This is a genomic window from Mesorhizobium sp. M0659, from assembly GCF_040320605.1.
In the GTDB taxonomy this organism is placed as follows: domain Bacteria; phylum Pseudomonadota; class Alphaproteobacteria; order Rhizobiales; family Rhizobiaceae; genus Mesorhizobium.
Genome location: NZ_JAMYPY010000013.1, coordinates 57105 through 113829 on the forward strand (window position 1 = coordinate 57105; position 56725 = coordinate 113829).

Below are 56725 nucleotides of genomic sequence, written 5' to 3' on the forward strand. Positions count from 1 at the left end.
AAAAAGCTGTGAATTGCCAAAACGTTAACCTATTGTTAACGTTAATATTCGGTAAACACAGACGATTAGAGTTTCATCTTCTTGTTCATTCGGTCGTCCGGTATGGTTTTAGTTGCGACGGCACGAGGGTAACAATGGAAACTCAGCTAGCAGGTATGCCTCTGGTGGCTTCTAGGGCCACCGCTCAGTCTCCTTCGGTGTTTTCTCGTCATATCATGGACGTCCTGGAGCACGTCGAGTATCGCCTTTGCGACGGTGCCGAGGATTTGGAAGCCATCTATCGACTTCGCTACAAATCCTACCTTCATGCTGGCATGGTGAAGCCCGATGCCTCGCGTATGGTAAAGGACGACTTCGACGATCTGCGCAATTCCTACCGATTTGGCGTGTTCTTCGATGGTGTTCTGGTCAGCACCATCAGAATCCACTACGCCTGCGCGAAATACCCTGTTTCCCCCAGCACGGCCGTGTTCGGCGACACGCTGGCGCGGCGGCTGGCAGTTGGCGAGACGTTCGTCGATCCAAGCCGTTTCGCTGCCGATATCGAGTGGTCGACCAGCCTGCGCGTGCTGCCCTACGTGACGCTCAGGCTTGCGGTCGTAGCTTGCAGCCACTTTAAACCGACATATTGCCTGACGGCGGTCAAGGAAGAGCATGCCGGCTTCTATCATCGCATCTTCCGTTCCGAGCAGGCGGTGCCCCCGCGCATCTATCCCGGTCTCACCGTTCCCGTGCATCTGTTCCAGTCGAAGTGCTCCGAAAACATGCAGGCGACGCTGGATCGCTTCCCGTTCTTCAACTCCACGGCGTTCGAGCAGCGCATGCTCTTCCAACGCCCCAAGAGCGGCGAACTCGCACCGCTAACCATCCTGCCCACCGCCAAGTTTTTCCGCGAAGCCGCCTGACACCACTGAAGCCTGCGTAATTCGGCACGCGAACTCTGGAGCTTTCCCGCCGCTTCCGCGTTCTGGATGACGCCGACGCGGCCATAGAAAGGAACCGACATGCATATTCCCGAGCTAGCACTGACCCCGCTGATCTCGCTGATTGCCGGCGTGCTGATCCTGGTGATGCCGCGGCTGCTCAACTACATCGTCGCGCTCTATCTGATCGTCATTGGGCTGCTCGGGCTGTTTCCGCATCTGGCCGGTTGAAACGCAAAACCCTCAACGTTCGACGTTAGGCCGGCGACAAGCCCTATCGCCGGCTTTCAACATTCCTTTGAGGCTGTTGTCACTGGTCGTGCGGCAATAGCGCCATTGCTCTTGGCCCGGCTTTTCGCTATGTGCCTCAAAGATGTCTTCGAAGGGGTATTCCTATGGCTGATCACACGCCGACCGGTCCTGTCGAACTGGGCGCGAAGATGGACTATGCCGAACATGACCGCACCTATCATGGCTTTCTGGCGCTGGCCAAATACGGCTCGCTGTTCTGCGGCGCCCTGCTCCTGGCCATGGCTTTCGGCTTCTTCGCAGGCGGCTTCTTCTCCGCGACCATCCTGTTCGTGCTGATCCTCGCCCTCGGCGCCTTCATTCTCCGATAGTCTCTTCAGACCCTTGCCAAGGGCGTAGCCGGACATCCGGCCGCACTCTTTCGCAAGGCCGCACTCTTGCGCAAACAGGTTCCAGCCGAAAGGATCATGCGGTGGGACAGACGGTTTTCATCCCTCGCGAGCTCGATGCCAGCGAGCCTCGTGTCGCGGCCTCGCCCGATACCGTGAAGCGGCTGGCGGCGCTGGGCTTCGACGTCACCGTCGAGACGGGCGCCGGCACCAGGTCGCGCATCCCCGATGAGGAGTTCGCCAAGGCGGGCGCCGCGATCGGCAAGGCTTCGGATGCGAGCCGGGCGAATGTAGTGCTGAAGGTGCGCCGGCCGACCGATGCCGAGTTGAAGGGCTACAAATCGGGTGCGGCGGTCATTGCCATCATGGATCCCTACGGCAATGACGCCGCGGTCGCGGCGCTTGCCGAGGCTGGGATCACCGCCTTCTCGATGGAATTCATGCCGCGCATCACCCGCGCCCAGTCGATGGACGTGCTGTCGTCGCAGGCCAATCTCGCCGGCTACCAGGCCGTGATCGACGGCGCATCGGAGTATGACCGCGCGCTGCCGATGATGATGACGGCGGCCGGCACCGTGCCGGCGGCGAAGATCTTCATCATGGGCGTCGGCGTTGCCGGCCTGCAGGCGATCGCCACGGCGCGCCGTCTCGGCGCCGTCGTCACCGCCACCGACGTTCGTCCCGCCGCCAAGGAACAGGTGGCGTCGCTCGGCGCAAAGTTCCTCGCCGTCGAGGACGAGGAGTTCAAGGCGGCCGAGACCGCCGGCGGCTACGCCAAGGAAATGTCGAAGGAGTACCAGGCCAAGCAGGCAGCGCTCACCGCTGAGCACATCGCCAAGCAGGACATCGTCATCACCACGGCGCTGATCCCCGGCCGTCCGGCGCCGAAGCTGGTGTCGGCGGCGATGGTCGCCTCGATGAAGCCGGGCTCGGTGATCGTCGACCTCGCCGTCGAGCGCGGCGGCAATGTCGAAGGCGCAGTTGCAGGCCAGGTGGTGACCACGGCCAATGGCGTGAAAATCGTCGGCCACCTCAACGTGCCCGGCCGCGTCGCCGCATCGGCCTCGCTGCTCTACGCCAGGAACCTGTTCGCCTTCCTCGAGACGCTGGTCGACAAGACCAGCAAGACGCTCGCCATCAACCGCGAAGACGATCTGGTCAAGGCGACGATGCTGACCGACGCTGGCCGCGTGGTGCATCCGGCCTTCGCCAAGGCGGCGGAACAGCCCCATTTCGAACCGGCGGCCATTCCGGCCAAGACCATTGTGGCTGATGCCACGCCGAAGAAGGCTGCACAGAAAAAGGCGTCCGACAAAGCCACTGCCGGCAAGTCCGCCGCCAAGCCGAAGGGGATCGCGTGATGGATCAGACCTTGCAGAAAGCCCTCGATCAACTCGACCAGGCAAGTGCCGCCGTCCGGCTGGCTGTGCAGAACCTGGCCAACGCGCCCGGTGGCGCCGATGCGGCGGGCGATGCCGCGCACGCACTGTCCGGCGGCGCCATCGATCCCTTCGTCTTCCGCTTCGCCATCTTCGTACTTGCGATATTCGTCGGATACTACGTCGTCTGGTCGGTGACGCCGGCGCTGCACACGCCGCTGATGGCGGTCACCAACGCCATCTCCTCGGTCATCGTCGTCGGCGCGCTGCTGGCCGTCGGCATCTCGGCCTCCGGCATTGCCACCGGCTTCGGCTTCGTCGCGCTGATGCTGGTCTCGGTCAACATCTTTGGCGGCTTCCTGGTCACCCAGCGCATGCTGGCCATGTACAAGAAGAAGGACCGGTAGAGAGCCATGAACGCCAACTTCGCGTCCTTCCTCTACCTGGTCTCCGGCGTCCTGTTCATCATGGCGCTGCGCGGCCTGTCGCATCCGACCACCAGCCGCCAAGGCAATCTCTACGGCATGATCGGCATGGGCATTGCCATTGCCACCACGCTGGCGCTGGCGACTCCGTCCGCCGGGCGCTTCGGCCTGATCGTGCTTGGTCTGGCCATCGGCGGCGGCGTCGGCGCCGTTACAGCGCGCCGCATCGCCATGACTTCGATGCCGCAGCTGGTCGCCGCCTTCCACTCGCTGGTCGGCCTTGCCGCCGTCATGGTGGCGGCAGCCGCCATCTACGCGCCGGAAAGTTTCGGCATCGGCACGAATGGCGACATCCACGCCCAGGCGCTGATCGAGATGAGCCTTGGCGTTGCCATCGGCGCCATCACTTTCACCGGCTCCGTCATCGCCTTCCTCAAGCTCGATGGCCGCATGTCGGGCAAGCCGATCATGATCGGCGGCCGTCACATCATCAACGCGGTCCTCGGCATCGCGCTGATCGTGCTGATCGTGCTTCTGGTCACCACCGAGGCCAAGCTGGTGTTCTGGCTGATCGTCGCGGCGTCGCTGGCGCTCGGCGTCCTCTTGATCATCCCGATCGGCGGCGCCGACATGCCGGTCGTCGTCTCGATGCTGAATTCTTATTCCGGCTGGGCCGCCGCGGCACTCGGCTTCACGCTTGGCAATCTGGCGTTGATCATCACCGGCGCGCTGGTCGGCTCGTCCGGCGCCATCCTGTCCTACATCATGTGCAAGGGCATGAACCGGTCGTTCATCTCGGTCATCCTCGGCGGCTTCGGCGGCGAGACCGTGGCGGTTGCCGATGACGGCATCGAACGCACGGTCAAGCAGGGCTCGGCCGACGACGCTGCCTATCTGATGATGAACGCACAGAAGGTCATCATCGTGCCGGGCTACGGCATGGCGGTCGCCCAGGCCCAGCACGCGCTGCGCGAAATGGCCGACAAGCTCAAGGCCAATGGCGTGGATGTCAAATACGCCATCCACCCCGTGGCCGGCCGCATGCCCGGCCACATGAACGTGCTGCTCGCCGAAGCCAATGTTCCCTATGACGAAGTGTTCGAACTGGAAGACATCAACTCCGAGTTCGCGCAGGCCGATGTCGCCTATGTCATCGGCGCCAATGACGTCACCAATCCGTCCGCCCGCGACGACAAGTCGTCGCCGATCTACGGTATGCCGATCCTCGACGTCGACAAGGCCCGCACCTGCCTGTTTGTCAAGCGCTCGCTCGGCTCGGGCTACGCCGGCATCGACAACACGCTGTTCTACAAGGACGGCACCATGATGCTGCTCGGCGACGCCAAGAAGATGACCGAGGAAATCGTCAAGGCCATGGATCACTGATCCCGCCGCAACCTTCCACTGGAAGGTTGTCGGTCCATCATCGGAAACAAAAAAGCCCGGTTCGACCGGGCTTTTCTATGTTGAAGACCGGTTCAGCGGCTGGTCAGGAAAACCGCTTCCTCGTCGTCGCGCTGCCTGCCGCCCAGTGCTGCCGCAGCGCTGGCGATGAAGGCGCCGATAACCAGCGACAGGGCGCCAAGCAGTGCGAAGGTGGCGCTGCCTTTCCGGGCGGCGTCGGCGGCCTGCTTGGCCTTGACCTTGGCGTCCTCGACCCTGGCCACCAGGGCGTCGACACGCGCCTTGGCGTCAGCCTCGGAAAGCCCGGTGCGGGCGGCGACCAGCTGCGACAGATAGGTCTTGTCGTCAGCCGAAATTTCGCCTGCCGCCGCACTGGCAACGAGGATGCGCGAAGCCTGCCCGGCCGCAGCCGCATCGCTGTCCGGATTGGCCGCCGCGAGCCTGGCGGCATCAGCCGGACGGAACAGCGTATCCACAAGATAGGACGTTGCATTGTCGGCCGGTGCGCTGCCGGCATTGGCGGACGCGCCGGCCGAAGCACCCATGGCGGCGCCTGAGGCAACGGTAGAAGCCGCCTGCACGCCTGAACCAAGCACTGCCGACAGCGCCGACCCGAGAATGCCGACGACCAGCAATGTCGCCAGCGCCCAGGCGAGGAGGCCGTGCGCGGTGTCACGGAAATAGACCTCGTCGGTGTGGATGCCGACCCATTTGGTGCGCAGGCGTCCGGCAAGATAGCCACCGACCCCGGAGGACAGCCATTGCACGATGATGAGCCAGATCGCGCCGGACACCGCGAAGGTGGTCAGCGAGGCACTGGCGCCGGACCATGGCGAGACCATGGTCAGCCCCAGTCCTGAGCCGAGCAGCATGAGGATGAAGGTCAGCGTCGAGGCCGCGAAGGCGCCGGCGATGATCGGCCCCCAGCTGACGGCCGTGGCGGAGGATTCTGTGGAAGCAGATACGTCGACAGCCGATACGGTGGACTGCATCGACGCCTCCTACCGTACGAACAGCATGATGAGAATGATGATCGGGATCGGAATACCGAGCAACCAGAGCAAAATACCGCGTCCCATAAAGAGCCTCCCTGCGAGAAATTGATCGATGTCGTCACAATGTTCCTGAGCGATTTCCGTTCCGAGGAGCAATGAAATGATTTGCTTACCGGGAACGGAACTATTTTCCGCGCGGCCCGAGGCACGACTGCGAAACTGTGGATTGGTTCACGGAGGTCCACATGGGCTGCCGTGTATTGTTGGCTCGGTGAGCCGGGGGTAGCATGAGCGATCCCGCCGTCGGATGTCGTCAACGGAGACGCTGATGCCCAAGACTGTCGCATCGCTGGCTTACAAAAAGGCGCAGCCCAGCCAGGCGGTGGTGATCGTGCATGGCATGGGCGAGCAGCGGCCGATGGGTACGCTGAGGGGATTCGTCCAGGCGGTCTGGAGCAGCGATCCCACCCGTGCTCCACCCTACGCCCAGATTCCCGATCCGGCCGTTTCCGGCGCCACGATCAACCAGAGCTGGATCACGCCCGACAGCCGGACCAAGTCACACGAGCTGCGCCGCATCACCACGCCCTACGACGTCGATGGCCGCCGTACCGATTTCTACGAGCTTTATTGGGCCGACATCACGCAAGGCACGACGCGCGGCCGGCTGGCCGCCTGGGTGACGAACCTGTTGTGGCGCAAGCCCGCCGACATTCCGCTCGACGCCCGCAAGCTTTACGTCGCCACACTTCTGATCGTTATCGTCATTCTGGGCGCAGCACTCGTGCTGGCAACATCGGTCTGGCAACAGGCCGTTACCTTGACGACCGGCCTGATGATCACCACCCTCGCTTCTTTTGTCATCTGGGCGGTGGATCAGTTCGCCCTGCCCTATTTCGGTGACGTCGCCGCTTATGTGCGCGCCGAGGCGGCGACGATCGAGAAGCGTGCGCTGATCCGCGACAGAGGCCTGACGTTGCTCAAGACGCTGATGAAGGACGATGCTTACGACCGCATCGTGCTAGTCTCGCACAGCCTTGGGTCGATCATCGCCTATGATTTGCTGCAGATCCTGTGGGCCGAGTTCCGGCCGCGAAGGCTGGAAGCGGTCCGCGACAAGGCCAAACTGGCGGCGGTCGAGGCCGTCGACAAGGCAACGCTCGGCTCTGATGGGTCAGCGTGGCCAAAGAACCTTGAAGACCTCGCCGGATTCCGGCGCGGTCAATGGGCGCTCTACCAGCAGCTTCGGACCAAGGACGCCGACCACCCGCTGCCCTGGAAGATCAGCGATTTCGTCACGCTTGGCAGTCCGCTCTCCCACAGCGAATTCCTGGTGACCTACAATCTCGCGGAATTCAGGCGTGGCCTTGCCGAGCGCCTGTTCTCGGCTTGCCCGCCGATTGCCGATGACGGGCGCCCCGGCGGCACCGTGCTTTACCGGGAAGGACACAGCCAAGGCAAGGCGCAGCGCGCGGTGCATCATGGCGCGGTGTTTGCGGCAACGCGCTGGACGAACGTCTACGACCGCGGCAATGGCTGGGCGACAGGCGATCCGATTTCCGGTCCGATGACGGAAAACTTCGGCCCCGGTGTGGAGAACATCCAGATCGAGCTTCGCAGCTCACTTGGCCGTATCTTCACCCACACGCTTTATTGGTCATCGACGGCAAACGGCGTCGAAATCGCCCTGCCGGCGGGCACCGCGCCGCGCTCGCATCTGCAAGTGCTGCGCGACGCGGTGGACCTTGGTCGGAAGCTGGAACCGAGTTGAGCGGAGATTGACTGAAGCCCCTCAACTTCGTCATCCTAGGGCGAAGCAGGAGCGAAGCTCCGTCGCGAAGACCCTGGGATCCATTCCGTGACCTCGGTCGAATGATGCAGCGGCGTAGAATTCTGCACCGTTTTCAAGGCCTTAACCACACGGCATGGATCCTAGGGTCTGCGCTGCGTCGCTGCGCTCCTTGCTCCGCCCTAGGATGACGAAGCGATGGGCCCCCAGCCCTCAAATGTCCAGATTGGCAACTGACAGCGCGTTGTCCTGGATGAATTCGCGCCGCGGTTCGACCTCGTCGCCCATCAGCCGCGAAAACAGCGAATCCGCATCGGTGGCGTCATTGACCTTGACCTGCAGCAGCGAACGCACATTCGGGTCGAGCGTGGTTTCCCAGAGCTGCTCGGCATTCATCTCGCCGAGGCCCTTGTAGCGCTGCATGGTCAGGCCCTTGCGGCCGGTCGCAAACACCGCGTTGAGCAGCGCCAGCGGCCCCGAAATGGTTTCGGAGACATCCTTGCGGCGCAGCACCGGCGGCTCGCCATAGACTTCCATGAGGCGCGGGGCATAGCGGTCGAGCTGGCGTGCGTCGGCCGAATTTATCAGCCCGGCATCGAGCTGCGCGAATTCCTTGACGCTGCGCACCGTGCGTTCGAACACATAGCCGCCGACGCCTTCATTGGAGGTCGACAGCCGGCCGGTCCAGCCGCGCTCGGTGTCCTCGGCAATGATGTCGAGGCGCTGGGCGACGCGTTCGGCCATGGCATTGGCGCGGCCGAGGTCGTTTAGCACATCGGCGTTGAGCGCGCCGGCGATCGCCGCCTGTTCGACCACGCCCCTGTTGTAGCGCGTGTGCAGCCCGTTGATGAGCTGGCGCACGGCCAGTGCATCATCGATCGAGCCGCGCAGATCCTGTCCGGCCCGCGCCTCGCCGGAGGCAAGCGTCAGCGACGCCTCCTCCAGCCCGGAGCCGATCAGGAACTCCTCGAAGGCGCTCTCGTCCTTGATGTATTGCGAGCTTTTTCCGCGCGTCACTTTGTAGAGCGGCGGCTGGGCGATGTAGAGATGGCCGCGCTCGATCAGCTCCGGCATCTGGCGGAAGAAGAAGGTGAGCAGCAAGGTCCTGATATGGGCGCCGTCGACGTCGGCGTCGGTCATCAGGATGATCTTGTGGTAGCGCAATTTGTCGGCGTTGAACTCGTCCTTGCCGATCGAGGTGCCGAGCGCGGTGATCAGCGTGCCGATCATCTCGGAGCCGAGCATGCGGTCGAAGCGGGCGCGCTCGACATTGAGGATCTTGCCGCGCAACGGCAGGATCGCCTGGTTCTGGCGCGAACGGCCGCCCTTGGCCGAGCCGCCGGCGGAATCACCCTCAACGATGAAGATTTCGGATTTCGCCGGGTCGCGCTCCTGGCAGTCGGCGAGCTTGCCAGGCAGCGAGGTGACGCCGAGCGAGCTTTTGCGGGTGATGTCGCGGGCCTTGCGCGCGGCTTCGCGCGCCGCAGCCGCCTGGATCACCTTGTCGATGACCACCTTGCCCTCGGTCGGGTGTTCTTCCAGCCAGGTGCCGAGCGCCTCGTTGACCAGGCCTTCGACCACCGGGCGGACTTCCGACGAGACCAGCTTGTCCTTGGTCTGCGAGGAGAATTTCGGGTCGGGAACCTTGACCGACAGCACCGCCGTCAGGCCTTCGCGGCAGTCGTCGCCGATCAGCGCCACCTTTTCCTTCTTGGTCAGGCCCGACGATTCGCCATAGCCGGTGATCTGGCGCGTCAGCGCGCCACGGAAGCCGGCCAGATGGGTGCCGCCATCGCGCTGCGGGATGTTGTTGGTGAAGGCCAGCACGTTCTCGTGGTAGCTGTCGTTCCACCACATCGCCACTTCGACGGTGATGCCGTCGCGCTCGGCCTTGATGGCGATCGGCTTGTCGATCAGCGGTTTCTTGACCCGGTCGAGATATTTGACGAACTCTTCCAGGCCGCCATCATAGTGCAGCTCGTGGCGCACGAGATCGGCATGGCGGGCATCGGTCAAAATGATGCGTACGCCGGAATTCAGGAAGGCGAGCTCGCGCAGCCGATGCTCCAGCGTGCCGAAGTCGAATTCGACCATGGTGAAGGTTTCGGACGACGGAAAGAAGGTGATCTCGGAACCGCTGCGGCCCTCATAGGTGCCGGGCTGCTTGTTCTGCTCATAGCTGCCGGTGGCCTTGAGCGGCGCATCGGCATTGCCATGCGTGAAGCTCATCTCGAAAATCTGGCCGTTGCGGCGGATTTTCAGCTTCAGCCAGGCCGACAACGCGTTGACCACCGAGACGCCGACGCCGTGCAGGCCGCCAGACACCTTGTAGGAATTCTGGTCGAATTTGCCGCCGGCATGCAGCTGCGTCATGATCACTTCGGCCGCCGAAATGCCTTCGCCAGTGTGAATATCGGTCGGAATCCCGCGGCCATTGTCGATAACGGTGACCGAACCGTCGGGATTAAGCGTCACCGTGACGAGGTCGGCATGGCCGGCCAGCGCCTCGTCGATGGCGTTGTCGACCACCTCATAGACCATGTGATGCAGGCCCGAGCCGTCGTCGGTATCGCCGATATACATGCCCGGCCGCTTGCGGACAGCGTCCAACCCCTTCAAAACTTTGATGGAATCGGCGCCGTATTCGGCCTCAGCGCCGTTGGCGTTGTCGCTTTGATCGCTCATGAAAACCTGTCTGATTGATGCCGCATGCTCAGCGCGAAAAAATGGCTTCGAATCACGCCGCTTTGATGTCCTAGATATAGGCGCAAAAGGCGGTTTTTCCAAGGTTTGCGGGCATTTCAGGGCTGAATCCCGAGCTGGCAGCCGGCTATTTTTTCGCGGCTTTCAATTTGGCCAGAAGACCGCGCAGATATTTGATCGTGGGTTTGTCCCTCGGCGCCAGTTTGCCTGTGCGGTCAAGCTCCAGCGTCAGGTCTAGCGCCTGGGACAACACAGCCTTCGGATTCTTCGCCACATAGGCATAGTTGATGTAGGCCTGTACCAGATCGAATTGCCAGATCGCATTGTCTGGATCGGACAGGGCCAACCGCTGGCGGATGGCCAGGCTGGCTTCGAAGGCCTTCTTCGAGCCCTCATAGTGGCGCTGCTTGGTCTCCAGCAGGCCTATTTCCTCGAACGTGATCGACAGGTCGCGCTGCCAGTCGGAATTGCCCGGGTCGAGATTTGCCAATCGGTTGGCAATGACGAGACTGTCCTGATAGTTCTGCAAAGCACCGGCGATATTGCCCTGGGCATCAAACACGCCGGCAATTTTTTCCAAACAGACCGATAGGTCGCGCTGCCAGTCGGTGTTGCCTGGGTCCCTGGCGGCAAGGTCTCGCGCCGTGGCCAGCGCTTGCTGGTAGGCCTCCAACGCGAGTGGCCAGTCCTTCTGGTCGCCGTAAGCATTGCCGATCTTGGCGTAACCGACCGACAGGTCGCGCTTCAAATCGGTGTCGTTTGAGTCGCGGCGCACCAGCGCTTCGGCGATTATTTGGCTCTTGTTGTAGGCGTCGAGCGCGCCCGCAGCGTCGCCACGCTCGCGCAGGACGTCGCCGATCCTGGTGTAGCTGACGGAGACGGCGCGCTGATGCCTGGGGTCGTCGGGGTTGTTCTGCGCCAGCGCCAGCCGAATTCTCAGGCTCTCTTCGAATGCAGTCTGGGCGCCATCCAGCTGGCCGGCGGTGCGGGCAAGACCGCCGATTTCGTCGTAGGTAATGGTCAGGTCGCGCAGCAGATAGACGCTGTTCGGCTCGGCATCGGCCAATTGCTGCTTGATGGACAGGCTTTGCTGGTAGGCCTGGGCTGCCGCACCCACGTCGCCGTGCGTGGCCAGCACATTGCCGATCTTATCATGGGCCATGGCGAGATCGCCGAGCCAGTCCTTCTTGTCCGGCACGTCTGTGGTCAGGCCCTGCAACATGTCCCTGGCCGCCTCATAGTTTTGCAGGGAGGCCGGCAGATCGCCTTGCGCCATCTTGATGTTGGCGAACTTGATATGGCCGATGGCGAGGTCGCGCTTGACGCTCGGATCGGTTTCCTGGCGCGCTCGCTGCTCGAGGTTGGCGACCAGCGCCGCAAAGGCTCGGCCGGCGGCATCGGTGTTGCCGACCGTCGTGTAGAGGATGCCGAGCTCTTCCAGCGTGCGGCTTTGGCGGTCGGCCTGTTCCAGGCTGAGAGAGGTCTGCCCGGCCTCGCCGTAGAGCGACAGCACCGTTTCATAGTCCTTGATGGCGGTTGCATAGTCCAGGGTGGCACGCGCCGCGCCGCCCGAGAGAAATAGCGTCGCGGCTTCGGACAGGGTGCGGCTGACGAAATTGGCCTTCAACGCCTGGCGCGAGACATTGTCGACGTCGGCGGCCTTGGCGAGGATCACGCGTGCACCATCGAAAGCGCCGAGCGCCAACTGTTCCTCGGCCTGGCGGCGCAGTTCGGCCACCTGCGGGTCGTCGGCGGCCAGCGTCTTCATCTCGCCGCGCACCTTGACGAAGGCGTCGGCGGCCTCGCGCAGCTTGGCGTCCAGGCTTTCGCCGGAGAGATGGCTGGTGTCGGAACTGATCAGCGCGCCATAGAGCGGCGCCAGCGGCATGTCGGCATTGCTGGCGACACGCTCGACCGCGCCGCGCATTTCCGGCGTCACATCGGCCATGGCAAGCAGCAGCCGCTCGCGCTCCGGCAATTGTTCCTTGGCCGCCGAGGCGAAGAACAGCTTCGGCAGCCCGCTCTCGACGTAGGGCAGCTGTTTCCCGCGCGAAAGGTCGTAGACCTCCTGCTGCACCAGCGTCAGCACCGAGCGGATTTCGAGCCCGTCGGTGCCGAGGTATTTGGTCAGCGCCGCTGTAAAGGGCGAATTCGCACCGGTACCGTCGGCAGCCGTCTCGCCGGGCGCCGCCGAAAAGGCGAACAGGATGTTTTCCGCCTTGCCGACGCGTCCGAGGCCCGGCTTGATCTTGTCCACAAGGCCCTTGATCAGCGATGTCGCGCCGCGTCCGTCGCCGCTAGTCCCAGAGAACGGATCGCTGCGGCAGGCGTCGAGCACGATCAGCCCGACCTTTGCCGTGGCGGAAACGGCAGCGCGCACCTCCTCCAGCGGCAGGCTGGTCTTCTCCAGCTTGTCGAGCGAGGAGGCGTCGGCGTCGACCGGCAACAGCCGGTTGTCGCCGGAGATCTCGACGCCGTGGCCGGAAAAATACACCAGCGCTACGTCGGCGCCCTTGGCGTCCTCGCGAAAATCGTCGAGCGCCCGGCGCATGCGCCGCAGGTCGCGATTGGTTTCGAGAACGACCTCGAAGCCAAGCTTCTTCAGCGCCGCTTCCATTGCCTCGCCGTCATTGACCGGATTGGCAAGCGGCCGCACCAGCCGGTAGTCGTTATCGGCAATGACCAACGCCACGCGCCGCTCCGCCACCGCGGTGACGGTGGTCGCAAGCATCAGCAGCAAGGCAAACAGCAGGCGCAAGTCGAACCGCCCCCGGCTCGTTCATTTGCGCGAACATTCCACCTCTTTATGGCATGAGCAAGCCGGGTTTTTAGCTGAAAACAGCTCTTTCAGGCCGCCCGCATCGGCTTCAGCGCCCCGCTCCAGCGCGAGAGCTCGTCCAGCATGGTCTTGGTCCCACCCTCTACCTGCTCACTAGCCTGGAAGGAGCCGTCGCTCTCCAGCAGTTTCTGATACATCGGCAGCGCGACGCCTTCCGAGATGGGCATGACGCCCACCGCGGTCAGCAGCGGCTTCAGCGCCTGCGCGGCGCGCAGGCCTCCGGAAACGCCGCCATAGCTGAAGATGGCGGCTGGCTTGTATTTCCATTCGCGCGCAAGGTAGTCGATGGCGTTGACGATCGCAGGCGCCACGAAATAATTGTACTCCGGCGCAACGAACACGAAGGCGTCGGCGGCATCAATGACCTTCGACCAGGCTTTGGTGTGGTCGTTCTGGTAATTGCCGAGCCTGGGGTGATGCGGCTCGTCCAGAACCGGCAGATGGAACGTGGCAATGTCGGTCAGCACCGGTTCGAATTTGCCGTGCTCGCGGGCAAAATCCTCCAGCCAGTGGGCGAAGACCGGCCCGGCGCGGCCCGGCCGCGTGCTGCCGATTATGATGTTCAGCTTGTGCTTCAAGCGGACTCTCCTGGGCGATTGGCAGTAGCTGTTGGTAACTGTCACCTATGGCAGAGTGTCCAACCGGACAAGCCGCAACCGTTTCACCGGCGGTCACGATCCGATGAACACACCGTCTGTCGGGCACACCGGGCGCTGCAGCGTTTCAGTTTGCCGTTCGGTCACATGGACGCCCGGATTGCCAGCCACTACATCTGAGCTATCAGCGGAGCACCTCATGGACACGCAGCCCGTCCCCTTCGTGCCGCCGGCGCCCAGGCCGCGCACGACGCCGCCTTCGACGCTGGAGATGATGCGGATCGTCTACCGCAATCCGCTCGAACTGTGGGGCGAGCACACCTACAACGAGCCCTGGATTTCGGCGAATGGCGTCGGCGGGCATCTGATCGTCGCCAACGATCCCGGCCTTATCCGCCACGTGCTGATCGACAACGCCAAGAACTACAAGATGGCGACGGTGCGCCAGATGATCCTGCGACCGATCTTGCGCGACGGGCTGTTGACCGCCGAAGGCGAGGTGTGGAAGCGCTCGCGCAAGGCGATGGCGCCGGTGTTCACGCCGCGGCATATCTTCGGCTTCGCCGAGCCGATGCTGCGCCGCACGATGCAGTTCGTCGCCCGCTATGACGAAGGCGGCATGACCGATGTCGCCCACGACATGACGCTGCTCACCTACGATATCCTGGCCGAGACGCTGTTTTCGGGCGAGATTGCGGGCGAGCCCGGCAGTTTCGCGCAGGAGATCGACCGCCTGTTCGAAACGATGGGCCGTGTCGATCCGCTCGACCTGTTGCGCGCGCCCGAATGGCTGCCGCGGCTGACCCGCATCCGCGGCCGCAAGACCATGGCCTATTTCCGCAAGATCGTCACCGATACGGTCAAGATGCGCGAGGAGCGGCTGAAGCGCGACCCCGACACCGCGCCGCAGGATTTCCTGACGCTTCTGCTGCGCGCCGAAGGCCCCGACGGGCTGACGCGGGCGGAAGTCGAGGACAACATCATCACCTTCATCGGCGCCGGCCACGAGACCACCGCGCGGGCACTGGGCTGGACGATCTACTGCCTCGCCGAAGCGCCGTGGGAGCGCGAAAAGGTCGAGCGCGAGATCAATGCCGTGCTGGCGCGCGAACCCGACCCAACGAAATGGCTCGACGCAATGCCGTTCACCCGCGCCGCCTTCGAGGAGGCGCTGCGGCTTTATCCGCCGGCGCCGTCGATTAACCGCGAGCCGATCGAGACGGAGACCTGGAACGATCTGGTGCTCCCCAAGCGCGCGGCCGTACTGGTGATGCCTTGGGTCGTCCACCGCCACAGAAAACTGTGGGACATGCCCGACGCCTTCATGCCCGAACGCTTCCATCCGGGAAACCGCGAGAAGATCGACCGCTTCCAGTATCTGCCGTTCGGCGCCGGTCCGCGCATCTGCATCGGCGCCAGCTTCGCCATGCAGGAGGCGATCATTGCGCTGGCCATCATGCTGTCGCGCTTCCGCTTCGACGTGACGGCCGAGACCAAGCCGTGGCCGGTGCAGAAACTGACGACACAGCCGCAAGGCGGCCTGCCGATGCAGGTGACGCGGCGCGTTTAACGGCGCAACGCCTTGTTACGCGATGCCGGCGGGCTTGCGCTGGAACTGGCCTGCGGCGCGGAAGCGCCAGAGATAGCTGGGCAGGATTGTGCCGATAGACTGCGGCTGGATGTCGAGGCCGGCAAGGTTCCGGTTGGCCTTGTTGGCCTCCTCCGACACGATGTTGGGCTGGCGCAGCAGCAGCACCTGGTCCTTGGTCAGCAACGGGTTGGGCAGCAGGCCGAGGATCGAGGCCTGCAGATTGGCCATCCACCACGGCACCGGCACCAGGAGCCGCTTGCGCTCGATGACAGTGAGCAGCTCTTCCATGCACTGCTTGAAGGTGAGCACTTGCGGCCCGCCGAGTTCATAGATCTGGCCGCCCTTGATCTTGCCCTCGACCGAACGCGCCACGGCTTCGGCGACATCGCCGACATAGACCGGCTGGAACTTGGTCTGGCCGCCGCCGATCAGCGGCAGCACCGGCGAATAGCGCGCCATGTCGGCGAAGCGGTTGAAAAAACTGTCCTCGGGTCCGAAATTGATCGACGGACGGAAGATGACGGCGTCCGGGATCGTCTCCAGGACGGCCTTTTCGCCGAGCGCCTTGGTGCGGGCATAGTCGGACTCGGCGTTGAGGTCGGCGCCCAGCGCCGAAATATGGGTGAGCCCTGCGCCGACCGAGCGTGCGGCTTCGGCGACGGCGCGGGCGCCGAATTCGTGCACGGTGTTGAATTTCTGCCGGCCGCTTTCATGCGGGATGGCGACCAGATTGATGACATGGTCGGCGCCCTGCACGGCGCGGTCGACGGACCAGCGCACGCGCACATTGGCCTGCACCGGCTGGATCTGGCCGACATTGCCGAGCGGCTGCAGATGTCCCGCCAGATCGGGCCGGCGCACCGCCACCCTGATGCGGTAGCCGCGCTTGGCCAGCGCCCGCACGATGTGGCGGCCGACGAAGCCGGAGCCGCCGAAGACGACCACGAGCTTGGGGATCTGCAGGATTTCGGTCATGGCTGGCTCCGGCGCTCGAAAGCTTGGCTGAAGCCGTTTCATAGTCCGTTTTGGGCCAAAGGCAAAGGGTGACGCGTCGTCGCTGCCACCCTCTTATAGACCCTTCAGAACGCCTTGCCGATGCGCGCGTCGACCGACTGGCGGTTGCCGCCGCGGATAACGAAGAACAGCAGGATCGCCGCCCATAGAAGCGACTTTTCAGCGCCGGAAAAGCCCTGGCCGACAGTGATCCAGTGGAACCAGACGGTGACCAGCAGCACGATCATGCCGGCAAAGGCGGCGGGCCGAGTCAACAGGCCGATGGCGATCAGAATGCCGCCGAAGAATTCGGTGCAGGACAAAAGCAACGACCAGAACGCGCCGGGATAGAAGCCGAGGCCTTCGACCATCTCGGCGGCGCCGAAAGGGTTGGTGATCTTCTGCGAGCCGTGAATGGTGAGAAACCCGCCGGCGACGACGCGCAGAAGGGTTTCGGCGCCATCATGCAGCGACGAATACAGGCGGCCAAACACCGGAACGATAAGTTTGCCGCGGGAAGCGTCGGTGGTTGCGGACATCGTAGCTCCTGTTGTTGTGACGATCCCTTGCAAACGCCCGATGGTTCCCGGCAAGTCAAGTTAACAAAAGTTAACTTCCGCCATCATGTTTTAGCACACAGAGCGCGAACGCAGAAAACCCCGCCGAAGCGGGGTTTTCCGGGTGACGCAACGGTCGAGACAGAGCGCAACGGGGCGGATAAGCTGAGACGGCATACGCCCGCCCGGGCCCTGGACGTATCCGACAGAAGACACCGACCGGGCAAACCCGACCCGGCAGCTATTGGTCGTTGCGATCGGTAGAAAGGTTCAGCCAGGTCGCGTAAAATTCGTTGTCGCAGGACTGCTTCAGCCCGAGTAGCGCTCGGCGAATTCGGAAATGCGCTGCACCACGGCTTTGGAGGCATTGATGCCCCGCGCCTGCGCCTTCTCGGCCGCTTCGGCCCGCGCCCGGCCCGGCACGTGCACGCCAAAGCGCCGGCGCAGCCGGTCGAGCTGGTCCTTCATGCGCTGCTCGAAATCCGGGTCGAGCAGCTTGGGCTCGACAGCGAGCACGAACAGGCCGGTTCCGGGGCTGTCCGGTCCGCCGCTGAACCATGGCGCGTCGAGCGACCAGTTGGCGCCCGACAGGCCAGCCGCCAGCACTTCGACCATCAGCGCGATGTTGGCGCCACGCTGGCCGCCGAAGGCCAGCATGGCGCCCTTCATGGCAGCGGCCGGATCGGTGGTCGGGTTGCCGCTGGCGTCCAGCGCCCAGCCTTCGGGGATCTTCTTGCCGTCCTCGGCCGCCTTCCGGATGTTGACGAAGGCGGTGGCGCTCGACGACTGATCGATGACCAGCGGCGCGCCATCGGCGGCGGGTGCCGCAAACGACATCGGGTTGGTGCAATAGACCGGCTTGACCGAGCCCGAGCCTGCCAGCACCGCCGGCCCGTTGGTGGCGGCGAAGGAGACCAATCCCAGCTGCGCCAGACGCCCGGTGAAATAGCCTAGTGCGCCGCAGGTATAAGCGTTCTTCTGCGAGAAGATGGCGACGCCGAACAGCCTTGCCGCCTTGGCAAGGTCGTCGATGGTGCGGTCGAAGCCGGTATGGGCGAGGCCGCCACGCGCATCGGATTGATAGACGGCGAGCGCCGGCCTGGTGATCACGGGATCGGCATTGCCGTCGATGCGGCCGGCTTCCAGCGCTTCGAGGTAATCGATGAAATGGGTCAGCCCGACGCTCGAAAGCCCTTCCGCCTCGGCGGCAATGATCGAGGCCGTGAGCGACCGCGCCGCCTCCTCATTGGCGCCGGCGCCGAGTGCCGCCATCCGGCACAGCCCTGTTGCCTGGTCGAGAGAGAGTTGCATGGTGCGGACCCGATTGGTGGTGAGTGAGTAGGGAGTAGTCAGTAGGGAGTAGCGAAAGCAAGCGGTTTCCCGGTCATATGTTGACTACTCACTACTGCCTACTCACTATTCCCTAGCCCACCTTGTTCGGAATCCGCGCCTCGATCTTGCTGAATGCAAACACCAGTATGCCGGTGATGATCATGTAGATCAGCGCCAAAAGCAGCAAGGGTTCGTAGGTGAGGTAGGTGTCCTGCCGGACCTTGGACGAGACGGCGAAGATGTCGATGACGCTGATCGTCGCCACCAGCGGCGTCGACTTCAGCTGCAGCACGGTTTCGCCGGTCAGCGTCGGCAGCGCCCGGTAGATGGCCTGCGGCAGCCAGATGCGGCGGAAAATCTTCCAGCGGCTCATGCCGAAGGCGCGGGCTGCCTCGAGCTGCCCCTTCGGCACGCCAGCAAAGGCGCCGCGCATCACCTCGCCCTCATAGCCGGCGAAGGACAAGGTCAACGCCAGCACGCCATAGGGCCAGGCTTGCCTGAGATACGGCCACATCCAGGATTCGCGGATCCACGGATATTGCGGAAACAGCGAGCCGAGCCCGTAATAGAGCAGCCACAGCTGGATCAGCAGCGGCGTGCCCCTGATGACGGTGCAGAATGTCCTGGCGGGCGCGGAAAACCAGAACGGGCCGGCGGCCTGCGCCAGCCCGAGCGGCACGGCGAGCAGGAAGCCGAGAAAGCAGGTGACGGCCAGGATCCACAGCGACCGCCAGATGCCGAGAAGCCCCATTTCATAATATTGCGGCAGCCAGTCCCAGCGCATGAAGAAGGCTGCACCGAAAACCAGCGCGATCGCGACCAGGATCAGCACGATGCGATGCGGCTGCAGCCACAGCGACGTGCGCGCGGCAGCGTTGATGATGGTCGCTTCTCCGGCCATCAGCGCGCATCCTTGAGCGACGGCATACCGCGCCGCGACCAGGCCTCGAGACGGCCGATGAGCAGGTTGGAGACCAGCGACAAGATGAGATAGAGCACGCCCGCGGCGAAAAAGAAGGTGAAATAGGCTTTGGTGACGCCCGCCGCCTGCCGCGTCGCCAGCGCCAGCTCGTAAAAGCCGACGACCGCCAGAAGGGCCGTATCCTTGGTGGCGATCAGCCACAGATTGGCGAGCCCGGGTATGGCGAAGGGCAGCATCGCCGGCAAGGTGATGCGCCGCAGCATGAGCCCGGGTGACATGCCATAGGCGCGGGCGGCTTCGATCTGGCCCTGCGGTATGGCCAGGATGGCGCCACGAATCACTTCGGTCGAATAGGCGCCCTGGACAAAGCCGAGCACGGCGATGCCTGCCGCAAGGCCGCTGACGTCGACGCGCTGGTAGCCCATTGCCGTCAGCGCCTGGTTAATCAGGTCTGTTCCGGCATAATAGAGCAGCAGGATCAGCACCAGTTCGGGCACGGCGCGCACGATGGTGGTGTAAACCGCCAGCAAGTCGCGTACGACCGGCCCGCCGTAAAGTTTGCCAAAGGCGCCACCGGTGCCGATCAGGAGACCAAGGACCGTGGCGCCGAGCGCGATCTCGATCGAATGGAGCAGCCCAAGCAAGAGCGTGCCGCCCCAGCCCGGCGGATTGGGCGAAAGAAGCTCGATTATGCCGGCCGCCGAGGCCGAAAGAAGTGCGTCGATCAGCGTCGCCCCCGGATTGCTGGCTTCAACCACCGCCGACGGCAGCGTCGGTGGCAGCATGTCTGGGAAAGGTCGGGCAGGAGGGGCATGGCGTTGGCGCCATGCCCCTCAGCTCATGCGAGGATCGTCAGTTCGACTGCGCGCCGCCACCACCGTAAATGTCGAAATCAAAGTATTTCTTCGATATCTCGTCATATTTGCCGTTCGAGCGGATCGCCTTGATGCCGGCGTTGATCTTGGCCTTAAGGTCGGTGTCTTCCTTGCGCACGCCGGCGCCCACACCCGGTCCGAGCACTTCGTCATCGGGAGCCACCATGCCCTTCAGATCGCAGCAGGCCTTGCCCTGGTCCGACTTCAGGAATGCGTCGAGCGCGATCGAATCCGCCTGGACGGCGTCGAGGCGGCCTGCGGCCAGATCGTTGTTGGCTTCGTCCTGCGTCTGGTATTCCTTGATCTCGGCGGCCGTGGGCCCGAAATGCTTCTTGGCATAGGCCGAATGGGTGGTCGACACCTGCACGCCGAGCACTTTGCCCTTGAGATCGTCCGGCGTGGCGCCGAATTTCTGGTCCTTCGGCCCGATGATGGCGGTCGGCGTGTTGTAGTACTTATCCGAGAAGTCGATGGTCTTCTCGCGTTCGGCAGTGATCGACATCGAACTGGCGATGACGTCGATCTTCTTGGTCGTCAGCGCCGGGATGATGCCGTCCCAGGCGACAGGCGTGATGACGCAGTCGAGCTTCTCCTCGGCGCAGACGGCGTCGATGAACTCGATTTCCCAGCCAACCCATTTGCCGGAAGCGTCCGGCGAGGTGAAGGGCGGATAGGGCTCGGCGGCGACGCCGATCTTGACCGGATCGGCCTTGGCCACGCCCATGGCGGCGACGCCGAGCAGCAGCGCTGCGGCGAATGTTTTCAGAACAGTCTTCATGTCACGACTCCCAGTTTGTTGTTGGTTCCCGGTTTTCTTCCGTCCCGGCTTGTCCTAGCCGATGTTGCGGATGAACTGCTTCAGCCTTTCGGATTTCGGTGCGCCGAATATCTGCTCCGGCGGCCCCTCTTCCTCGACCAGCCCATTGCAGAGGTAGACGACATGGGTCGCGACCTCGCGGGCGAATTTCATTTCATGCGTGACCAGCACCATGGTGCGGCCCTCGTGCGCCAGGTCGCCGATCACCTTCAGCACCTCGCCAACCAGCTCCGGGTCGAGCGCCGAGGTCGGCTCGTCGAACAGCATGACGCGCGGGTTGATGGCCAGGGCGCGGGCGATCGCCGCGCGCTGCTGCTGACCGCCGGAGAGATAGGCCGGATAGACGTCGCGCTTTTCGGCGAGGCCGACGCGCGCCAAAAGCTTTTCGGCTTCCCTGATCGCCACGTCGCGTCTTACGCCCAGAACATGCACCGGAACCTCGATGACGTTCTCGATCAGCGTCATGTGGCTCCACAGGTTGAAGTTCTGGAACACCATGCCGAGCTTGGCGCGGATGCGTTCGATCTGCCGGCGGTCGGCAGGCACGGTGTGGCCGTGGCTGTCGGCCTTGAGTTTGATCTCCTCGCCATTGACGCGGATGATGCCGCTGGTCGGATTTTCCAGGCAGTTGATGCAGCGCAGCAGCGTCGACTTGCCGGAACCCGAGCCGCCGATAATGGCGATCACCTCGCCGTCGCGCGCCGACAGCGAAACGCCTTTCAGCACATGCAGCTGGCCGAATTTCTTGTGCAGGTTCTCGACATGGATGGCCTCGGCGGCGCCGTCCTGCGCCTTGCCGGATTGGAATGCGGCGGTTCCCGCCGCGCTCACCGGGGAACCTCTGCCACAGGGTCCACGGCAGATCGTCGAACGTCTATCCGGCTAATCAACATACGCTGTAATGCCCACTCCAGACTTCAGCATGGACCCAACAGCGCGAGCCCGTCAATCCCGCTCATTACGGCACTTGCGGCCTTATTGTGCAAGTGTATAAATAGCCTCCGATGAAATTTTCTCCATTTTTTTCACCTTGAACACGGCATTGAAAAGGGCACTGATGAGCGCTTTCGGATCACAGTCCATGGCGGCGCCGTTGCGGCGCGTGCTGATGCGGTCGGCGGCCAATGCCATGCGCGGTGCCGACCGGGCTACCTGGCACTATGGCCCGGGTTTCGACCCGGCGAAAGCGGCGGCGCAGCACGCGGCTCTCGCTGAGCTGGTGACGGCGTCCGGCGCCGAAATCGAATGGATCGATGACAATGCCGACGGGCTGTCGGATTCCGTATTCACCCACGATCCGTCACTGATGACCGACCGCGGCGCGCTGATCCTGTCCATGGGCAAGCCACTGCGCGCAAGGGAGCCATCGCTGCATGAGGAAACCTACACACGCCTGGGTATTCCTATCCTCGGCCGCGTCGAGGCTCCCGGCCAGGTCGAAGGCGGCGATTGCGTATGGCTGGATAAAAACACGCTGGTAATCGGGCGCGGGGTGCGCTCCAACCAGGAAGGCATACAGCAGGTTTCCAACCTGCTGACGCCGCTCGGCATTTCCGTCTACGGCTTCGATCTGCCGCTGTGGCAGGGCGAGGAGGCGTGCCTGCATCTGATGTCGGTGATCAGCCCGCTGGCCGACGACCTGGCCCTGATCTATTCACCGCTTTTGCCGGCGCCGTTCTATCAGTTGCTGAAGGCGCGCGGCATCCGGCTGGTGGAAGGCGACGCCGAAGAGTTTGCCGCGTCCAACGGCCTCAGCCTGAACGTGCTGCCGACCAGCCCGCATAAGGTCATTGCCGTCGCCGGCTTTCCCAAGACCAAGGCCGCGATGGAAGCCGCCGGCTGCACGGTTCAAATCTTCGAGGCGGATGCCCTCTGCATCGCCTGCGAAGGTGGGCCGACATGCCTGACGCGGCCCATCCTGCGGCAATGAATGAGCGCCGCAAGTTCCGCCGCGAGGGCGAGGAGCGGCGGCGGCAGGATTTGATCGACGCGACCCTGGACAGCGTGGCCGAACATGGGCTGGAGGGCGCCAGCCTGCGCACCATCGCACTGCGCGCCGGTGTCACCGCCGGGCTGATCCGGCACTATTTCCCCGGCAAGGAAGACTTGCTGCAGGAAGCGTACGCGGCGCTGATGGGCCGCATGACCGAGCAGGCGAAGGCGGCATTGCTCATGGAAGACGCCTCGCCGCGCCAGCGCCTTGCGGCCTTCGTCACCGCCAACCTCAACGTGCCGATCATCGATGCACGCGTGTTTTCGCTTTGGGCAACCTTCATCGGCCGCGCCGGCGCGGATCCGAGCCTGGCTCGCGCCCACCGCGAAGGCTATCTTGGCTTTCGCAACGAGGTGGAAGCAGTCGTTGCCGAAGTGCTCGGCGCCGAGCAGCGCAGGCCAAACGCAAATGAACTGCGCCGCCACGCCATTGCCATCAACGCGATCATCGACGGGCTCTGGATCGAAGGCTGTCTGGCCGCAGAGATGTTCTCGCCTGGCGAATTGGCGGCGATCGGCGTCAAAGCCATAGAGGCCGAGCTCGGCCTCGTGCCGCAAAAGGGAGAGAAGCCATGACCACCATCGGCGAAGCGCTGATCACGCTGCTCGAAGCGCATGGCGTCGATACCGTTTTCGGCATTCCTGGCGTCCACACTGTCGAGCTCTACCGCGGGCTGGCGCGCTCGAAGATACGCCATGTCACGCCGCGTCACGAACAGGGCGCCGGCTTCATGGCCGACGGCTATGCCCGCGCCAGCGGCCGGCCGGGCGTTGCCTTTGTCATCACCGGACCGGGGCTGACCAACACCATCACCGCAATGGGCCAGGCGCGCGCCGATTCGGTGCCGATGCTGGTGATTTCGGGCGTCAACGCGATGCCGACGCTGGGAAAGGGGCTGGGCTTCCTGCACGAACTGCCGGACCAGCGCGGCATGATGGAGAAGGTGGCGCTGTTTTCGCAGCGTGTCACCGAGGCCAGCGAATTGCCTGGCGCTTTGGCGCGGGCCTTCGCGCTGTTTTCGTCGTCGCGGCCAGGCCCCGTCCATATCGAGATCCCGACCGACGTCATGGTCAAACCGGCCGACGGCATCGCTGCTTCGCTCACCAATGCAGCGCCGCCGGCGCCGGATGGCGCGGCCATTGCCGAGGCAGCCAAACTGATCGCAGCCGCGCGCCGGCCGCTGATCCTTGCCGGTGGCGGCGCCAAGCGCGCCGAACAGCCACTGCAGCGCCTGGCCGAGCGGCTCGGCGCACCTGTCGTCCAGACCGCCAATGCGCGCGGTCTGCTGCACGCGCATCCGCTTTGCGTGCCGGCCAGCCCCAGCCTGAAGGCGGTGCGTGCGCTGATGGCATACGCGGATCTGGTCATCGCCGCCGGCACCGAATTCGGCCCGACCGACTATGACGGTTACAGCGACGGCGGCTTCGTTCTGCCCGCCAATCTGATCCGCATCGATGTCGGCGCCGACCAGCTCGCCCGCCGCCCGGTGAGCGTCGGCATCCAGGCCGATTGCGCGGAGGCGCTTGGTGCGCTGCTTGGCGCGCTCCACCCTGATCATGCCGCATCGAAGGACGGCGAGAGCCGCGCAGCCGCGTCGAGGAAGGCGGCCTTTGCCGAGCTCAGCCCGGCCTATGCCGCGCAGGTGCGTGCGGTGGAAACCATCCGCGACGCGCTGCCGGGCGCCATCATCGTCGGCGATTCGACGCAGCCGATCTACGCCGCCAACCTTTACTACGACCATGACCGGCCAGGCGGCTGGTTCAACGCCGCCACCGGTTTCGGCGCGCTCGGCTACGGACCGCCGGCGGCGATCGGCGCAGCCCTTGCCATGCCCGGCGTGCCGGTGGTCTGCCTCACCGGCGACGGCGGCTTCCAGTTCACCTTGCCGGAGCTGGGCGCGGCGCTCGATGCACCCGCACCGGTCATCTTCGTCGTCTGGAACAACAGAGGCTATCGCGAGATCGAAACGTCGATGCTCGATGTCGGCGTCGAGCCGGTCGGCGTGTCCCCGGCGCCGCCGGATTTCTGCAAGCTGGCCGAGGCCTATGGTATTGCCTCCGAGCGGCTTGCCGGTACTGCCGGTATCGCCGATGCGCTCAAGCGCGCACGCGCAACCAGACTGCCGCACGTCATCGAAATCACCATCGACTGACGCCTGGCCGCGCGCCGTACGTCCATGCGCGGGGGTCGGAAGGGGCGGTCGGCGGCTTCGAGCGATGCAAAGACGCAACAACTGCCATGTCGAGATGTCGGTTGAGTGATCGTGCAAAAGGCGCGACGCTCTGCGTCGGGTCGGCACGACAAGCGACATAATCATAAGAAACGACAGGAGCGTCCAGGATGACGGAAACAGTTCAGGGCAAGCATATCGTGGTGACCGGTGGCACCGGGGCGCTGGGTGCCGCGGTCGTCGGCAAATTGCTGGCGGACGGCGCGATCTGCCATGTGCCCAATGCCCACGCGTCGGCCCCCTCGCATTTCCCCTTCACGGCCCATGATCGCGTCCGGCTGGCGCATAATGTCGATCTCGCCGATCCTGCCAAGGTCGATGCCTTCTATGACAGCGTCCCCGAATTGTGGGCTTCCATCCATCTGGCCGGCGGCTTTGCCGCAGCCCCGGTCGAGAAGATCGAATCCGCATCCTTTGCCGAAATGATGGACACCAACGCCCGCACCGCCTTTCTGTGCTGCCGCGCGGCAGTGCGCTCCATGCTGGGCTCGAACACAGCGGGCCGCATCGTCAATGTCACGGCACGCGCCGGGCTCGACCCGCGCCGAGGCGCCGGCATGGTCGCCTATACCGCGAGCAAAGCGGCAGTGGCGGCGATGACCGTGGCGATGGCGGAAGAGCTGAAGCACAAAGGCATACTGGTCAACGCGGTAGCGCCCTCGACGCTCGATACGCCGGCCAACCGCGCCGACATGCCGGATTCCGATTTCGGCAAATGGGTCAGCCTCGAAGCCGCCGCCGAGGCAATCGCCTATCTGGCATCACCGGCCAATCTGGCAATGAGCGGAACGCTGGCGCCACTTTACGGCCGCGCCTGAAGTTCCGCCGCGCAGGCGACTCATTTGGTTTGGCTTCCGATGGCGGCCTTTGCCGACCTCGCCTGATCTACAGCGGAGGTTGGCCATTCAATCATGGCGACCCGCCGACGCCTCCACGGCATTAGAAGGCCTGCGACTACGTCAGGTTCGAGACGCCCGCTTCCACGACCTCGACTGCGTCGCCGATGGCGATCGTGCCGGCGTTGTTGGGAATCGCATTCTGGCCGAAGATGATGCCGCCCTTGGCGGAGCGGTGGAGTTTGCCAAGCGTCTGCAACGGCTCGCGCGGGTCCGGCTGCTCGCCGCTCAACGGATCTCGGGTGGTGATGACGCACCGCGAGCAGGGCTTTGCGATGCGCAACTCGACAGCGCCGATGCGGATCGTCTTCCAGCTGTCTTCGGCCCATGCGCCGTCTGCGTCGACGACGATGTTTGGCCGGAACCGCGCCATCTCGATGGGCCTGGCAAGATGGCTGTTCAGATGGTTCAGCGAGCCTGTCGTGGCGATCAGCAGCGGAAAACCGTCGGCAAAGCCGACGAAATCGCCGGGCTGGCCGAATTCCGCATCGACCGGCCGGTTTTGCGGATCGTCGAAATAGACGAGATCGACAGGCCGGCCAAGAATAGCCGAGAGATAGGCGCCGGCGGCCGGATCGCCCGGCCGCGCGGCAGCCATATCCTTCCAGATCTTGACTTGCCGGAGCGCGGTGCCGGGAGCCGGAGCCTCGACGAAGTGCGAGCCATGCCTGTCATGTTTCAACAGGATGCCCGTTCCGCGATGCTCGACGTCGACCGTCGTCATATCAGGTATCTGGCGAATGGTGAGGAACTGCCCATCCTTGTCGACGACCATCCAGCGGCGGTCGCCTTCCATGCCCATTGTCTCGATGTCGGCGCTCGGCACGGCATGGCCGCGCAGGCTCTTGACCGGATAGCGATAGAGTTCGACGACCTTCATCGCGCATGCTTCTCCGTTGCCCGAAGGGCCGGACTTCCGTGTTTACGTCTGCAACGACAGCCGAGCCTACAGCCGCGCATGCGGAATTGAAGGGGGTTCCGCCGTCTTTGTCTTGTGCCAACCGAGTCGCCGAGCATGAAAAAACCCGCGAGCCTTGCGGCCCGCGGGTTTTCTTGTTCAAGCCGCGCGTGAGGCGCAGCCGAGGTTTACGCTTGCGCGAAGCGGCTTACGCGCTGCGCGCGAAGCGGCTTAGCTGCCCTGCTTCTTCAGCGCGGCGCCAAGGATGTCACCCAGCGAAGCGCCGGAGTCGGTAGAGCCGTACTGTGCGACGGCTTCCTTCTCTTCCGCGATTTCCAGCGCCTTGATCGAGACCTGCAGCTTGCGGGTCTTCTTGTCGAAGGCGATGACGCGGGCGTCCAGTTTCTGGCCGACCGAGAAGCGCTCGGGGCGCTGCTCGTCACGGTCACGGCTGAGGTCGTTGCGCTTGATGAAGGTCTCGATGCCGCTGTCGACCAGCCGCACTTCCAGACCGCCATCCTTGATGCCGGTGACTTCGCAGGTGACCACCGCGTTCTTGCGCAGTTCGCCTGAAGTCGCGGCTTCGCCGACCGTGTCCTTGGCCAGTTGCTTGATGCCGAGCGAGATGCGCTCCTTGTCGATGTCGACGTCGAGCACCTGCGCCTTGACCATGTCGCCGCGATTGTACTCTTCAATGACCTGCTCGCCCGGACGGGTCCAGTCGAGGTCGGAAAGGTGCACCATGCCGTCCACGTCGCCTTCGAGGCCGATGAACAGGCCGAACTCGGTCTTGTTCTTGACCTCGCCCTCGACCTGGCTGCCGACCGGATGGCTCGCGGCAAAAGCCTGCCACGGGTTTTCCAGCGTCTGCTTGAGGCCGAGCGAGATGCGGCGCTTGGCCGGATCGACCTCGAGCACGACAACGTCGACTTCCTGCGTCGTCGACAGGATCTTGCCGGGGTGCACGTTCTTCTTGGTCCACGACATTTCCGAAACGTGGATGAGGCCTTCGATGCCCGGCTCCAGCTCGACGAACGCGCCGTAGTCGGTGATGTTGGTGACGGTACCCTTGATCTTCTTGCCGATCGGGAACTTGGTGCCGATCTCGGACCACGGATCGCTCTCGAGCTGCTTCATGCCGAGCGAGATGCGGTGGGTTTCCTGGTTGATGCGGATGATCTGCACCTTGACTGTCTGACCGATGTTGAGGATTTCGGTCGGATGGTTGACGCGGCGCCATGCCATGTCGGTGACATGCAGCAGGCCATCGATGCCGCCGAGGTCGACGAACGCACCGTAGTCGGTGATGTTCTTGACGACGCCTTCGACAACCTGGCCCTCTTCGAGGTTCTGCACGATTTCCGAACGCTGTTCGGCGCGGCTTTCCTCGAGCACGGTGCGGCGCGACACAACGATGTTGCCGCGGCGGCGATCCATCTTGAGGATCTCGAAGGGCTGCGGGTTGTGCATCAGCGGGGAGACATCGCGGATCGGGCGGATATCGACCTGGCTGCGCGGCAGAAAGGCCACGGCGCCGTCGAGGTCGACAGTGAAGCCGCCCTTGACCTGGTTGAAGATGACGCCTTCGACGCGCTCACCCTTGGTGAACTTCTCTTCGAGCTTGACCCAGCTCTCTTCGCGGCGGGCTTTGTCGCGCGACAGGACGGCTTCGCCCAGCGCGTTTTCGATGCGCTCGACCATGACCTCGACCGTGTCGCCGACCTTGAGCGTCGAGTCCTTGCCCTTGACGCCGAATTCCTTCAGCGGCACGCGGCCTTCGACCTTGAGGCCGACATCGATGATGGCCATGTCTTTTTCGATCGCCAGGATCGTGCCCTTGACGACCTGACCTTCGCCGGAGTGACCGGTGGTAAATGATTCTTCGAGCAGGCTCGCGAAATCGTCGCGAGTGGGATTTGCAGCTGACATATTTTCTCCTGGAGTGCCCCGCATCTGAAGCGGGACGGGCGCCGTGGGTTAGCGTTGCGTTGGCCTGCCGGCGTTCCGGGCTACAAAAGCCCTAGGCCGCCTAAGCGGCAATTCCGGCGCATGAAGAATGCTGGCAGGCTGGTTCGTGCCCGATATGGGTATTTTCTTCGCTTCCGGCAATCGGTGGAGCGGGAAAACCCTGGATCAGGCTTTGTCTCTCTTGGCCAGGGCGTCGTCGATGATCGCTTTGGCCGCTAGAAACGCGGCCTCTATAGCCATTTCGGAGGTATCAAGCAAGTGCGCGTCCGCCGCCGGCTTCAGCGGCGAGTCGGCGCGGCCCATGTCGCGCTCGTCGCGGCGCACAATATCGGCAAGGATTTCGGCGAAATCGGCGGTGCCGCCGATGCTTTCGATCTCGGCCAGCCGGCGCTGCGCCCGCACTTCGGCGCTCGCCGTCACATAGAGCTTTATGTCGGCGTCAGGGCACACGACCGTGCCGATGTCGCGCCCGTCGAGCACCGCGCCTGGCGGTGTCCTGGCGAAATCGCGCTGCTTTTCGACCAGGATGCGCCGAACGGTAGGGTAAACCGCGACCTTCGAGGCCGCCTCGCCAACCGCATGCGCCGACAGCACCGCACGGTCGAGCTTTGCCAGATCGACCTGGCGTGCGGCGGTTTCGGCTGCTGAGACATTGTCGAGTGGCAGCGCGTGCCGGATCAACGCATAGGCGACGGCGCGGTAGGTGAGGCCGGTGTCGAGCAGGTTGAGGCGGTAGTGGTCGGCCAGACGTCGGGCCAGCGTGCCTTTGCCGGCGCCGGCGGGTCCGTCGATGGCTATGGTGAAGGTCATTGGCGGGCCAACACAATCGAAAGGCTCGATGAAAAAGACAGACGCCGCGATCCTTCGCGCCCCCCTCTGTCCTGCCGGACATCTCCCCCTCCAGGGGGGAGATCAGAAGCTTCTGCGCCCCACTCTTTCCTGCAATTTCGAAAACTGGCGAAAGCCGCTGTGACGGCCGATCTCCCCCCTTGAGGGGGAGATGTCCGGCAGGACAGAGGGGGGCGCTGTCCCGCCGACATCTCTGCTTGCTTTGCGCTTGGCATCAACCTACCCGATCTCCGCACCGAGCCCCGTCATCAGACCCATGAACTCCGGGAAACTCGTCGCGATCATGGCGGCGTCGTCGATGGTCACCGGCTTTTCCGTTGCCAGCCCCATCACCAGGAAGCTCATGGCGATACGATGGTCGAGATGCGTCTGCACCGTCGTGTCCTGGCCGTTGGGATGGCCGCCCAGCCCCTTGCCGCCGGGCTTTCCGCGCACCGCGAGCGAAGCTTCGCCTTCGGTGCAGTCGACGCCGTTGAGCTTCAGCCCATTGGCAACCGCTGCCAGTCGGTCGGATTCCTTCACCCGCAGCTCTTCCAGCCCCTGCATCAACGTCTCGCCCTCGGCGAAGCTCGCGGCAACTGCCAGCACCGGATATTCGTCGATCATCGACGGCGCCCGCTCGGGCGGCACGGTGACGCCCTTGAGCTCGGAGTAGCGCACGCGCAGATCGGCGACATCCTCGCCGCCGGCATTGCGCGGGTTCAAGATGTCGATCTGGCCGCCCATTTCCTGCAGTGTCAAAAGCAGGCCTGTGCGGGTCGGGTTCATCAGCACGTTCTCGATGAGGATGTCCGAACCCGGCACGATCAGTGCCGCGACCAGAGGGAAGCCGGCCGAGGACGGGTCGCCCGGCACGGCGATGATCTGTCCCGTCAGCTTGCCCTGGCCTTCGATGAAGATATGGCGCACGCCGCGCTCGTCGGTCTCGACCGAGAGATTGGCGCCAAATCCCCTAAGCATCTTTTCGGTATGATCGCGCGTCATCACCGGCTCGATCACGGTGGTGATGCCGGGCGTGTTGAGGCCTGCCAGCAGCACGGCCGACTTCACCTGCGCCGAGGCCATCGGCACGCGGTAGGTAATGGGTGCGGCGTGTTTCGGCCCATGCAGCGTGATCGGCATGCGGTCGCCCGGCGTCGCCTTCAGCACCTGCACGCCCATCTGGCGCAAGGGTTCGAGCACGCGGCCCATCGGCCGTCCCGACAGCGATGCGTCGCCGATGAAGGTCGTTTCCATGTCGTAAGTGCCGACGAGGCCCATTGTGAGGCGGGAGCCGGTACCGGCATTGCCGAAATCGAGCGGGCCTTCCGGCTGCAGCAGCGCGCCATTGCCGGTGCCGCGGATCACCCACTCGGCGCCACGCTTCTCGATATGCGCGCCCATCGCCTTCATGGCGGCAGCCGTGCGCATCACATCCTCGCCTTCGAGCAGGCCGGTGACGCGGGTTTCGCCGGACGCGAGCCCGCCGAACATCATGGAACGGTGCGAAATCGACTTGTCGCCCGGCACCCGCGCGGTGCCGGAAAGGGCGGATGATTTGCGGGCGGTGGCCGGCTTGGCAGCGGCGGCGTGAGACATGGAATTTCCCTGGACGGAATGCCGGCGCACCGGCGCTTTTCATTTGTTGCGGCGGTCTCGTATCACGGCGGGGGGAAATGGTCATCCCCATGGTCGTCGCTTGGCGCGAGGCCTTTCAGTGCTTGGTTTTGTGACGCCGGCTTTTCGCTTTGACAGCGCGGTAAACTGTGGTTAAGGGGACCACTCTTTTACTGACGAGGCTTGACGTGGCAAAAAACGAACTTGGCACAAAGCGTGTCGACCCTGAAACGGGCCGAAAATTCTACGACCTGAACAAGGACCCTATCGTCTCGCCCTATACGGGCAAGACGTATCCGCGTTCCTATTTCGAGGACGGCAAGATCGCCGCCCTCGAAGAGGAAGAGGAAGTGGCCGAGAAGGAAGTGGACGCCGAGGAAGAAGAAGGCGTTGAAGTCGTCTCGCTTGAAGAGGCCGACGAAGACGTCAAGGCCGGCGACGAGCTTCCCGATCTGGGCGACGACGAGGACGATGTCGATCTAGGCGACGATGAGGACGATACTTTCCTTGCCGACGAAGAGGAAGAAGACGACGACGTCGCCGACATGATCGGCGTCGGCGACGACGACGACGAAGTCTAAGAACGCTTCGAACGCATGCATTTAGCGGCGTTGACGGGCTATGACGAAAAAGCGGCCCTCGAAGGCTTGATCTTCAGGGAAGGCGGGGTTAGAAGCCGCCTGCACTAAACGGCGCGGTCCTGAAACCCGCGCCGGACCTCTCGCCGGCAACGGCGACGGCTGACTGCCGGAGTGGGGCCATAGCTCAGTTGGGAGAGCGCTTGAATGGCATTCAAGAGGTCGTCGGTTCGATCCCGATTGGCTCCACCAAACAGTCTTTTTCCGACGCTCGGTTTCGCGGCATTCGCGCTTGTCGCCTGCCAGTCGGCGCCTGAACCATCATCGCCGCCGCCAACGCCCGCACCTCAGCCCATGGCGCCTGCCGCGATCTCTGCTCCTGATGGTGCGGCGGTCCTCGATCCATCCGTGCGGGTTATGCCGCCCGGCGAAGGCGTCCCGGCCAAATATGTCGCGTTTTCCGGCATATGGGGCGGACAGCTGGACGGGATGTATGACGGCAAGCTCGCCGTGCTGACGATTACGCGCGGCGGCAATGTCACCGCCACCTATGCCTGGGGCGATGTCGCCGACAACAAACCGGGCGTGGCCGACGGCGAAGGCAAGATTTTCGGCAACACGTTGAAACTGCGGCGCCTTCCCAATGGCGCGGACGTCAGCGCGGTCATTCAGGCGGACGGAACGCTGGCCGTCACCTATGGGCTTGCCGACCGAACCTATACGGGCACGTTCACCAAGCAATAATCGCGAGAGCTAATCTTCCGGGGGAGCCACGGCTGGCCCCTTCCCGATCAGTGCAGGCCGAATTCGCGCAGCAGTTCTTCGCGATAGCGCACGAAGCGGCTCTCGCTGCGCTCGCGCGGGCGTGGCAGGTCGATGTCGATCAACCGCGCCGCGCCGCCTTTCTCCTTGGGCAGGATCAGCACCCGGTCGGCAAGATAGATCGCCTCCTCCAGATCGTGGGTGACCATCACCATGGTGACGTTCTCCTCGCTCCAGATGCGCGCCAGTTCCTCCTGCATGCCTATCTTGGTCATGGCGTCCAGCGCCCCCAGCGGCTCGTCGAGCAGAAGGATCTCGGGCTGCACGGTGAGCGCCCGGGCGATGCCGACGCGCTGCGCCATGCCGCCGGAAAGCTGGCTCGGAAAAGCATCGGCGAATTCAGCAAGGCCGACCAGTGCGACGTAGAAGCGGGCGCGTTCCTCGGCTTGTCTCTTGGGAACGCCACGCACTTCGAGGCCGAAGGCGACATTGCCGAGCACGCTGAGCCAGGGCAGCAGCCGCGGCTCCTGGAAAATCACGGCACGCTCGGCGCCGACGCCATGCACCGGCTGGCCGTCGATCGCGACACCGCCGCTGTCGGCCGCCTCCAGCCCGGCCAGAATACGCAGCAGCGTGGTCTTGCCGGAGCCGCTGGCGCCGACGATGACCAGGCATTCCCCCGAACGAATGTCGAGGTTGAGCGTCCGCAGCACGGCAAGCTGGCGCCCGCCGAGGCTGAAGGATTTGGACAGGTCGCGGATCGAGACCTCTCCGCCACGGTTGGAACCGGCCATCTTGTCTCTCAGCTATTTCAAAGCTCAGTTGATCTTGGTTTCGCCGGGCCGGTACAGGATGTCGGCGGCTTTCAGCTTGCCCTTGGCCAGACGGCCGTCGCGCTCCAGCACCGCGACCCAGAAGTCGATGTCGCGATCGGTCGCCTGCGCACCTTCGCGCAGACCAAAGCCGGTCCAGTAGCGGGCGAGATCGCCGTTTTCGCCGCGCTTGTCGAGGATAGTGGCCAGCACCTTGCGGGCTTCGTCCGGGTTCTGGCGCGACCAGTCCGAGGCGCGCGCCGACTGTTCGACGAAGTTGCGCGCCGCATCCGGGTTGGCGGCAATGAAGTCGCGCCTGAGTACGACGAAGCCGCCGGCGAGTTCGCCGAGCACCTGGGTGTCGTCGAACACGCCGCGCACGCCGCCGTTGGCGACCAGCGCGCCGGCAAAGGTCGCCTGCCAGTAGCCGAGGCCGGCAATATCGACCTGGCGCGAGCGCAGCGTCTGCTCAAGCTGCGGGCCGGGCACGACAATGAGGTTGGCGGCGGTCGGCGGCAGGCCGACGCTGTGCAGGGCCTCACGCACCGTATAGTCGAGATGAGCGCCGAGCGTGTTGACCGAGATGGTCTTGCCGGCAATGTCGGCGATCGATTTGATCGGGCTGTCTTCCAGCACGTAAAAGACGCTCTTCACATCCTTGTTGATGCCGTTGCTCGGATACGCCGCGACGAAATCGTTGCCGCCCGAGATCGAGTTGATCACCGCCGCGGTGGCGGCCGAGCCGATGTCGACGCTGCCGGAAGACAGCGCAAACAGCGATTCCGGTCCGCCCGAGGAATAGCCGACATTCTCCAGCTCGACGCCGAGCCCTTTGAAGTAGCCAAGCTCGTCGGCCAGCTCGTGCGGGGAGATGCTGCCACGGCTGGCGAGGTAGCGGAACTTGACGGCTGCGGCTTGCGCAAAGGCCAGGCGCGGCAGGCCGGCGGCGATGAGGCCGGCGGCAAGCGGCGCGCCGGCAAGCAGCGAACGGCGGGTGATTTTCATGATCGGGTCCTTCCTGGAGGTAAACGGTGAGGGGCGGACTGCTCAGTTGACAGGATTGCTCCAGCGACAGAGCCGCCGCTGCAGGGTGACCAATGCCTGGTTGGCGATCAGGCCAAGCCCGGCGAGGATGACGATTGCCGCAAACATCAGCGGGATCTGGAAATTGTACTGCGCGTTCATCACCTGGAAGCCGATGCCCTTGTTGGCACCGATCATCTCGGATGCGATCAGCAGCAGCAGCGCCGTGGTGGCGCTCAGCCGCAAGCCGACGAAGATCGACGGCACGGCGCCCGGCAGTACGACGCGGCGAAACACGGTGAGCCGGCTCGCACCATAGACGCGCGCCATTTCAAGCAGCTTGGGATCGACTTCCTTGACGCCGCTGGTGGTGTTGAGCAGCAGCGGAAACAGCGTCGCCCAGAAGATGACGAAGATCTTCGAGGTCTCGCCAAGTCCCAAGAGCAGGATGAACACCGGATAGAGCGCCAGCGCCGACGTCTGCCGGAACACCTGCAGGATCGGATCGAGCGAGGTTTCGACCGGGCGCACCTGGCCCATGAACAGGCCAAGCGGAATGGCAACGGCGACAGCCGCCGCAAAGGCGATGCCGGCGCGCTGCAGGCTGATGGCGATGTCGCCGAGCAGGCTGCCGCCGGCAAGCCCCTTCCAGAGTGCGACGACGATCATGTCGATCGGCGGCAGCACCGCCGCGTTGACCCATCCGACGCTGCTCGCCACCTGCCAGAGCGCCAGGAAGCCGGCAAGCACGCCGTAGCGCTTCAGGAAGCGAACAGCCGCCTTGCTACCGAGGTTCAGGAAGTCGGTGCCGAGCCCAGTTTCGCCACCACTGCGGCGAACCGTGATTTGCCGATCGATGTGCTGCAACGTCATTGCTTCACCCCTTCGATGCCAAGGTCATTCGGCGGCAAGGACGGTCGAGCGGGCGACGGTCCATGGATTTTCCGGCCGCCTGAGGCCGAGGTTCTCGCGCAACGTGCGGCCTTCGTAAGCCGTGCGGAACAGGCCGCGCCGCTGTAGCTCGGGAATGACCAGGTCGACGAAATCGTCGAGCGCGCCGGGCAGCCAGGGCGGCAGGATGTTGAAGCCGTCGGCCGCCTCGCTGGTGAACCATTCCTCCAGCTGATCGGCGACCTGCGTGACGCTGCCGACGATGGTGTAGTGGCCGCGCGCCGTCGCTACCCATTGGTAAAGCTGGCGTATGGTGAAGTTGTGCTCGTCGGCAATCTGCCGGATCAGCGCCTGGCGGCTCTTCATGCCCTCGGTTTCCTTGCTCGGCGGCAACGGGCCGTCGAGCGGATAGCCCCTGATGTCGAGCGTCTGGCCGGCAAGACCGTTGAGCAGGGCGACACCGTCCTCGGGCAGGATAAGGTCGTTGAGCTGTTGGTATTTGGCGCGGGCCTCGTCCTCGGTGCGGCCGACGAAGGGCGCGACGCCCGGCATGATCAGCACCTGGTCGGGATCGCGGCCGACTTCAGCCACGCGCGCCTTGATGTCGCGGTAGAATTCCTGCGCCGTCTCGAGCTTCTGATGGGCGGTGAAGATGACCTCGGCCGAGTGCGCGGCAAGCCCACGGCCGTCTTCCGACTGCCCCGCTTGTACGACAACCGGATGTCCTTGCACCGGGCGCGGCACGTTGAGCGGACCCTTGACGCTGAAATGCTCGCCCTTGTGGTCGATGTCGTGCAATCTGTCCTTGTCGTAGAAACGGCCCGACTGCTTGTCGCGGATGAAGGCGTCATCCTCCCAGCTGTCCCACAGCGCCTTGACCGTCTCGACATGCTCATGCGCCCTGGCATAGCGCTCGGCATGGCTGGGCTGGACGTCGCGGTTGAAATTGCGTGCCGTTTCGTCGCCGGCCGAGGTCACCACGTTCCAGCCGGCGCGGCCGTTCGACAACAGGTCGAGCGAAGCGAATTTGCGCGCCAGCGTGTAAGGCTCCTCATAAGTGGTGGACGCCGTTGCGATGAAGCCGAGATGCGTCGTCAGCGGCGCCAGCGCCGCAAACAGCGTCACCGGCTCGAAGCCGGCGATCTTGGCGTTGCCGCCCTCGCGGGCGCCGAGGCCGACGGTCAGGTTGTCGGCCAGGAAATAGGCGTCGAACAGGCCGCGCTCGGCGGTCAGCGCCAGTTGCTTGTGGAACTCGAAATTGGTGGCGCCGTCGGCCGGCGCATCGGGATGACGCCAGGCGGCGATATGCTGCCCGCCGCCGGGCAGGAAAGCGCCGAGCTTGATCTGCCGCGGCCTGCTATCGGACTTGCTGGCTCGAGTCATTGCAGGCGTCCTTCTGGTCTATGCGGGATGGAATATTGCGTCGCGGATCGTGGTTTCAGGCGGCAAGGACGACGCTGTAGGGCACGCCGGCCACCCGGCATGCCTCGGCGACCGCCTGCCGGGCTCGCGCCTTGACTGCCTCTGACACCAGCACGCCATCTGCAAAGTCCTTGTCCGAGGCGTAGATCGCGGTCGGCAGGGTCTGCGCCTCGAAGAAGCCGAACAACGGCCGCAACTGGTGTTCGACGACAAGCGAATGACGCTCGCCGCCGCCTGTTGCCGCCAGGATGATCGGCTTGCCGCGCAGCGACGACGGGTCGAGCAGGTCGAAGAAGTGCTTGAACAGCCCGGTGTAGCTGCCCTTGAAGGTCGGGGAGCCGACCACCAGCACGTCGGCGCCGAGCAGCTGCTCGACAATACCGCGCGCCGCCGGATCGAGATCGCCAAGCTGTCTTGCAGGCGCAAAGGACGGGCCGAGATCCTCGATGTCGAAAACGCTCAAAGCCGAGCCGGCCCGGCTCGCCACCTCACCGGCGATGTGGCTGACGAATGCCTTCGTCTTGGACGGACGGGTCAGGTTGCCGGACAACCCCACCACCAGCTTTTTTGACATCCGAGGCTCCTTCTCGCAGACGCACTATCCGCATTAAGCCTACCGATTTTGTAGAATTAAATGAGCGAGAAGATTTCAAAACCGGGCTCTGAAGCGAATGGAGTTTGCGGTACATCGCCTTTGGTTGGTTCATTTGGCCCCAAAAGCGCCGCGGCAGATGCTGACGCGGTCGCGCAAGGCATCGCCGGGGACCATGGCCTTGGTCCTTTGCGCACCGATGGGTATCGTCGCGAAACCGTCAAGGGCCGGCGGCATTGACACTGCGTTGTGTGAGTGTCGATTGAACCCGATCGCCTGGGCGACGAAGTAGGCAACTGGAATCAAAGAACAGGATGCGCGCATGAAGAAGATCGGCTTTCTTTCCTTCGGCCATTGGTCGCCCTCGTCGCAATCGCAGACGCGCTCGGCGTCCGACGCGTTGCTGCAGTCGATCGACCTGGCCGTCGCCGCCGAGGAGCTGGGCGCGGACGGCGCCTATTTCCGCGTCCATCATTTTGCCCGCCAGCTCGCTTCGCCGTTTCCGCTTCTGGCCGCGGTCGGCGCCCGCACCAGCCGCATCGAGATCGGCACCGCCGTCATCGACATGCGCTATGAGAATCCGCTGTATATGGCCGAGGATGCGGGTGCTGCCGACCTGATCGCCGGTGGCCGGCTGCAGCTTGGCATCAGCCGCGGTTCGCCGGAGCAGGTGATCGACGGCTGGCGCTACTTCGGCTACGTGCCGCAGGACGGCAAAAGCGATGCCGACATGGCGCGCAACCATGCCGAGGTGTTTCTGGACGTGCTGCGCGGCGAAGGTTTCGCGCAACCCAATCCGCGGCCGATGTTCCCCAATCCTCCGGGAATGCTGCGGCTCGAGCCGTTCTCGGCCGGCCTGCGCGATCGGATCTGGTGGGGCGCCGCTACCAACGCCACCGCCGAATGGGCGGGCAAGCTCGGCATGAACCTGCAAAGTTCGACGCTGAAGTTCGATGAGGGCGGCCAGCCGCTCCACATCCAGCAGGCCGAACAGATCCGCGCTTATCGTGCGGCGTGGAAGGAAGCCGGCCATACACGCGAGCCGCGCGTGTCGGTCAGCCGCAGCATCTTTGCGCTGGTGAACGACCGCGACCGCGCCTATTTCGGCGGCGGCAGCAGCGAAGATCATTTCGGCTATATCGAGCCTGAGAAGCTTGCCGTCTTCGGCCGCTCCTATGCCGCGGAGCCCGATGTGCTGATCGATCAGCTGAAAGAGGACGAAGCGATCGCCGAGGCCGACACGCTGCTTCTGACCGTCCCCAACCAGCTCGGCGTCGAGTACAACGCCCACGTCATCGAGGCGATCCTGAAGCACGTCGCGCCGGCTCTCGGCTGGCGCTGACAAGAGGCGCCAGCCGCCGGGGAAACAAAGAGATTGAGCGTTTCGCCGGCAAACGGTGAAACGCTCAAGAGAAGAGATGGCTAAACATCCGCCTTGAAGGTCTGCTTCTGCTGGCCGAGCCCCTCGATGCCCAGTTCCACCACATCGCCAGCCTTCAAGAACACCGGCGGCTTCATGCCGAGACCGACGCCGGGCGGCGTGCCGGTGGAGATGATGTCGCCGGGGTGGAGCGACATGAACTGGCTGAGATAGGAAACGAGATAGGCCACGCCGTAGACCATGGTCTTGGTCGAGCCGTTCTGCATCGTCTTGCCGTTGACCGTCAGCCACATCTTGAGGTTCTGCGGATCGGCAACCTCGTCCTTGGTGACAAGCCACGGGCCGGTCGGACCAAACGTGTCGCAGCTCTTGCCCTTGGTCCACTGGCCCTGGCGCTCGGCCTGGAACGCGCGCTCGGACACGTCATGGGCAACGGCATAGCCGGCAACATAATCCAGCGCCTCGGCTTCGGTGACGTATTTGGCTTTTCTGCCGATGACCACGGCGAGTTCAACCTCCCAGTCGGTCTTTTCCGAGCCGCGCGGGATCAGCACATCATCGTCGGGACCGACGATGGCCGAGCTCGCCTTCATGAAGATGATCGGCTCCGGCGGCACGGCGGCGCCGGTTTCGGCGGCGTGGTCGGAATAGTTCAAGCCAATGCAGATGAATTTTCCTGTGCCGGCAACGCAGGCGCCAAGCCTCGGGCTTCCGGGTACGGCCGGCAGCGACTTCGGGTCGAGCTTCGATAGCGCATCGAGCGACGCCGGATCGAGCGCCTTGCCGGCAATGTCGGTGACATGACCCGAAAGATCGCGGATCGTTCCATCCGCATCGAGCAGGCCGGGGCGTTCGCTCCCTATCTCGCCATAGCGCAGCAGTTTCATCTTGCTCTCCAAATTGTGGCCCAAGGCCGTTTTCAACACTCGCTCCGCCAAAGCGACGACTGGGCGGACTCTGGCTATCGGACCCGACCTGGGGCAAGCCGGACTTTAGAACTGTTCGAGCCTGGGCCTGCGGATCGAGGCTATTGCTCAGATCGACCAGCCGCCGTCGATATTATAGGCCTGCCCTGAGGTGTACGTGGCGCCGGCGAGGTAGACCGCAAGGTCGGCGATTTCCTCGGGGGTGCCGAGACGGCCCATCGGCTGGCGGGCGATGAAGGCCGCCCGGGCGGCGTCATAGTCGCCCTGCGCATGCATGCGGTCCTGCAGCGACGGGCTCTCGACGGTGCCGGGGCAGATGGCGTTGCAGCGAATGCCCTTGGCGACATAGTCGGCCGCGACCGCCTTGGTGAGACCGATCACGGCCGCCTTGGTGACGCCGTAGGCGAAACGGTTGGGCACACCCTTGCCGGCGCCGGCGACGGACGACATGTTGATGATTGAGCCGTCGCCGCGCTCCAGCATGCCGGGCAGCACGGCCCGAATGGTGCGGATCATGGCGCGGACATTGAGATTGAAGGCGAAGTCGAGATCGGCATCCTTCATCTCGAGGATCGAGCCGGAATGAACGAAGCCGGCGCAGTTGAACAGCACGTCGACGCGGCCGATTTCGGCGAAGCCCGACGTGACGGCATCATCGTCGAGGACGTCGAGCTTGCGGGTCTTGATGCCGGAGGTCTTGGCGAGTTCGGCCAGCAGCGCCTCGTTGATGTCGGTGGCGTAAACGACGGCGCCGGCCTTGGCGAAGGCCAATGCGCTCGCCCTGCCGATGCCTTGCGCCGCCGCCGTGACGACAACGACCTTGCCTGCCAGATCCGCCATGCGTTTCTCCTCGCCCTCTTTGGCCACTTCTCGGCCCGATTTACTGCCGGCTAACCGGGGCGTCCTGTGCCAGGCAGGCGCGACTATGCGGCCTGCACAATCCATCAGTCAAAATAACAAATGTTTTTTCTGGTTAAAGAACACACGTCCGGGCGTCAAGCCCGAACGCGATCACCTTCGTGACGGCCGATGTAATGCACATCGCTTGCTCTGATGCAACAACATGTATGACAACCGGGCAACGAGTGACGCTGCCATGGTTCGCTCAAGCACAGCGCGCTTCAGGCGGCATTAGTCGCCGTATGGCACCCAGACGTTCTTCACTTCGACGGCGCGGCGCAGCAGGGCATCGCCGGCGGCCTCGTCGGACGCCCAGTCGAGGCTGCGGCCGTTGCCGGTCCAGACGCGCTTGAGATTGCCGACCGAATCGGCCTCCGCCTTGGCGCAAGTGTCGGCATCGGCAAACAGCCAGAGCCCGTCGACATCGTCATGCTTGGCCAGCACGCCGGAAAGTTCGGCGCTGCGGCCGGTGACGATGTTGATGGCGCCTGCCGGAACGTCGGAATATTCGATCACCTGGTAGAGATCGGTGGCGAGCAGCGGGTATTTTTCCGACGGCACGGCCACCACGGTGTTGCCCATGGCAAGCGCAGGTGCGATCAGGGAGATCAAGCCGAGCAGCGGCGCGCTGTCCTGGGCGACGATGCCGAGGACGCCGACCGGCTCGTGCAAAGCGAGCGTGACGGCGCGGGCCGGTGGCTGATGCACCCTGCCCTCGAACTTGTCAGCAAGGCCGGCATAGAGGAAGAGCCGCTCGATGGACTGTTCTACTTCCTCCCGCGCGGCCTTGGCGTTGGCGCCGGTCAGTTCGGTGAGGCGGGCGGCGAACTCGCCGGTGCGGCCGGACAGGTTTTCGGCGAGATAATAGAGCACCTGGGAACGGTTGTAGGCGGTCGCTTCCGGCCAGGCCTTGCAGGCGCGGGCGGCGGCAACGGCGTCGCGGATGTCCTTGCGGCTGCCGAGGCCGACTTCGCCGGCGAGCTTGCCCTTGGCAGTGGCTATCGCCAGCGAATAATTGCCGTCGGGCCGCACCTGCTTGCCGCCGATGAACAGCTTTGCGGTACGATCGATGGCGCCGCCATCCGATTGCTCGACCGGCTGCGCCGAAGATGCCGTCGGCTTGATCACCGGGCCGAGCGGCAGCTTTGCCGAGAGATACTCGAACATGCCCTCGCGCCCGCCCTCGCGGCCAAAGCCGCTTTCGCGGTAGCCGCCGAAGCCGCAGGCAGCGTCGAACATGTTGGTGCCGTTGACCCAGACGACGCCGGCCTTCAGCTGCGGCGCGACATGCAGCGCGAGATTGATGTTTTCGCTCCACACCGAGGCGGCCAGCCCATAGCGCGTGTTGTTGGCAAGCTCGATCGCTTCCTCGGTGTTGCGGAAGGTCATGGTGGCCAGAACCGGACCGAACACCTCTTCCTGCGCCAATATATTTGCCGGCGAAACACCGGTGGCGAGCGTCGGCAGGTGGTAGTAGCCGGAAGACGGCAGCACCGCGTCGGGCTGCCAGCAGACGGCGCCCTGCCTGGCGCCTTCGGCGACCAGACCCTTGACGCGGTCGAGCTGTGTGGCGTCGACCAGCGGTCCGATATCGGTGTTCTTGTCGAGCGGGCTGCCGACGCGAAGCCGGCTCATCCTGACCTTGACCTTTGCGATCAACGCGTCGGCAATGCCTTCCTGCACCAGAAGCCGCGAGCCTGCGCAGCAGACCTGGCCCTGGTTGAACCAGATGCCGTCGACCAGTCCTTCGACGGCGCTGTCGAGATCGGCGTCCTCGAAGACGATGAAGGCCGATTTGCCGCCAAGCTCCAATGACAGCTTCTTGCCCGATCCAGCCGTGGCTTTCCTGATGATCTTGCCGACCTCCGAAGAGCCGGTGAAGGCGATCTTCTGGATGCCGGGATGGTTGACGATGGCGACGCCCGCTTCCGGCCCGCCCTGGACGATGTTGACGACGCCCTTGGGCACGCCGGCACGCTCGCAGATCTCGGCAAACAGGATGGCGGTGAGCGGCGTGACCTCGGCCGGCTTCAGCACCACCGTGCAGCCGGCGGCGAGCGCCGGCGCAATCTTCCAGGCCAGCATCAGCAGCGGGAAATTCCATGGGATGATCTGGCCGACGACGCCGACACCCTTGTGGCCTGGGAAATCCTTGTCCAGCGCCTGTGCCCAGCCGGCATGATGGATGAAATGGCGGATGGCCAGCGGCACGTCGATGTCGCGGCTTTCGCGGATCGGCTTGCCGTTGTCGATTGACTCAAGCACTGCGAACAGGCGCTGATGACGCTGCATCGCGCGGCCAATGGCGTAAAGCACTTTTGCGCGCTGGTAGCCCGAGGATGCCGACCATTTCGGCAACGCCCTGATGGCTGCGGCGACGGCTGCGTCGATATCGGCGGCGCCGGCATCGGAGATCTTGGCCAGCAGCTTGCCGGATGAGGGTTCGCTGGTCTCGAAGGTCTTGCCGCCGCCTGCTGCCTTCCAGCCGCCGTCGATGAACAGCGCCTTGCCGAAATCGCGTCCGGCAAGCCAGGCATCGGCATCGGTGCGGGCTTCCGGCGCCGGGCCGTATTCCATGGCGTGATAGCGTTCGAGAATGTTCATGACGCGCTCCAGATAATCGTCTTGGCAGGCGCTCTGTGGCGCCCCCCTCTGTCCTGCCGGACATCTCCCCCACAAGGAGGGAGATTAGCCTTCGCGCCTGTCGGCTCTGAAACGTCGACAATTGGCGAAATCGCCGACGTTAGCCAATCTCCCCCCAAGTGGGGGAGATGTCCGGCAGGACAGAGGGAGGCGCGAAGGAACACGACGTTCAAGGCCTTCATCCGCCTCACGCCATTGCGTGGCGGTGATTGGCCGAATAATGCCCGGTCAGATGGTGCTCGAGCTGGCGCTCGATATCGGTCAGCAGGCTCGAGGCGCCGAAGCGGAACAGGTCTGGCTCCAGCCATGGCCGGCCGAGTTCCTCCTTCATCAGCACCAGCCAGTCGAGCGAAGCCTTGGCTGTAGAGATGCCGCCGGCCGGCTTGAAGCCGATGAGAAAGCCGGTCTCCTCGAAATAGGCTCGGATGGCGCGCACCATGGCAAGGCCGACGGGCAGCGTGGCGTTGACGCTTTCCTTGCCGGTCGAGGTCTTGATGAAATCGGCGCCGGCCATCATCGCCACCATCGAGGCCAGCATGACATTGCGCAGCGTGGCGAGGTCGCCGGTGCCGAGAATGACCTTGAGATGCGCATCGCCGCAGGCTTCGCGCATCGAGACGATCTCGTTGTAGAGCTCCTGCCACTTGGCGCCGAAGACCAGGCCGCGCGGGATGACGACGTCGATCTCGTCCGCGCCGTCGCGCACCGATGCCTCGATCTCCTGCAGGCGGGTCGACAGCGGCGCGAGGCCGTGCGGGAAGGCGGTGGAGACGGCGGCGACATGGATGCCGGTGCCGCGCACGGCATCAACAGCCGTCGCGACGAAGGGATGATAGACGCAGACCGCTGCCGGGCGGATTTTCTCGCCCTCGATGCCAAGCCCCTCGACGATGTCGCGACGGAACGGGTTGATCGCCTTGGCGCATAGGCGGCGCACCCGCTCTTCGGTGTCGTTGGAATTCAGAGTCGTCAAATCCATGCAGGAGACCGCGCGCAGCAGCCAGGCGGCCTGGTTGTCAGCCTTGATCGAGCGCCTTTTGGTCAGGCTGGCGACGCGGCGCTCCAGCGCCGAGCGATTGACCGAGCGCACCGATTCCATGAAGCCGAGATCGAGCCGCATGCCGGTGTTGCGGGCGATGCCATGCGATTGCGGAACGGGCGTGTTGGCTGCGGCACGCGCCGGCAGCGGCGTGACCTTGGACCCGCCGAGATCGGCTTCGCGGATTGTGCTGCTCATCTCCTGCCCTTTCGCTCGACGATTTTACGTCGTGGTGCGTGTCGTTGCTCCCGGACCGCACGGCGGCTTTAGGCGACGCACACCGACGATAGCCCGTGAAGCATCGCTTCACGAGTCCTTCAAGCGGTCATAGCGGAAAAAGGCGGCGAAAGCAGCTGAATTTTGACCGCATGGTCAAAATTCCAATCGAGAAGCAGGCGCCGAGGCGCCGGCTGATGTCAGCCGACGAAAGCGCGCTCGACGACGAAGGTCGAGGGATGGCTGAGCGAGCCCTCATGGAAGCCAAGGCTTTCGGCCATTTCCTTGACGTCCTTCAGCATGTGCATCGAGCCGCAGATCATGATGCGGTCGGTCTCCGGATTGAGCTTCTCGATGCCGAGGTCGGCGTAGAATTTGCCGGAGCCGATCAGCGCGGTGATGCGGCCCATGCGCGCCGATTCTTCGCGGGTCGTCGAATTGTAGAGGGTGACGCGGCCGCCGGTCAGTTCGCCGATCAGCGGATCGTTCTCGAGCGCCGCCACCAGCTCCTGGCCATAGGTCAGTTCGGCATTGTCGCGGCAGGTGTGGGTCAGGATGACCTGATCGAACTTTTCGTAGGTATCGGGGTCGCGCAGAAGGCTGGCGAAGGGCGCAATTCCGGTGCCGGTCGAGATCATGAACAGGCGCTTTGCCGGGGTCAGCGCGTCGACAACCAGCGTGCCGGTCGACTTCTGGCGCATGATGACGGTGTCGCCGACCTGGATCTTCTGCAGTTCGGAGGTCAGCGGGCCGTCCGGCACCTTGATCGAGAAGAATTCCAGCTCTTCGTCCCAGGCCGGGCTTGCCACCGAGTAGGCGCGGTACACCGGCTTTTCGGCATTGGGCAGCCCGATCATGACGAACTCGCCGGAGCGGAAGCGCAGCGACTGCGGACGGGTGATGCGGAACGAGAACAGGCGGTCGGTGTAATGCTTCACCGAGACGACGGTTTCGGCATAGACGTTGGCCGGAATCGGGAACTGCAGCGGACGGGCGCCGGCGGTGTTGAGTGCGGATGTGGTGTTCATCAATCCAACTCTGTCTTGCCCAAGCCACTACGCGGGCGCCAAACCGTTTCCTGCGCGCCCAGACCCTTCAGGTCCCGGCGTGCCGTTCACACACTCCAAAGCAGTGAGCTCTTGTGTCCCAAATTTATTAGTATACAAACGATATTTGTGTCAAGATACCACGCTAAAACAGCTTTCCAAACTGCGGCATATTCATAGTCCTGGCATTTCGGGTTTCGACAATGAAAGAGAATTTTTCGGTGAAGCAGCCGGATTCCGCGGGCGACGTCGTTGCCGGCATCGATGTCGGCGGAACCTTCACCGACCTCATTTTGATCGACGGCAAAGATGGCGGAAAGGTGCATATCGCCAAGACGCCGACGACGGTCGACAATCAGGCGTTCGGCGTGGTTTCAGCGCTGGGCGCCACAGGCTTTGCCATAGACGGCATCGACCTCATCGTGCATGGCACGACCACCACCACCAATGCGGTGCTGGAACGCAGGCTGGCGAAAACCGGCATGATCACCACGCGCGGTTTTCGCGACGTGATCGAGCTTGGCCGCCGCACACGGCCGCAGCCCTACGGCATGACCGGAAGCTTCGTTCCGATCATCCCGCGCGATCTCCGGCTCGAAGTGTCGGAGCGCGTCGAGGCGTCGGGCGCGGTGCGCACGCCGCTCGACGAGGCCGAGATGCGCGCGGCAGTCAAGGCACTGGTCGACCTCGGCTGCGAGTCCCTGGTCATCCATTTCCTGCATTCCTACGCCAACCCTGGGCATGAGCGGCGCGCCGCCGAAATCGCTGCCGAGCTTTGGCCGAACGGCTACATCACGACTGGCCATGCGCTGCTGTCGGAAGCCCGCGAATTCGAGCGCGGCGTGACCGCCGCGGTCAACGCCTCGGTGCAGCCGATCCTCGAGCGCTATGTCGAGCGGCTGCGCAAGGAATTGGCCGCCAAGGGCTATGCCCGCGACTTCCTGATCATGAACGGCAATGGCGGCATGATCTCGGCCCGTTTCGTCACCAGGGAATCGGCCAAGACCGTGATGTCCGGACCAGCCTCGGGCGTCATTGCCGCGGCCTACACGGGCAAGCGCGCCGGCTTTGAAAACCTCGTCACCTACGACATGGGCGGCACCTCGACCGACGTGGCGCTGATCCGCAATGCGGAGCCCGCCGTCTCCAACGAGATCGAGATCGAATATGCGATGCCGATCCATGTGCCGATGGTGGCGGTGCATACGGTCGGCGCCGGCGGCGGCTCCATCGCCCGCGTCGATGCGGCCGGCCTGATCCAGATCGGCCCGGAAAGTGCCGGCGCCAATCCCGGCCCGATCTGCTACGGCCGCGGCGGCCTGGAGCCGACCATCACCGACGCCAATCTGGTGCTCGGGCGACTGGCGCCGAAAAAGCTGCTGGCGGTCGAAAATCCGGTCACCGTCGAGCGCGTCACCGGCATCTTCGAAGACAGAATAGGCAAGGCCACCGGCCTCTCCGGCGTCGAAGCGGCGGGCGCGGTGCTGCGCCTGGGCAACATGAAGATGGCCGGCGCCATCCGCATGGTCTCGGTGTCGCGCGGCCATGATCCGCGTGATTTCGCACTGTTCGCCTTCGGCGGCGCCGGGCCGCTGCATGCAACCGCGCTGGCGCGCGAACTCGGCCTGCCCCGCGTGCTGGTGCCGGCCCGTCCGGGCATCACCAACGCGCTCGGCTGCGTCGTGGCCGATCTGCGCCATGACTTCGTCAACACCATCAACCAGCCGGTCGCCGTGCTTGATGAAGCCCGGCTTCGCGAGGTGCTGGAACGTCACCGCGGGGAAGGCGAGGAACTGATCGGCAAGGAAGCGGTGAAGCCGGAAACGATCCGCGTTACGCACTCCGCCGACATGCAGTTTGTCGGCCAGACCCACATCATCAACGTGCCGTTGCCGTCTTCATCGGTGACAAGGCAGGAGTTGCAGGTGCTGTTCGAAAAAGCCTATTTCGCCCGCTTCAAGGTCGAGTTGCCGGAGATCCGCGCCAATCTGGTCAACCTCAACACGTCGGTGACGGGCGTGCGGCCGGCGATCGACCTGTCACGGCTGATCGACCCGGCCGGACGTACAAAGACGCTAGACGAGGCGCTGCGCGAAACAAGGCCTGTCTGGTACGCAGGACGCTGGCACGATACGCCGATATACGCACGCGAAAAGTTGCCGCCCGATGGCGTCATCGAAGGGCCGGCGATCCTCGAACAGATGGATGCGACCACAGTGCTCGAACCCGGCGACCGCGCAAGATCGGACGCCGACGGCAACATCATCATCGATATCGGCGAGGCCTGAGATGCAAAAGCTCGACGCCATCACGCTTTCGGTCCTGCAGGCAGCCTTGCAGCAGGTCTGCGACGAGATGGATCTCACTTTCTCCCGCGCGGCCTTCTCGCCGGTCATCGCCGAAGCCAATGACCGCTCCGACGGCATCTACTCGGCCGTCGACGGCTCGCTGATCGCACAAGGCAGCCAGGGCCTGCCGGTGTTCGTCGGCGTCATGCAGTATTCGACCAAAACGGTGATCGAGATGATCGCCGACGGCCGCTGCCTGCCCCCGGAACCCGGCGACATCTACATCGTCAACGATCCCTATCTCGGCGGCACGCATCTGATGGACGTGCGCTTCGCCATGCCGGTCTATCGCGACGGCAAGATATTTTGCTGGCTATCGAATACCGGCCACTGGCCCGATATCGGTGGCTCGGTGCCGGGCGGCTTCTCCGCTTCCGCCACAGCCGTCGAGCAGGAAGGCCTGCGGCTGCCGCCGGTCAAGCTGTTCAAGAAGGGCGTGTTGGACACGGAAATCTACGCCATCATCTGCTCCAACATCCGCGTCGCCGACCAGCGCATCGGCGATATAAGGGCGCAGGCCGCCGCATTGCTGATCGGCCAGGACAGGCTCAATGGAATCCTCGATCGTTACGGCGACGAAACTGTTGTCGAGGCGATCGCCGAACTGCGTCGCCGCGCCGCCGAGCAGATGCGCGCCAACATCTCCGCCATTCCCGATGGCACATACAGTTCGAAGGCCTTTGTCGACTCGGACGGCGTGGTCAACGAGCCGCTGACCATCGCGCTCGCCGTCGACAAGCAGGGCGACACGCTGACCTTCGACTTTACCGGCTCGTCAAAACCATGCGCGGGGCCCATGAACAGCGTGCTGGCGACGACCTTGTCGTCGGTCTATCTCGCCATGCGCCATATTTTCCCTGATGTGCCGATCAGCGCCGGCGCTTTCGAGCCGCTGATCGTCAAGCGGCCGGAAGGCACGTTCCTCGACGCCAAATACCCGCGGCCGGTCTCGGGCTGCGCGGCTGAAGTCTCGCAGCGCATCGCCGAGGCGGTGTTCGCGGCGATGGTGCAGGCGCTGCCGGAAAAGGTGACGGCCGCGCCCGCCGGCTCCAGCGGCAATTTCGCGCTCGGCGGCAACGATCCGGCCCGCGGCCGCGACTATGTGATGTATCAGATCTCCGGCGGCGGCTATGGCGGCAATTCCGGCCATGACGGCCTGACCAATGGCTGCTCGACCATCGGCATTTCGAAATCGCCGCCGGTCGAGATCATGGAGCAGGCCTTTCCGGTTCTCTACCGCCACTATGCCTTGCGCGAAGGCTCCGGCGGCGCCGGCAAGCAGCGCGGCGGTTTTGGCCTCGCCTATGAGGTCGAGATATTGCGAGGAGAGGCGCGCGCGTCCTTCGTCATGGACCATGGCCGTTTCGGCCCGCAAGGCGCGCTCGGCGGCAAGGACGGCGCGGTGAACACGGTGACCGTGTTCCGCGACGGCGAGGCACATGTGCCGCCGCATCTGTCCAAGGAACAGGACATCGCGCTCAAGGCCGGCGACCGCGTGAGGGTCGGCACGCCCGGGGGCGGCGGCTATGGTGATCCGCGTGAGCGCGACCCGAAACTGGTCGCCGAAGACATCAGGCTTGGTTACTACACCGTTGAACAAGCCAAAGAGCTGTTCGGAACCTGACAGCCGACAGGCCCGAGCCGCGTCAGGTCTGCAGCTTGGCCTTCAGCGCATCGGCGAATTTTTGCGCGATCTTCTTGAAGCCGGCGGGATCGGGATGCAGTTCGTTGGCCCAGTCGGCCACCTTCAACGTTCCCTGCGTGTCGACCAGATGGAAATTGTTGTTGGGATCGTCGGCCAGGCGCTTCACCACATCGCGGAACGCCGCCAGCGCGTCGTGAACGATGACCGTGCCCTTGCCGACCGTCCAGTTGCAGAAATCGAGCGACGGTTTCAGCCACGGGCCGACACAGGACGGATGCGCTCCGTTCGGGATCGGAAAATCATAGCAATGGCCAAAGATCGGCACGCCTGGCGCGACGCGGTCGCGCAGCGCGAACAAATCGAGATAGCAGGCCTCGACCATGCCGAGCGCCTTGGTGAAGCGGTTCTTGTTCAGCCCGGGGGCGTGGCCGTCATTGAAGTCAAGGAAGATGCAGAACTGGTCGCCGGCAATGTCGTTGCCACCGGCAGAGAACAGGATGGCATCGGGCTTGCCGTCCAGCCAGTTGGCCTTGTTGCGCAGGGCGGCGATCATGCGCTGCTGCTTGGGCAGCGACATCTCGTCGGTCGCCGCATCGCCATGATGGGCAAGGTTGAGGATGGTCGGCGGCATCGAGCCGATGCGGCGCAGCTGCGCGATCACGTCGGTGTCGACGAACGGAAAGCCGTTGCCGGTGAGCGGATAGTCGAACCAGGAATCGCCCTGCGCCAGCATCACCAGCGGCCGGTTGGCGACGGCCGCCTCGAGATTGCCGGCGCTTTCCCTTGCGGTTTCGAGCCGCTCGATGTTGGCCTGGTGAACCTTGATGCGCTTGGCGATGTCGTCGTCTATGCGCCGCTGCGCGGCTTCCTGCACGAATTCCTGCTGGTCCATCCCCAGGTCCCTCCCACGACCGTCTACTTCCAGCTGAACATGCGCCCATGTCCATGATCGGTCTGTAATTTAGATCACAGTAAGATTCCTGGGGAAGGACGGCTTGCCGCGCCGTGATCGCCGCAGAGCATGTCGTTTCCGTCTCCGTGGGGCCTGCAAAAGACCATAGACTTCTATCCTTGTTTTCGCGCAATTCCGGACGGGAAACCGCCAACACCTTCCCTGGAATTGCTTAGTCAACGGAGATCAGGAACATGCGTCTTTTCGGTCGTTTCGTGCTTGCCGCTTCCGCCGCCCTGCTGCTTGGGACCGGTGCTGCCTCCGCCGAGAAACTCAGGATCGGGACCGAGGGCGCCTATCCGCCTTTCAACTATGCCAACTCGGACGGCACGCTGGGCGGCTTCGACATCGACCTCGGCAAGGCGCTGTGTGCCGAGATGAAGGCCGAGTGCGAATTCTCCGTACAGGATTTCGATGGTTCCATTCCGGCGCTGCAGGCCGGCAAGTTCGACGCCATCATCAACATCACCATCACGCCGGAACGGGCCGAGAAGGTCGAGTTCACCCACAAATATTACCAGACGCCGCCGGCCATCGCCGTGCCGAAGGATTCGACCATCGCCGGCACATCGCCGGACGATCTGAAGGGCAAGGTGCTGGGCGTGCAGAGCGCAACCATCCACCAGAATTTCGCCGAGCAGAAATACTCCGGCTCGACCGTGAAAGCCTATCCGACGGGCGACGACGCCCGCACCGACATGGCCAATGGCCGGCTCGACGCGATGATGGACGGCTCGATCATCCTGACCGAATGGCTGAAGAAGCCCGATGGCGCCTGCTGCAAATTGCTCGGCACGCTGACCGCCGATCCGGCCATTCACGGCCCCGGCGTCGGCATCGCCCTGCAAAAGGGCAACAAGGAACTTGCCGACAAGTTCAATGCCGCAATCGAGGCGCTGCGCGCCAACGGCAAGTACAAGGAAATCAACGACAAGTACTTCGCCTTCGACGTCTACGGGGGTTAATCCCTCAGCCAACCCGACCTCGGCAGCGCCACCCGGCGCTGCCGTTTTCATGAGATGACGGAGAAGTTTCTTGGTTGAGCGGCGCTCCCCTTTCTACACCAGCATCGTTGGCCTCGGCGCCACGATGGGCCGGGTCGGCGGCGACTTCGTCTCGGCCAAAACTTATTCCGGCATCGCCGACGAGCATCTGAACACGCGCAAGAATGTCGGCGTGCAGGATCTCAGCACCATGGGCAAGATGGACATCAAGGGGCCGGAAGCGGAGGCGCTGGTCAACCACGTTATCGTCAACGATGCGGCCGCGATGAGCCCCGGCCAGGTGCGCTATTCCACCGTCTGCCGCGACGATGGCGGCATCATGGACGACCTCACCGTGTTCCGGCTGGCGCCTGAGCATTTCATGCTGGTGACCGGCTCGGTCAACCGGCTGAAGATGCTGCCCTGGCTGCAGCATCATGCTGAAGCGCGAAAGGCCTATGTCACCGACATCACCGCGGCCGTCGCCTTCCCGACCATACAGGGGCCGCGCTCCCGCGAGCTGCTGAAAGCACTGGTTTCGGATGCCGATCTCGATGAGTTGAAACGCTGGGCGTTCACTTCAGGGCGCGTCGGCGAGACCAAAGTCCTGATCTCACGCACCGGGGTGACCGGCGAGCTCGGCTTCGAACTGTTCGTGCCGGCGGACGAGGCGACTTCCGTCTGGGACGCGCTGGTGCGGACCGGCGGCGATTTCGGCTTGAAGCCATACGGCGTGCTGGCCATGTTCACGCTCGGGCTGGAAAAGGCCTATCCGGCGCATGGCATCGACATGGACGAGAGCCGTACGCCCTTCCATGTCGGGCTCGATCGCTGGATCAAGTTCGACAAGGGCGAGTTCATCGGCCGCGAGGCATTGCTCAAAATTCGCGACAAGGGGCTCGACGAACGCTGGACCGGGCTGATTCTCGACGGTGACAAGCCGGCCGCGACGGATGCCAGGGTTTTCGCCGACGGCGAGGATGCCGGCGTCGTCACCTACAGCGATCACGGCTATTCCTTAGGCAAAGTTCTGGCGACGGCGCATTTGCGGCTGCCGTTCACCGCCATCGGGACCGAACTCAGCATCGACATTGACGGCAAGCCGACCCGCGCGGTGGTGGCGCCGATGCCATTCTTCGATCCTGAAGGCGCTCGGCTGCGGGCCTAAATCAGGCTAACTTCGCTAGCAGCCGCATAAACGTGGCCGCTTCCTTGACCGTCAGCGGCGCCAGTGTCTCCTGGGTGATGGCGCGGGCCAACGGGATCAGCCGTTCGATCGCCTCGCGTCCCTCTGGCGTGAGGTTGACCAGCAGCCGCCTCTTGTCGACCTCGTGTTTGGTCAGATCGACCAGGCCACGCGCCTTCAGCCGGTCGATGACGCCCTTGACCGTCGCCGCATCCATGGCGATCAGCGTGCCCAACTGGTTCTGCGAGGTCTCGCCGACATCGTGCAGCTTGGCAAGTGCAGCGAATTGCGGCGGCGTCAGGTCGCTGATCTGGGCGGCAAAGATCGAGACATGGCGCTGATGCGCCTTGCGCAGGATGAAGCCGACCTGCTCCTGCAGGCGGTAGTCATGTTCGTCGGGCTCTTCGGCCTCGACGAGCTTGAGAAGATTGTCCCCGCCGCTCATCGCAAGCCGTCCCAGGCCTTGATGTCGCCGACCGCCAGGCCGCCCATGCGGTCGTGCACGCGGGGGCCGCAGCTCATGGCGAGGCAGAACAGGATTTCGTCGGCGCGCGGCCCGTCGCTGAGACCGACCTCCATGGCGTCGAAATGGCTACGCACATAGGCGGCGTTGGTGTGGCCGAGCGGCACGTCGAGCCGCGAGCCGAAGGCGCCGACCTTGGTTGCCGACGGCACGATCGCCTTGGCGTCGCCCAGCCGCTCGCGCATGGCGTAACCGCCGGGCACATGCCACAGCGCGCCGTGCTCCAGCTCCCCCGACGAGCCGACAATGGTGCCCTTGCCGTAGGCGTCGATCTGCTTGATGTCGCCGCCCAATGCGGCAATGAGCTTGTCGGTGAGCAGCAGGCCAAGCGGCTTCAGATCGTCCATGGCGCTCTGCAGTTCTTCGACGTAGCGGCCGGCGAACGGGTTCTTCACCAGCGCCACGGCCGCCGCGCGGCGGCGCGGCGCAGCTGCGACCGGGCCGCCATCGTGAAAAATCTCTTCGGTCAGAACCGCAATCTTGCGGATCGGAAACTCAGGCATGGGCAACTTCCTTCCCTGGATTTTTGTTGGGCGCGGCAAGCGCCATGGAACCACTGATGCGGGCTTCCCCACCTAGAAACAGCGCCGATGCGGCAATCAGGCCGCGCCGGCGAAAATCTTCGGCGACGGCAAGGCCATTGTCCAGCGCCCGCTCCACATCGCCACGCGCGAGCATGCCGACGGCTTGTGTCACCAGCCGCGCGCCGAGATCGCTGTCGGGCACCAAGTCCTGCGCGGGAATGCGCTTGATGGCGGGATTGCCGGGCAGGTCGACGGCGTTGGCAATGAGTGTCGCGGCCGCATCGGCCTCGGCGCCGGTGTGCGCCAGCACGGTGACGGCGTCGGCAATGCCAAGCGAGAACGAACGGCCGCGCCAGCCGCTGGTGGCGACGCCGCGCACGCCGTCCGCCGAGCGAATGGTGAGGCGGTCGGCCATGCCGTTGCCGGTGCCGGCGATCGCCAGGTTCATCGACTGGCCCTTGCCGATATGGAGGGCGCTGTCGCCGCCATTGTTGACATAGGCCCGGTCGAGTCTGCGACCGGCAAGCAATGCCGAGAGCATTTCGTCGGCTACCGATCCGGCGACGGCGGCCATCGGCGTGATGAAGCATTCCGCCAAGGGCATGACGGCTGCTTCCATGCGCCGCGCCGTCGGGCCGGCGAAGGTGCGCGGCGCCAGGAAAAATGCCGGCAGCCGCAATTCGGGAAGCTCCTCGACCAACTCGATCAGGATCGTCTGGAAGCGCTCGATCGCCTGATCGTAGGCGGCACGACACTCAGCCGCCTCACCAAAGGCTTCGACGATCAGGTCGATCGGCCCGTGGTTGAGGTGCAGCCGCTTACCGTCCTGCAGCCAGTGGACTTGCGGGCCTTGCATCAGGTGGCCCCGTTCGAGCCGACGCGGCGCAATTGCGCGAGCGGCGGCCATGGGTTTTGAGCCTCGGCGGCTGAGCCGCGACGCGGGTTGAGATACTCGCCGCCTTTGGCAACGATATCCTCGACGCTTCGTATCTCGGCCTCGTAGCCGCCCAGCCGGACATAGTCGTCGCGACGCAGCGTGAATTCGATCGGCGCCACCAGTGCCGGGGTCGGGACATAACCGAACGCGCCTTCCGGCACGCGCATGACGTCGACCATCAGCGTGATGCCGCCGCCCGGCCAGACATAGACCGGCGCGCCGCCAACGGTAACATAGGTCTTCAAGCCCTGCACCGAGCGGGTGAGATTGACCGGGTTTTCGGTGACGCCGGCGCGCAGCGAACCGCCGGCGCCGCCGATGAACAGCACGGTGCAGAGCGCCGGCTCGCAATTGTCCTCGATCAGGCCGACCGATTTCTGCAGCCGCTCGGGGAACGGTTTTTCAACCGGCTTCAACTCGTCGTCGAGTTCGTAATAGGCGAACTGCTCGCCGGTGGTCGACACCATCAGCAGCGACAGGCCGGGGCGGGCGCCCTTCTTGGCGTTCCATCCGCCGAGGATCGACAGCGGGTCGGAAATCGAGGTGCCGCCCCAGCCAAGGCCGGGCTCGGAGACCTTGAAATAGCGGCCCGGCGTCGAGCGGCGGCCGATGATCTTGATGCCGGTGTCCTGCCAGCCCAGCACCTTGCCGGCCTGATGCTCGGAGACAACGCCGGTGATATGGTCGTCGACCACCACCACCTCGTCGACTAGGCCGCGCCATTGCGTGGCGAACATGCCGATCGTGGCCGAGCCGCAGCCGACCCGCATACGGTGTTCCTGCTTGCCGTCGATGACAGGTGGTTTGCCGGCTTCGACGATGATGGTGGCGCCGCCATCGATGGTCAGTTCGACCGGCTTGCGATTGCACAGACTGAGCATCGCGTCACAGGTTGCCCGGCCTTCGGCCTTGGAGCCGCCGGTCAGATGATGCACGCCGCCCAGCGACAGCATCTGCGAGCCATACTCGCCTGTCGTGACGTGGCCGATCGGCTCGCCTTGCGCGCGCACGATTGCCGTTTCGGGACCGAGATGGCGGTCGGTGTCGATCTTCACCTTGACGCCGCAGTACGAAAAAATGCCTTCGGTGACCACGGTCACCAGATCGACGCCCTCGACCTCCTGGCTGACGATGAAGGGGGCCGGCTTGTAGTCGGGATAGGTGGTGCCGGCGCCGATCGCAGTGACGAAGCGGCGGCCGGTGTTGACCAGTTCGCCGTCCCATTGCTCGCCCTCGGCGGTGAAGGGCACGACCGCGGCGCCACTCTCTGCCGCATGGTCGAGGATGGTCAGCGGGTCCATACGCACGATGCGGCCACCGACATTGCCGTAGCGGTCGCAGGCGCCGGTGCGGCCATCGGCGATGTAGCACATCACCGGACAGGCATCGCAGCGGATCTTTTCCGCCACCAGCTTTTCGCCCGGATCGTGGGTTTCGAAGCGTTCGGCAAGCTCGCTCATCGGCGTGCCTCCTTGTCGCGGATGCCATCTTTTTCGCGGATGGCGGCGCGGATGCGCGTCGGCGTCGCCGGAACCTTGGTGATGAGAACGCCGGTGGCGTGGCGTATGGCGTTGAGGATGGCGGGTGCGGTCGGGATCAGCACATGCTCGCCCAGGCCCTTGGCGCCGAACGGTCCCTCCGGATCGGGAACCTCGATCAATATGTGCTCGATCTCAGGCACATCGCCGATGGTCGGGATGAGATAGTCGTGCAAATTCTCGGTGCGACCGGGGATGTATTCCTCCATCAGCGCCATGCCGATGCCTTGCGCGATGCCACCTTCGATCTGGCCTTCGACCAGCAGCGGGTTGATAGCCTTGCCGACATCGTGCGCGGCGGTGATTTTCAAGAGCTTCACCGTGCCGAGCTTGAGATCGACTTCGAGTTCGGCGATCTGCGCGCCATAGCCATAGACGGCGTAAGGCTTGCCCTGGCCCTTGGCATCGAGCGGCAGCGTCGGCGGATCGTAGGTCTCCTCGGCGCGGAAGACGAAACCGCCCGCATCGACATCGAGGGCGGGGAGATCGATGCGCCGAGTGGCTTCGCCCTCGCGAATGACGATCACCGGACCGTCCAATTGCAGGGCCGCGTTCTCCGAGACATTGGCAAAGCGCAGGATCTTTTCGCGCAAGGCGCGGCCGGCTTTTTCGGCCGCCTTGCCGGTGACAAAAGTCTGGCGCGAGGCCGA

The 56725-nt window shown here is 64.1% G+C and carries 51 protein-coding genes and 1 tRNA gene (1 of these 52 running past the window's edge); 20 read left to right on the top strand and 32 right to left on the bottom strand.

What is annotated here, in order from left to right:
* Window positions 1-134 precede the first annotated feature (134 nt).
* The 6 genes from NKI31_RS20555 to NKI31_RS20580 all read left to right on the top strand — a co-directional run bounded on the left by NKI31_RS20555 (window position 135) and on the right by NKI31_RS20580 (window position 4751).
* Window positions 135-905, top strand: coding sequence for an N-acyl amino acid synthase FeeM domain-containing protein (locus tag NKI31_RS20555; RefSeq protein ID WP_023683521.1), 771 nt, complete (start codon window positions 135-137; stop codon window positions 903-905).
* A gap of 99 nt (window positions 906-1004) precedes the next feature.
* Window positions 1005-1154 (top strand): DUF3096 domain-containing protein, encoded by a 150-nt coding sequence (locus tag NKI31_RS20560; RefSeq protein WP_023671341.1) that lies wholly within the window; start codon window positions 1005-1007, stop codon window positions 1152-1154.
* A gap of 164 nt (window positions 1155-1318) precedes the next feature.
* Window positions 1319-1543, top strand: coding sequence for an aa3-type cytochrome c oxidase subunit IV (locus NKI31_RS20565; protein WP_023671340.1), 225 nt, complete (start codon window positions 1319-1321; stop codon window positions 1541-1543).
* Window positions 1544-1644: 101 nt separating this feature from the next.
* Window positions 1645-2922 (top strand): Re/Si-specific NAD(P)(+) transhydrogenase subunit alpha, encoded by a 1278-nt coding sequence (locus NKI31_RS20570; RefSeq protein ID WP_352652437.1) that lies wholly within the window; start codon window positions 1645-1647, stop codon window positions 2920-2922.
* Entirely contained in the window at window positions 2922-3347 is a 426-nt protein-coding gene (locus tag NKI31_RS20575) for a proton-translocating transhydrogenase family protein (protein ID WP_032885960.1), read from the top strand. Before NKI31_RS20570 ends, NKI31_RS20575 begins: the two co-directional genes overlap by 1 nt.
* 6 nt (window positions 3348-3353) lie before the next feature.
* Entirely contained in the window at window positions 3354-4751 is a 1398-nt protein-coding gene (locus NKI31_RS20580) for an NAD(P)(+) transhydrogenase (Re/Si-specific) subunit beta (protein WP_352520584.1), read from the top strand.
* A 92-nt stretch (window positions 4752-4843) separates the two neighbouring features.
* On the opposite strand, the gene NKI31_RS20585 is transcribed toward NKI31_RS20580, so the two are convergent.
* On the bottom strand, window positions 4844-5761 hold the full coding sequence (locus tag NKI31_RS20585; RefSeq protein ID WP_023729730.1) for a membrane protein: 918 nt from the start codon (window positions 5759-5761) through the stop codon (window positions 4844-4846).
* 331 nt (window positions 5762-6092) lie between these two features.
* Between NKI31_RS20585 and NKI31_RS20590 the strand changes: the two genes are divergently transcribed.
* On the top strand, window positions 6093-7535 hold the full coding sequence (locus NKI31_RS20590) for a hypothetical protein (protein ID WP_031193857.1): 1443 nt from the start codon (window positions 6093-6095) through the stop codon (window positions 7533-7535).
* Window positions 7536-7766: 231 nt separating this feature from the next.
* Here NKI31_RS20590 and gyrB read toward each other — a convergent pair whose 3' ends face one another.
* From gyrB to NKI31_RS20605, 3 genes are all read right to left on the bottom strand, one after another.
* On the bottom strand, window positions 7767-10238 hold the full coding sequence (gene gyrB, locus NKI31_RS20595) for a DNA topoisomerase (ATP-hydrolyzing) subunit B (RefSeq protein WP_023671333.1): 2472 nt from the start codon (window positions 10236-10238) through the stop codon (window positions 7767-7769).
* A gap of 145 nt (window positions 10239-10383) precedes the next feature.
* Complete coding sequence (locus NKI31_RS20600; RefSeq protein ID WP_352652438.1) at window positions 10384-13014, bottom strand: caspase family protein; 2631 nt, start codon at window positions 13012-13014, stop codon at window positions 10384-10386.
* Between the two features lie 89 nt (window positions 13015-13103).
* A complete protein-coding gene (locus NKI31_RS20605) occupies window positions 13104-13673 on the bottom strand; it encodes an NADPH-dependent FMN reductase (protein WP_352652439.1) in 570 nt (189 codons plus the stop codon).
* A gap of 217 nt (window positions 13674-13890) precedes the next feature.
* On the opposite strand from NKI31_RS20605, the gene NKI31_RS20610 reads away from it, so the two are divergent.
* Complete coding sequence (locus NKI31_RS20610) at window positions 13891-15261, top strand: cytochrome P450 (protein WP_352652440.1); 1371 nt, start codon at window positions 13891-13893, stop codon at window positions 15259-15261.
* Window positions 15262-15276: 15 nt separating this feature from the next.
* Here the strand turns inward: NKI31_RS20610 and NKI31_RS20615 are convergent, their stop codons facing one another.
* From NKI31_RS20615 to NKI31_RS20650, 8 genes are all read right to left on the bottom strand, one after another.
* Window positions 15277-16257 carry a complex I NDUFA9 subunit family protein gene (locus NKI31_RS20615; RefSeq protein WP_023693143.1) on the bottom strand — a complete coding sequence of 327 codons (981 nt, stop codon included), beginning with the start codon at window positions 16255-16257 and terminating at the stop codon, window positions 15277-15279.
* A gap of 104 nt (window positions 16258-16361) precedes the next feature.
* Window positions 16362-16814, bottom strand: coding sequence for a DoxX family protein (locus NKI31_RS20620; RefSeq protein WP_023689223.1), 453 nt, complete (start codon window positions 16812-16814; stop codon window positions 16362-16364).
* 327 nt (window positions 16815-17141) lie between these two features.
* A complete protein-coding gene (locus NKI31_RS20625) occupies window positions 17142-18143 on the bottom strand; it encodes an Ldh family oxidoreductase (protein ID WP_352652441.1) in 1002 nt (333 codons plus the stop codon).
* Window positions 18144-18255: 112 nt separating this feature from the next.
* Entirely contained in the window at window positions 18256-19065 is an 810-nt protein-coding gene (locus NKI31_RS20630) for an ABC transporter permease (RefSeq protein WP_352652442.1), read from the bottom strand.
* Window positions 19065-19730: an ABC transporter permease gene (locus NKI31_RS20635; protein WP_032893169.1), complete on the bottom strand. Its 666-nt coding sequence runs from the start codon at window positions 19728-19730 to the stop codon at window positions 19065-19067. Before NKI31_RS20635 ends, NKI31_RS20630 begins: the two co-directional genes overlap by 1 nt.
* Window positions 19731-19938: 208 nt before the next feature.
* On the bottom strand, window positions 19939-20739 hold the full coding sequence (locus tag NKI31_RS20640) for a transporter substrate-binding domain-containing protein (RefSeq protein ID WP_023671323.1): 801 nt from the start codon (window positions 20737-20739) through the stop codon (window positions 19939-19941).
* Between the two features lie 54 nt (window positions 20740-20793).
* Window positions 20794-21609 carry an ABC transporter ATP-binding protein gene (locus NKI31_RS20645; RefSeq protein WP_352652443.1) on the bottom strand — a complete coding sequence of 272 codons (816 nt, stop codon included), beginning with the start codon at window positions 21607-21609 and terminating at the stop codon, window positions 20794-20796.
* Window positions 21610-21753: 144 nt separating this feature from the next.
* Window positions 21754-21909, bottom strand: a complete 156-nt coding sequence (locus NKI31_RS20650) for a hypothetical protein (protein WP_196813600.1) — start codon at window positions 21907-21909, stop codon at window positions 21754-21756.
* Here NKI31_RS20650 and NKI31_RS20655 point away from each other — a divergent pair.
* The 4 genes from NKI31_RS20655 to NKI31_RS20670 all read left to right on the top strand — a co-directional run bounded on the left by NKI31_RS20655 (window position 21836) and on the right by NKI31_RS20670 (window position 25819).
* On the top strand, window positions 21836-22708 hold the full coding sequence (locus NKI31_RS20655) for a dimethylarginine dimethylaminohydrolase family protein (protein WP_352652444.1): 873 nt from the start codon (window positions 21836-21838) through the stop codon (window positions 22706-22708). The two genes, NKI31_RS20650 and NKI31_RS20655, sit on opposite strands and share 74 nt — an antisense overlap.
* The gene (locus NKI31_RS20660) at window positions 22678-23346 is read left to right on the top strand and encodes a TetR family transcriptional regulator C-terminal domain-containing protein (RefSeq protein ID WP_352652445.1); all 669 of its coding nucleotides are present in this window, start codon (window positions 22678-22680) and stop codon (window positions 23344-23346) included. The genes NKI31_RS20655 and NKI31_RS20660 overlap by 31 nt, the downstream gene beginning before the upstream one ends.
* A complete protein-coding gene (locus tag NKI31_RS20665) occupies window positions 23343-24923 on the top strand; it encodes a 5-guanidino-2-oxopentanoate decarboxylase (RefSeq protein ID WP_352652446.1) in 1581 nt (526 codons plus the stop codon). The genes NKI31_RS20660 and NKI31_RS20665 overlap by 4 nt, the downstream gene beginning before the upstream one ends.
* A gap of 188 nt (window positions 24924-25111) precedes the next feature.
* The gene (locus tag NKI31_RS20670) at window positions 25112-25819 is read left to right on the top strand and encodes an SDR family NAD(P)-dependent oxidoreductase (RefSeq protein WP_352652447.1); all 708 of its coding nucleotides are present in this window, start codon (window positions 25112-25114) and stop codon (window positions 25817-25819) included.
* Window positions 25820-25955: 136 nt separating this feature from the next.
* On the opposite strand, the gene NKI31_RS20675 is transcribed toward NKI31_RS20670, so the two are convergent.
* From NKI31_RS20675 to aroA, 4 genes are all read right to left on the bottom strand, one after another.
* Window positions 25956-26777, bottom strand: coding sequence for an MOSC domain-containing protein (locus NKI31_RS20675; protein ID WP_352652448.1), 822 nt, complete (start codon window positions 26775-26777; stop codon window positions 25956-25958).
* A 249-nt stretch (window positions 26778-27026) separates the two neighbouring features.
* Window positions 27027-28724, bottom strand: a complete 1698-nt coding sequence (gene rpsA / locus NKI31_RS20680) for a 30S ribosomal protein S1 (protein ID WP_023671316.1) — start codon at window positions 28722-28724, stop codon at window positions 27027-27029.
* A gap of 204 nt (window positions 28725-28928) precedes the next feature.
* Window positions 28929-29573, bottom strand: a complete 645-nt coding sequence (gene cmk, locus NKI31_RS20685; RefSeq protein ID WP_352652449.1) for a (d)CMP kinase — start codon at window positions 29571-29573, stop codon at window positions 28929-28931.
* A gap of 258 nt (window positions 29574-29831) precedes the next feature.
* On the bottom strand, window positions 29832-31190 hold the full coding sequence (aroA, locus tag NKI31_RS20690) for a 3-phosphoshikimate 1-carboxyvinyltransferase (RefSeq protein ID WP_352652450.1): 1359 nt from the start codon (window positions 31188-31190) through the stop codon (window positions 29832-29834).
* A 206-nt stretch (window positions 31191-31396) separates the two neighbouring features.
* On the opposite strand from aroA, the gene NKI31_RS20695 reads away from it, so the two are divergent.
* The 3 genes from NKI31_RS20695 (at window position 31397) to NKI31_RS20705 (ending at window position 32530) form a co-directional block, all read left to right on the top strand.
* Window positions 31397-31789 (top strand): TIGR02300 family protein, encoded by a 393-nt coding sequence (locus NKI31_RS20695; RefSeq protein WP_023683538.1) that lies wholly within the window; start codon window positions 31397-31399, stop codon window positions 31787-31789.
* 173 nt (window positions 31790-31962) lie between these two features.
* Window positions 31963-32038: transfer RNA gene (locus tag NKI31_RS20700), tRNA-Ala, on the top strand.
* A 102-nt stretch (window positions 32039-32140) separates the two neighbouring features.
* Window positions 32141-32530: a hypothetical protein gene (locus tag NKI31_RS20705; protein ID WP_023683541.1), complete on the top strand. Its 390-nt coding sequence runs from the start codon at window positions 32141-32143 to the stop codon at window positions 32528-32530.
* 47 nt (window positions 32531-32577) lie between these two features.
* Here the strand turns inward: NKI31_RS20705 and NKI31_RS20710 are convergent, their stop codons facing one another.
* From NKI31_RS20710 to msuE, 5 genes are read right to left on the bottom strand one after another with little or no spacing between them, the layout of a single operon-like run.
* Window positions 32578-33342 carry an ABC transporter ATP-binding protein gene (locus tag NKI31_RS20710; protein ID WP_023671311.1) on the bottom strand — a complete coding sequence of 255 codons (765 nt, stop codon included), beginning with the start codon at window positions 33340-33342 and terminating at the stop codon, window positions 32578-32580.
* A 24-nt stretch (window positions 33343-33366) separates the two neighbouring features.
* Window positions 33367-34365, bottom strand: coding sequence for an ABC transporter substrate-binding protein (locus NKI31_RS20715; protein WP_023671310.1), 999 nt, complete (start codon window positions 34363-34365; stop codon window positions 33367-33369).
* 42 nt (window positions 34366-34407) lie between these two features.
* On the bottom strand, window positions 34408-35256 hold the full coding sequence (locus tag NKI31_RS20720; RefSeq protein ID WP_352652451.1) for an ABC transporter permease: 849 nt from the start codon (window positions 35254-35256) through the stop codon (window positions 34408-34410).
* Between the two features lie 24 nt (window positions 35257-35280).
* Window positions 35281-36657 carry an LLM class flavin-dependent oxidoreductase gene (locus NKI31_RS20725; RefSeq protein ID WP_023703676.1) on the bottom strand — a complete coding sequence of 459 codons (1377 nt, stop codon included), beginning with the start codon at window positions 36655-36657 and terminating at the stop codon, window positions 35281-35283.
* A 55-nt stretch (window positions 36658-36712) separates the two neighbouring features.
* On the bottom strand, window positions 36713-37270 hold the full coding sequence (gene msuE, locus NKI31_RS20730) for an FMN reductase (protein ID WP_352652452.1): 558 nt from the start codon (window positions 37268-37270) through the stop codon (window positions 36713-36715).
* Between the two features lie 340 nt (window positions 37271-37610).
* Here msuE and NKI31_RS20735 point away from each other — a divergent pair, with 340 nt between their 5' ends.
* A complete protein-coding gene (locus tag NKI31_RS20735; RefSeq protein ID WP_352652453.1) occupies window positions 37611-38630 on the top strand; it encodes an LLM class flavin-dependent oxidoreductase in 1020 nt (339 codons plus the stop codon).
* An 80-nt stretch (window positions 38631-38710) separates the two neighbouring features.
* On the opposite strand, the gene NKI31_RS20740 is transcribed toward NKI31_RS20735, so the two are convergent.
* The 5 genes from NKI31_RS20740 to NKI31_RS20760 all read right to left on the bottom strand — a co-directional run bounded on the left by NKI31_RS20740 (window position 38711) and on the right by NKI31_RS20760 (window position 45421).
* Window positions 38711-39556, bottom strand: coding sequence for a fumarylacetoacetate hydrolase family protein (locus NKI31_RS20740; RefSeq protein WP_352652454.1), 846 nt, complete (start codon window positions 39554-39556; stop codon window positions 38711-38713).
* Window positions 39557-39703: 147 nt separating this feature from the next.
* Window positions 39704-40435 (bottom strand): SDR family oxidoreductase, encoded by a 732-nt coding sequence (locus NKI31_RS20745; protein WP_352652455.1) that lies wholly within the window; start codon window positions 40433-40435, stop codon window positions 39704-39706.
* Between the two features lie 291 nt (window positions 40436-40726).
* A complete protein-coding gene (locus tag NKI31_RS20750; RefSeq protein ID WP_352652456.1) occupies window positions 40727-43099 on the bottom strand; it encodes an aldehyde dehydrogenase family protein in 2373 nt (790 codons plus the stop codon).
* Between the two features lie 226 nt (window positions 43100-43325).
* Entirely contained in the window at window positions 43326-44375 is a 1050-nt protein-coding gene (gene deoC, locus NKI31_RS20755; RefSeq protein ID WP_023689207.1) for a deoxyribose-phosphate aldolase, read from the bottom strand.
* Between the two features lie 218 nt (window positions 44376-44593).
* Window positions 44594-45421 (bottom strand): ferredoxin--NADP reductase, encoded by an 828-nt coding sequence (locus NKI31_RS20760; protein WP_023683551.1) that lies wholly within the window; start codon window positions 45419-45421, stop codon window positions 44594-44596.
* Between the two features lie 221 nt (window positions 45422-45642).
* Here NKI31_RS20760 and NKI31_RS20765 point away from each other — a divergent pair, with 221 nt between their 5' ends.
* Entirely contained in the window at window positions 45643-47727 is a 2085-nt protein-coding gene (locus NKI31_RS20765; RefSeq protein WP_352652457.1) for a hydantoinase/oxoprolinase family protein, read from the top strand.
* A gap of 1 nt (window position 47728) precedes the next feature.
* Window positions 47729-49411: a hydantoinase B/oxoprolinase family protein gene (locus NKI31_RS20770; protein ID WP_352652458.1), complete on the top strand. Its 1683-nt coding sequence runs from the start codon at window positions 47729-47731 to the stop codon at window positions 49409-49411.
* Between the two features lie 22 nt (window positions 49412-49433).
* Here NKI31_RS20770 and NKI31_RS20775 read toward each other — a convergent pair whose 3' ends face one another.
* Window positions 49434-50324, bottom strand: coding sequence for an SGNH/GDSL hydrolase family protein (locus NKI31_RS20775; protein ID WP_023703684.1), 891 nt, complete (start codon window positions 50322-50324; stop codon window positions 49434-49436).
* Window positions 50325-50578: 254 nt separating this feature from the next.
* Here NKI31_RS20775 and NKI31_RS20780 point away from each other — a divergent pair, with 254 nt between their 5' ends.
* Together NKI31_RS20780 and NKI31_RS20785 are read left to right on the top strand one after the other, a co-directional pair.
* The gene (locus NKI31_RS20780; RefSeq protein ID WP_023671296.1) at window positions 50579-51349 is read left to right on the top strand and encodes an ABC transporter substrate-binding protein; all 771 of its coding nucleotides are present in this window, start codon (window positions 50579-50581) and stop codon (window positions 51347-51349) included.
* A gap of 70 nt (window positions 51350-51419) precedes the next feature.
* Window positions 51420-52535, top strand: a complete 1116-nt coding sequence (locus NKI31_RS20785; RefSeq protein WP_023736892.1) for an aminomethyl transferase family protein — start codon at window positions 51420-51422, stop codon at window positions 52533-52535.
* Between the two features lies 1 nt (window position 52536).
* Here the strand turns inward: NKI31_RS20785 and NKI31_RS20790 are convergent, their stop codons facing one another.
* The 5 genes in view from NKI31_RS20790 to NKI31_RS20810 are tightly spaced (each overlapping or abutting the next) and all read right to left on the bottom strand, a layout consistent with a single transcriptional unit that may run on beyond the window.
* Window positions 52537-52998, bottom strand: a complete 462-nt coding sequence (locus NKI31_RS20790; protein ID WP_023736893.1) for a MarR family winged helix-turn-helix transcriptional regulator — start codon at window positions 52996-52998, stop codon at window positions 52537-52539.
* Window positions 52995-53579 (bottom strand): amino acid synthesis family protein, encoded by a 585-nt coding sequence (locus NKI31_RS20795; protein WP_023806235.1) that lies wholly within the window; start codon window positions 53577-53579, stop codon window positions 52995-52997. The genes NKI31_RS20790 and NKI31_RS20795 overlap by 4 nt, the downstream gene beginning before the upstream one ends.
* On the bottom strand, window positions 53572-54456 hold the full coding sequence (locus NKI31_RS20800) for a UPF0280 family protein (RefSeq protein WP_023815982.1): 885 nt from the start codon (window positions 54454-54456) through the stop codon (window positions 53572-53574). The genes NKI31_RS20795 and NKI31_RS20800 overlap by 8 nt, the downstream gene beginning before the upstream one ends.
* Window positions 54456-55997: a hypothetical protein gene (locus tag NKI31_RS20805; protein ID WP_023703689.1), complete on the bottom strand. Its 1542-nt coding sequence runs from the start codon at window positions 55995-55997 to the stop codon at window positions 54456-54458. The genes NKI31_RS20800 and NKI31_RS20805 overlap by 1 nt, the downstream gene beginning before the upstream one ends.
* Window positions 55994-56725: the 3' end of a molybdopterin-dependent oxidoreductase gene (locus NKI31_RS20810; protein ID WP_352652459.1), read on the bottom strand. It continues 2232 nt past the right edge of the window; 732 of the gene's 2964 nt are visible here — the last part of the coding sequence; its start codon lies off the right edge, out of view; its stop codon occupies window positions 55994-55996. The genes NKI31_RS20805 and NKI31_RS20810 overlap by 4 nt, the downstream gene beginning before the upstream one ends.

Bases quoted from the DNA above. Each gene is read 5' to 3' on its own strand.
- deoC (WP_023689207.1), bottom strand. From the start codon at position 44,375: ATGAGCAGCACAATCCGCGAAGCCGATCTCGGCGGGTCCAAGGTCACG.
- cmk (WP_352652449.1), bottom strand. From the start codon at position 29,573: ATGACCTTCACCATAGCCATCGACGGACCCGCCGGCGCCGGCAAAGGC.
- NKI31_RS20610 (WP_352652440.1), top strand. From the start codon at position 13,891: ATGGACACGCAGCCCGTCCCCTTCGTGCCGCCGGCGCCCAGGCCGCGC.
- NKI31_RS20615 (WP_023693143.1), bottom strand. From the start codon at position 16,257: ATGACCGAAATCCTGCAGATCCCCAAGCTCGTGGTCGTCTTCGGCGGC.
- NKI31_RS20795 (WP_023806235.1), bottom strand. From the start codon at position 53,579: ATGCCTGAGTTTCCGATCCGCAAGATTGCGGTTCTGACCGAAGAGATT.
- NKI31_RS20780 (WP_023671296.1), top strand. From the start codon at position 50,579: ATGCGTCTTTTCGGTCGTTTCGTGCTTGCCGCTTCCGCCGCCCTGCTG.
- NKI31_RS20760 (WP_023683551.1), bottom strand. From the start codon at position 45,421: ATGAACACCACATCCGCACTCAACACCGCCGGCGCCCGTCCGCTGCAG.
- NKI31_RS20770 (WP_352652458.1), top strand. From the start codon at position 47,729: ATGCAAAAGCTCGACGCCATCACGCTTTCGGTCCTGCAGGCAGCCTTG.
- NKI31_RS20750 (WP_352652456.1), bottom strand. From the start codon at position 43,099: ATGAACATTCTCGAACGCTATCACGCCATGGAATACGGCCCGGCGCCG.
- NKI31_RS20670 (WP_352652447.1), top strand. From the start codon at position 25,112: ATGACGGAAACAGTTCAGGGCAAGCATATCGTGGTGACCGGTGGCACC.
- aroA (WP_352652450.1), bottom strand. From the start codon at position 31,190: ATGTCTCACGCCGCCGCTGCCAAGCCGGCCACCGCCCGCAAATCATCC.
- NKI31_RS20565 (WP_023671340.1), top strand. From the start codon at position 1,319: ATGGCTGATCACACGCCGACCGGTCCTGTCGAACTGGGCGCGAAGATG.
- NKI31_RS20775 (WP_023703684.1), bottom strand. From the start codon at position 50,324: ATGGACCAGCAGGAATTCGTGCAGGAAGCCGCGCAGCGGCGCATAGAC.
- NKI31_RS20585 (WP_023729730.1), bottom strand. From the start codon at position 5,761: ATGCAGTCCACCGTATCGGCTGTCGACGTATCTGCTTCCACAGAATCC.
- msuE (WP_352652452.1), bottom strand. From the start codon at position 37,270: ATGTCAAAAAAGCTGGTGGTGGGGTTGTCCGGCAACCTGACCCGTCCG.
- NKI31_RS20720 (WP_352652451.1), bottom strand. From the start codon at position 35,256: ATGACGTTGCAGCACATCGATCGGCAAATCACGGTTCGCCGCAGTGGT.
- NKI31_RS20765 (WP_352652457.1), top strand. From the start codon at position 45,643: ATGAAAGAGAATTTTTCGGTGAAGCAGCCGGATTCCGCGGGCGACGTC.
- NKI31_RS20555 (WP_023683521.1), top strand. From the start codon at position 135: ATGGAAACTCAGCTAGCAGGTATGCCTCTGGTGGCTTCTAGGGCCACC.
- NKI31_RS20575 (WP_032885960.1), top strand. From the start codon at position 2,922: ATGGATCAGACCTTGCAGAAAGCCCTCGATCAACTCGACCAGGCAAGT.
- NKI31_RS20630 (WP_352652442.1), bottom strand. From the start codon at position 19,065: ATGGCCGGAGAAGCGACCATCATCAACGCTGCCGCGCGCACGTCGCTG.
- NKI31_RS20640 (WP_023671323.1), bottom strand. From the start codon at position 20,739: ATGAAGACTGTTCTGAAAACATTCGCCGCAGCGCTGCTGCTCGGCGTC.
- NKI31_RS20590 (WP_031193857.1), top strand. From the start codon at position 6,093: ATGCCCAAGACTGTCGCATCGCTGGCTTACAAAAAGGCGCAGCCCAGC.
- NKI31_RS20800 (WP_023815982.1), bottom strand. From the start codon at position 54,456: ATGCAAGGCCCGCAAGTCCACTGGCTGCAGGACGGTAAGCGGCTGCAC.
- NKI31_RS20710 (WP_023671311.1), bottom strand. From the start codon at position 33,342: ATGGCCGGTTCCAACCGTGGCGGAGAGGTCTCGATCCGCGACCTGTCC.
- NKI31_RS20660 (WP_352652445.1), top strand. From the start codon at position 22,678: ATGCCTGACGCGGCCCATCCTGCGGCAATGAATGAGCGCCGCAAGTTC.
- gyrB (WP_023671333.1), bottom strand. From the start codon at position 10,238: ATGAGCGATCAAAGCGACAACGCCAACGGCGCTGAGGCCGAATACGGC.
- NKI31_RS20745 (WP_352652455.1), bottom strand. From the start codon at position 40,435: ATGGCGGATCTGGCAGGCAAGGTCGTTGTCGTCACGGCGGCGGCGCAA.
- NKI31_RS20675 (WP_352652448.1), bottom strand. From the start codon at position 26,777: ATGAAGGTCGTCGAACTCTATCGCTATCCGGTCAAGAGCCTGCGCGGC.
- NKI31_RS20715 (WP_023671310.1), bottom strand. From the start codon at position 34,365: ATGAAAATCACCCGCCGTTCGCTGCTTGCCGGCGCGCCGCTTGCCGCC.
- NKI31_RS20620 (WP_023689223.1), bottom strand. From the start codon at position 16,814: ATGTCCGCAACCACCGACGCTTCCCGCGGCAAACTTATCGTTCCGGTG.
- NKI31_RS20740 (WP_352652454.1), bottom strand. From the start codon at position 39,556: ATGAAACTGCTGCGCTATGGCGAGATAGGGAGCGAACGCCCCGGCCTG.
- NKI31_RS20650 (WP_196813600.1), bottom strand. From the start codon at position 21,909: ATGGCATTGGCCGCCGACCGCATCAGCACGCGCCGCAACGGCGCCGCC.
- NKI31_RS20735 (WP_352652453.1), top strand. From the start codon at position 37,611: ATGAAGAAGATCGGCTTTCTTTCCTTCGGCCATTGGTCGCCCTCGTCG.
- NKI31_RS20560 (WP_023671341.1), top strand. From the start codon at position 1,005: ATGCATATTCCCGAGCTAGCACTGACCCCGCTGATCTCGCTGATTGCC.
- NKI31_RS20705 (WP_023683541.1), top strand. From the start codon at position 32,141: ATGGCGCCTGCCGCGATCTCTGCTCCTGATGGTGCGGCGGTCCTCGAT.
- NKI31_RS20805 (WP_023703689.1), bottom strand. From the start codon at position 55,997: ATGAGCGAGCTTGCCGAACGCTTCGAAACCCACGATCCGGGCGAAAAG.
- NKI31_RS20725 (WP_023703676.1), bottom strand. From the start codon at position 36,657: ATGACTCGAGCCAGCAAGTCCGATAGCAGGCCGCGGCAGATCAAGCTC.
- NKI31_RS20790 (WP_023736893.1), bottom strand. From the start codon at position 52,998: ATGAGCGGCGGGGACAATCTTCTCAAGCTCGTCGAGGCCGAAGAGCCC.
- NKI31_RS20655 (WP_352652444.1), top strand. From the start codon at position 21,836: ATGAGCGCTTTCGGATCACAGTCCATGGCGGCGCCGTTGCGGCGCGTG.
- NKI31_RS20625 (WP_352652441.1), bottom strand. From the start codon at position 18,143: ATGCAACTCTCTCTCGACCAGGCAACAGGGCTGTGCCGGATGGCGGCA.
- NKI31_RS20580 (WP_352520584.1), top strand. From the start codon at position 3,354: ATGAACGCCAACTTCGCGTCCTTCCTCTACCTGGTCTCCGGCGTCCTG.
- NKI31_RS20665 (WP_352652446.1), top strand. From the start codon at position 23,343: ATGACCACCATCGGCGAAGCGCTGATCACGCTGCTCGAAGCGCATGGC.
- rpsA (WP_023671316.1), bottom strand. From the start codon at position 28,724: ATGTCAGCTGCAAATCCCACTCGCGACGATTTCGCGAGCCTGCTCGAA.